Genomic DNA, 55,834 nt, shown 5'->3' on the forward strand with positions numbered 1-55,834 from the left:
CGGCCCCGAGGGCGACCTGACCAGGCCCGCCCTCTGGCTCACCCGCTGACCCGCCGCCACCCCTACATGCAGGTGAAGCCGTTGGGGGCCGCCCGGCAGAAGTCGCGCAGGTCGCGCAGCCAGGAGGCGGTGGCCGAGTAGTTGAGCGCCAGGTCGTCGCGGTGGAGGCGGTGGTCGTCGGGCTCCTCGGTCACCTCGCCGTCGAGCCGGACCCGTCCGTGCTCGGGCAGGCCGCCCAGGTAGTCGTCGAGGAAGGCCGCGATGCGGCCCGCGTCGGCGCCGGTGAGCGTCATGCGGCCGTTGAAGCCGAGCAGGCACGCGGTCTCGGGGTCGAGCACCCGGGCCTCCTCCAGCAGGGACAGGGTCGGACGCCAGTTCCAGGCGTTGACGCTCAGGCGCCCGCCCTCGGGGGTCTCCAGGTCCCAGCCCACGCGTTCAGTCCCGGCGCAGCGAGGCGTAGAGGTCGAGGGTGCGCCGGGCGATGCGCTCCCAGGAGAAGTGCTCGACGGCCCTGGCCCGCCCCGCGCGGCCCATCTCGGCCGCCCGCGCCGGGTCGGCCAGCAGCGCGTTGACCCGCTCGGCCAGGTCGGCGGCGAACGCCCCGGGGTCGTGCGGGGTGCCGTCGGGGCCCTGGTCGATCGGCACCAGCAGGCCCGTCTCGCCGTCGGCGACGACCTCGGGGATGCCGCCGGTCGCGGTGGCCACCACCGGCGTCTCGCAGGCCATGGCCTCCAGGTTGACGATGCCCATCGGCTCGTAGACCGACGGGCAGACGAAGACCGAGGCGTGCGTGAGGAGCTGGATGACCTCCGGCTTGGGCAGCATCTCCGAGATCCACAGCACGCCGTCGCGGTCGAGGCCGCGCACCAGCCCGGTCACCTCGGCGGCGATCTCCGGCGTGTCCGGCGCGCCCGCGCACAGCACGAGCTGGGCCGCCGGGTCGAAGGAGCGGGCGGCGTGCAGGAGGTGCACCAGGCCCTTCTGCCGGGTGATGCGGCCGACGAAGATCACGTAGGGCCGGTCGGGGTCGACGCCGTGCTTCTTCAGCACGTCGAGGCCGGGGTCGGGGGCGTACTGGGCGGTGTCGATGCCGTTGTGGATGACGGTGACCCGGCCGGGCGGGATCTCGGGGTAGGCGGCCAGCACGTCGCGGCGCATGCCCTCGCTGACCGCGATCACCGCGTCGGCGGCGGCCAGTGCGGTGCGCTCGGCCCACGACGAGACCGTGTAGCCGCCGCCCAGCTGCTCGGCCTTCCACGGGCGCAGCGGCTCCAGGCTGTGGGTGGTGACGACGTGCGGCACGCCGTGGAGCATCTTGGCGACATGCCCGGCGAAGTTGGCGTACCAGGTATGGGAGTGGACGACGTCCGCGCCCTCGCAGGCGGCGGCCATCTCCAGGTCGACGCCGAGCACCTGGAGGGCGGCGTTGGCCCGCTCCAGGCCGCCGGGCACCCGGTAGGCCGACACGCCGGGCTCCTCGCGATCGGCCCCGAAGCAGCGCACCCGGACGTCGGCCAGCTTGCGCAGCTCCCTGGCCAGGTACTCCATGTGCACCCCGGCGCCGCCGTAGACGTCCGGCGGGTACTCCCTGCTGAGCAGATCAACACGCATGCCCACGACCTTACGACGCGCCGGGCCCGGCGCCCTCCAGCGAGCGGCATGTTTTGCGCCGACCATCAACTCCGGCACCGCACTTGTGAACCGTCGCAAGCATAGGGAACACATCGATACAGCCCAATGTCGGTAAGTCCGGCCCCTGCTCAACGCGGATAAGTCAGGACACGGCGGCACAGCCCAGTGCGCCGTTTCGTCGATAGATCGGCCATTTACGGGTAGCGTCCTGGACATGAGGTCCCGGAGGGTGCTTGCGGTTGTGCTGGCAGGTGGAGAGGGCAAGAGGCTCATGCCGCTCACGGCGGATCGGGCCAAACCGGCGGTGCCGTTCGGGGGGATGTATCGGCTGATCGACTTCGTGCTGTCGAACCTCGCGAACGGCGGCTTCCTGAAGATCGTGGTGTTGACCCAGTACAAGAACCACAGCCTCGACAGGCACGTGTCCCGTACCTGGCGGCTGTCGGCGATGCTGGGCAACTACGTGACGCCCGTGCCCGCCCAGCAGCGGCTCGGGCCGCGCTGGTTCTCCGGTTCTGCGGACGCGCTGTTCCAGAACCTGAACCTGATCTACGACGAGATGCCCGAGCACGTGATCGTGTTCGGCGCCGACCACATCTACCGCATGGATCCGCGGCAGATGGTCGAGCAGCACGAGGACTCGGGCGCGGACGTGACGGTGGCGGCGATCCGCCAGCCGCTGTCGCTGGCCGACCAGTTCGGCGTGATCGAGACCGATCCCGAGGGCCGCCGCATCGTGGCCTTCAGGGAGAAGCCGAAGGACGCCGTGGGCCTGGCCGACTCCCCCGACGAGGTCTACGCCTCGATGGGCAACTACGTCTTCAAGACCCAGGCCATGATCGACGCGCTGCGCGAGGACGCGCTCGACCCGACCAGCAAGCACGACCTGGGCGGCAACATCATCCCGATGCTGGTCAAGTCCGGCGGCGCGGACGTCTACGACTTCAAGAACAACATCGTGCCCGGCTCCAGTGAGCGCGACCGCGGCTACTGGCGCGACGTGGGGACCCTCGACGCCTACTACGAGGCCCACATGGACCTCATCTCCGCCCACCCGATCTTCAACCTGTACAACGACAAGTGGCCGATCTTCACCGGGCACGACCCGCTGCCCCCGGCCAAGTTCGTGCACAACGACGGCGACCGGGTGGGCCGGGCGATCGACTCGCTGGTCTCCCCCGGCGTGATCGTCTCGGGCGGCATGGCGATGCGCTCGATCCTGTCGCCGAAGGTCGTGCTCCACTCGCACTCGCTGGTGGAGGACTCCGTGCTGATGGAGAACGTCAAGGTGGGCCGGGGCGCGATCGTGCGCAAGGCGATCATCGACAAGAACGTGGTGATCCCCGACGGCGCGCGCATCGGCTTCGACCTCGACTACGACCGCACCCGCTTCGCGCTGACCCGCGGCGGGGTCGTGGTCATCGGCAAGAACGAGATCGTCGATCGTTAGGGCCAGGGCGGGCCGGTCCCCTGCCCGGGGCCGGCCGCGTACCGGGCGGCGGCGGCCCGGATCGGCTCCGGCGGCCCGCGAGTGTGCTCATCGCGTGGGCGCAGTGGTCCGGGGCCCGGCCGGTCGGCGGCGGGGGGTGTGGGAACACCGGGCGCCGCGGGCGCCCGGCAACGCAGGATCCCGGGCCACGCACGGCGCGGCCCGGGCTCAGGTGGTGCGATCTCAGATGCCGGCGCCCACGCCCAGGCCGTACGCCCAGCCGCCCGGCCAGTAGCCGCGGCCCGGCCAGTAGCCCCAGTTGTAGCCGTCGTGGGGACGCCCGTAGTAGTCCCTGCGGTGCTCGCAGGCGTCGGCGTCACGGTGTCCGGCGGACACGCCCCACGGCGTGATGCGGAGCGCGGTCGAGTCGTCGGACGTGCTCAGGTCGCACTTCTCGTGGTGGACGTTGGCGTTGGCCGCCCCCGCCATGCCGAACAGCGCGGCGACGGCGAAGCCGCCGGCGACGATGAGGTTGGCTTTCATGAATCCCCCTGGATCACGAAGTGACATCGCTGATCACTGTACGTAATCGCCTCCGTACCGCCGTGTAACGCCACGCCAGGAAAGGACTCGGCGCTTTCCGGTGCCACCTCGGCGAAGTCCGGCCTTCTCCGGCCACTCCGGAAACCCCGCCACGCCGCCAGAAGTCCGGCCTTCTCCGGCCACCCCGGGAACCCGCCGCCCCCCGGAACGCCGGTCGGCGGGCCGGGACGCGTAGTCTGCTCCGGACGCCCGTCCATTCACGGCGGGGTCGCCGTGAACCGTCCGGAAAGGACCTCATGCCGCCCACACCGCCTGGCCCCTTCACCGGCCGTTCCGTCACCGACCTGGCCCGTGACCTGCGCGCCGGCCGGACCACCGCCGCCGAGCTGGCCCGGCTGGCGCTCGACGCGGCCGTCACCCTGGATCCCGCGCTCGGCGCCTTCGTCACCGTGGACCCGGTGGGCGCCGCGGCCGCCGCCCGGCGGGCGGACCAGGAGCTGGCCGCGGGCGCCGACCGCGGCCCGCTGCACGGCGTGCCGGTCGCCGTGAAGGACCTCATCGACGTCGCGGGGCTGCCCTGCACGATGGGGTCGCGGCACTTCGCCGGCCACGTCGCCGAGTCCGACGCCGCCTGCGTGACGCTGCTGCGCCAGGCCGGGGCGGTGATCGTCGGCAAGACCACGACGCACGAGTTCGCGTACGGCCCCACCGGCGACCGCTCGGCCAACGGTCCCTCGCGCAACCCGCGCGACCCCGCGCGCATGTCCGGCGGGTCGAGCGGCGGCAGCGCGGCGGCCGTGGCGGCGGGCATGGTGCCCCTGGCGATCGGCACCGACACGGGCGGGTCGGTGCGCATCCCGGCCGCTCTGTGCGGGATCGCCGGGTTCAAGCCCGCCTACGACGCGATCCCGGCCGCCGGGGTGTTCCCCCTGTCCCGGACGTTCGACCACGTCGGCGTGCTGGCCGCCGGCCCGCTGGACTGCCTGATCGCCTACCGGCAGCTCGCGACCGGCGGGCCGCCGCCCGCCCGTGACGGTGCCGGTGAGGCGGCGGCGGTGCGGGTGGGGTGGCTGGACCCCGCCGTCCTGTCGCCCTGCGATCCGCGTGTCGTGGCGGTCGCGCGGGCGGCGGCGGGCGCGGGGCTGAAGGAGGTCCGGCTGCCCGGGGAGCTGGCCGAGGCGCTGCGGGAGACGTACGCGACGGTGCAGGGCGCGGAGGCGTCCGCCGTGCACGCCGACCGGATGGCCAGGGCGCCCGAGCTGTTCGACCCCGAGGTGCTCGACCGGCTGCGCGCGGCCATGGACCTGCCGGCCTGGGCCTACGTCAAGGCCCTGGACGAGCGGCCCGCGCTGGCCGCCGCGGCGGAGTCGCTGTTCGACGAGCACGACGTGCTGGCGCTGCCGGCCGTGCCGCTCGTCGCGCCGCCGCTGGAGCAGCGCCAGACCGAGCTGGACGGGCGGGCCGTCGCCGTCCGGGCCGCGCTGCTGGCCCTGACCAGCCCGTGGAACGTGCTCGGCCTGCCCGCGCTGACCGTGCCGGCCGGCTCGGTGGACGGCCTGCCGGTCGGGCTGCAGCTCGTCTGCCGGCCCGGCCGGGAGGAGCTGCTGTTCCGGGTGGCCTGCTCACCGGGCGGCTGAGGAAGGTGGGCCCCGGGCCGGCCCGGCGCAGGCCGGACCCGGGGGCGGGGGCTCGTGTCCGGCCGGGGGGCGCCATTCCCGTCGGCCAGGCCGAAGCCCACGGCCCTTTTCTTTCAGGGCCGTACGTCCGAGTGGCAGGATTCGAACCTGCGATGCTCCTGCTCCCAAGGCAGGCGGGCTGACCAAACTGCCCCACACTCGGTCCTGAAAATCAACGAAGCCGCCCCGGCGGAGGCCCGGGACGGCTTTCCTGGTCGATTCTCCGTGGAATCACCGGGAAAGCCTTGGCCGCAGCTCAGGCCGGTTGCCGGACGGCCTGGAGGGTCGAGGTCCGCACATGGCCGCCGCCTTTCTCGTCGTTCTCCGTGAATGTCGTTCCGGAACGAGATCAACGGTAGACCGGGGGCCGCCGGAAATGCCACGCATTTATCGCCGGTCGCGGTCCCGGTCGTTGGTCCAGGCCACCCCGGCGCGCGTTTCAGGGGCCTCGACGCGGAACCGGGGAAGGGCGTCCGGGTAGTTGTCGCGGACGAAATTGACGAGGAATTCGCGGACGTCGCACTTCAGGTCCCAGGAGGACGGCGAGTCGGCGGCGCTCATCAGGGCGCGCAGCTCGACCAGGCCGTTGGGCAGCACGTCGGTGACCTGGAGCGTCCAGTCCTTCTGGTCCCACAGCGGGTTGCCCTGGAGGAACTCGTACAGGGCGTCGCGCAGTTTGGGCACCGGCACCGCCCAGTCGACCCGCAGGAACACCACGGCGAGCACCCGGCTGCCGTGCCTGGTCCAGTTCTCGAACGGGTTCTGGGTGAAGTAGGAGACGGGCAGCACCAGCCGCCGCTCGTCCCACAGGCGCAGCACCACGTACGTGAGCGTGAGCTCCTCGATCCTGCCCCACTCCTCCTCGACCACGACGACGTCGTCCAGCCGCAGCGCGTCGCTGAAGGCCAGTTGCAGCCCGGCCAGCATGTTGCCGATGGTCGGCTGGGCCGCGATGCCGACGATGGCGCCGGCGATGCCGGCCGAGGCCAGCAGCCCGGCGCCGAGCGCCCGCACCTGCGGGAAGGAGAACAGCATGGCGCCGAGCGCGATGACGATGATGACCGCGGCGGCGATGCGGCGCACCAGCGCGATCTGCGTCCTGATCCGCCGCGCCCGGCGGTTGCGCTCGCCCTCGACGAGCACCAGCCGGTCGAGCACGACGTCCGTCAGCGCGTACGTCGCCTGGATGATCAGCCAGGTCACCGTGCCGATGGTGGCCAGGCCGATGACCCGGTCCACCGACTGGGCCAGGCCGCGCTCGTCGGCCGTGTCGCCGAAGATGCCGGGGGCGAAGACCAGGTTGCAGGCCACCGTGGCGGCCACGCAGAACGCCGGCCACGTGCAGTGCTCGACCAGGTGGCGGGCCAGGGCCCATTTTCGTCCGACCCGGATCAGCACCCGGCGGACCACCTCCACCAGGAGCACCGCTCCGACCACCGAGATGACGAGGATCGGCCAGGCTGCCGGCGACTGCACGCTTCGCGCCCCCTATGTTGTAGAACGTCGCTTCAAGGTCACATTGCCCTCAAGCGCCACTCCATACGCACGGACACGCCGTTTCCTGCTAGTGGCCGTTGCCGCAACTGCCCCAGCACGTCGTGGCTCTGGTGCTGGCCAGCAGCCCGAGATCGCGCAGCACGGCCTGGGTGCGCTCGACCTCGGAGGTCAGCCAGAGCCGGAAGTCGTCCCCGCTGAGCGGGATCGAGATCCACCCCGCCTTCCGGCACGCCCGCCGCCACGAGGCCGAGGCGGTCACCTCGTCGCACATGCGCACGGCCGACTCCCTGCCGTCCTCCGGCATGTTCTCGGGCCCGACGGCCGCGGCCCAGTCCGCGAAGTCCACCCGTACGCCGGACTCCAGCAGGGTCGGCACGTCGAGCCCCGGCACCCGGCGGGCGCAGGAGACGGCCAGGGCCCTGACCCGGCCGCCGTCGATGGCCGCGCGCCAGTCGCCGAGCAGGCCCGCCGCGGCCGCCGCCTTGCCGCCGAGCAGCGCCGAGACGGCCTCGTGGCTGCTGGGGTAGCCGGTGTAGTCCATCTGCCTGGTGTCGGCGCCGAGCCCCTTGGCGATCAGGCCGAACAGCAGGTGGTCGGGCTCGCCCTGCGGGCCGCCGGCCAGCATCGTCCCGCTCGGGTCGGCCCGCAGGTGGGCGCCGAAGTCGTCGAAGTCGGCGAACCGGGAGTTGCCGGGCACGACGACGACCTCGACGTCGCCGGTGAGCCTGGACAGCGGGGTCGAGGTGTCGAGCAGCGTCTGCCCGTTGTTCAGCTCGGAGGCCGCCAGCGCGGGCAGGCCGGTCACGGTGATCCGCGTGCCGGTGGGCGACGCGCCGACGCCCGAGGCGCGCGCGGCGGCGGCGAACGCCTCGCCGACCCGGGCCCAGCGGTCGCCGCCCGCGACGATCGAGAACCGGCCCCTCGCGCCGGCGGAGCCGCCGACGACGTGTTCCGTCCCGCATCCGGCCGCGCACGCCGCCGCACCCAGGGTCCATGCCAAGAACCGCCGACGACGCATCCGCCCTCCCCCGACCTTCGCGAGTACCGCTATTACCCAAAGTTATTGACAGTTCACTCGCTGTTACACATCGGGATACGGTTAACCGAAATTTCGCCGTATGCCGGAGTCAGTCCTGCTTCGTGGCCACCCCGGCCATCAGGGACGACGGCAGCGACCAGTCCCCCACCAGCTTGGGCCGGTCCGGCCGCCAGTCCACGGCCTGCACCAGGCCGGGCGGGTCGAGCGCGAAGCCGCCGAAGAACGCGCGGATCTCGGCCGGGCTGCGGTCCGCCCCGCCCGAGCCAGACGAGCCGCGGCGGCCCCTGCGCGGGTTCTCCTCGTCCGACAGGCGTCCCATCGAGGTGGCGTGCGAGATCACCAGACGGCTGCCGGGCGCGACCGCCTCGCGCAGCGCCGCCACCGCGCCCTGCGGATCGGCCGCGTCGGGCAGGAAGTGCAGGATCGACACCAGCACGATCGCGACCGGCCGTGACAGGTCCAGGAACCGGCCCGCGCGGGCCAGCACCTCCTCGTGGTCGAGCAGGTCGGCCTCCAGGAAGGCGGCCCTGTCCGCCCCGGCGAGCAGGGCTCTGGCGTGCGCGGCGACGACCGGGTCGTCGTCGACGTAGACGACCCTGGCCGCCGGCGCGACCTCGTGCACGCTGCCCTGCGTCGGCAGCCCGCTGCCCAGGTCGATGAACTGGGTGATCCCCGCGGCGGCGACGTAGCGCACGGCACGCTGGAGGAAGGCCCGGTTCGCGCGGGCCAGCGGGACCGCCTCCGGGACCAGCTCGGCGAGCTGGTCGATCGCCAGGCGGTCGACCGCGAAGTTGTCCGTCCCGCCGAGCATGTAGTCGTACATGCGTGCGAGATTCGGAGTGTGGGGGTCGAACTGCCGCACAGTAATGAATTTATGTGGTACGCAGCCGGATAACACTACCCTGCGAGGATTGTGGCTGAATTTATTCCACAGTCACGCTCTTGGCGAGATTGCGAGGCTTGTCCACGTCCCTGCCGAGGGCGACCGCCGCGTGGTAGGCCAGCAGCTGGAGCGGGATCGTCAGCAGCATCGGGTCGAGCTCGATCTCGTTCTTCGGGATCACGATCACGTCGTCGGCCAGCTTGGCGTCGGGCTCGCGGTGGCCGACCATGAGCACCTGGCCGCCGCGGGCGCGGATCTCGCCGAGCGTGGTGAGGTTCTTGTCGAGCAGCTCGTCGTCGGGGACGATCGCGACCGTCGGCATGTCCGGGCCGATCAGCGCGAGCGGGCCGTGCTTGAGCTCGCTGGCCGGGTACGCCTCGGCGTGCACGTACGAGATCTCCTTGAGCTTCTGCGCGCCCTCGCGGGCCACCGGGTAGCCCCTGACCCGGCCGACGAACATCATGCTCGGGTGCTTGGCGTACTTCTGCGCCAGCTCGGCGATCTTGTCGCCCTGGGCGAGGATCTCCTCGATCTGGCCGGGCAGCCGGCGCAGGCCCTCCACGATGCGCCGCCCGTCGGCCGGCGACAGGTCGCGCACCCGGCCCAGGTGCAGCGCGAGCAGCGCGAAGGCGACCGAGGTCGAGGTGAACGCCTTGGTCGAGGCGACCGACACCTCGGGCCCGGCGTGCAGGTAGATGCCGCCGTCGACCTCGCGGGCGATGGCGCTGCCCACGGCGTTGACGATGCCGATCACCCGGCCACCCTTGCGCTTGAGCTCCTGGACGGCGGCCAGCGTGTCGTAGGTCTCGCCCGACTGGCTGATCGCGACGTAGAGCGTGTCGGGGTCGACGACGGGGTTGCGGTAGCGGAACTCGCTGGCCGGCTCGGCGTCGGCCGGGATGCGCGCCAGCTCCTCGATGAGCTGCGCGCCGATCTGCCCGGAGTAGTACGCCGACCCGCAGCCGATGATCTTCACCCGGCGGAACGAGCGCGTCTCGCGGGCGTCCATGTTCAGGCCGCCGAGGTGGGCGACGTGGAAGCGCTCGTCGAGGCGGCCGCTCATCGTGCGGGTCATCGTCTCGGGCTGCTCGGAGATCTCCTTGAGCAGGTAGTGCTCGTAGCCGCCGGTGTCGTAGTGGCCGGCGTCCCAGTCGACGGTCAGCGGCTCCTTGGCGGTCTCGCGGGCGTCGCTGGCGAAGGTGTGGAAACCGTCGGCCTTGAGCACGGCCAGCTCGCCGTCCTCCAGGTGCACGACCTGGCGGGTGTAGCGGACCAGGGCGGCGACGTCGGAGGCGGCGAACATCTCCTTCTCGCCGATGCCGAGCACGATCGGGCTGCCGTTGCGCGCCACGACCACCTCGCCCGGCCGCTCGGCGTCGATCACCGCGATGCCGTACGTGCCGACGATGTTCTTGAGCGTCTTCCTGACCGCCTCCTCCAGGGAGTCGTTCTCGTCGGCGGCGCGGGCGATCAGGTGGGCCAGGACCTCGGTATCGGTCTCGGACAGGAACGTGACGCCGTCGGCCTCCAGCTTGGCGCGCAGCTCGCCGGCGTTCTCGATGATGCCGTTGTGCACGACGGCGATGCGCTGGTCGGCCGACAGGTGCGGGTGGGCGTTCTCGTCGCTGGGCACGCCGTGGGTGGCCCAGCGGGTGTGGCCGATGCCGTGGTTGCCCTTGAACCGCACCGGCACGACCTTGGCCAGGTCGGCGACCCGGCCCTTGACCTTGCGTACCTTGAGTCCCTTGTTCGACACCACGACCCCGGCGGAGTCGTAGCCCCGGTACTCAAGCCGCTGCAGCCCTTCCAACAGGATGGGCGCCGCGTCCTTGGGGCCCACGTAGGCCACGATTCCGCACATCGAGGTCTCCTCTTATCCGTAGACGATCCTGCGGAGCTGCCGCAGCGACAGCTCTGGTGCCGCTACCCGGCGTGCGGGTAACTCGGCGGCGATCCGGGGGAAGATCTCGTCGTTGGTCAGGCCGCGGGTTTTGAGCTCGCCGTGACGGCGGCGTACGAACTCCTCGACCGGCTCGGAGAAGTACGACAGCACGTCGGCGACCACGCGGGCCGCCTCTCCCGGATCGAGCGCGCTCGTCCGGGTGAGATGGGCGATGAGGTCTTCGTAGGGATGCCGCGGCGTGGACACAGACGAGGACATTACGCATCTGGAGCGAGACACGCCAACATCCTGCCCGGAATCGGGCAGGATTTAACTCCAGAGCGCTATCACTTCTCTCCAAGGGGTCGTCGAGAGGCGGGCGCGGCGGATCCCGCAGTGCCCATCCGTAACATTCGACCCGTCTGACACATCCCTTTCTGGGAATGGTTACGGACGGTGATCACATAGTGCCGTTCCGTGGGGAGATGTCATGCAGCTTCGGCTTGCCGCCGTCCTGGCCACCAGCTTGTCCGCCGGTGTGTGCGCCGTCGTCGGCGGCCCGGCCGTCCCGGCCGCGCCCGCCGTCACGGGCGGCACGGGGGTCCGGGAGCAGGGGCGGCAGGCCGACTTCGCGGCCGCCGCGGCGGAGTTCGGGGTGCCGGTGAGCGTGCTGCTCGGGGTGTCGTACCTGGAGTCGCGGTGGGACGCCAACGGCGGCCGTCCCAGCACGGCGGGCGGGTACGGCCCGATGCACCTGGTGGACGTCGTGCCCGCCGGGCAGGCGGGCCCGGCCGCGGAGGGGTTCGCGCCGGGCGACGCCAGGGGCGACGACAGCCGCCCACTGCCCCGGTCGGCGACGCGGCCGGTCCGCCAGCCGGTCTCCCGGTCACCCCAGCCGGCCTCCCGATCGGCCTCGCAGTCGGGCTCCCGGTCGGCCTCGCAGTCCGCCTCACGGTCGGCTTCCCGGTCGGCTTCCCGGTCGGCTTCCCGGTCGGCTTCGCAGTCAGCGGCGCGCTTGATGGCGGGGGCCGGCACGTCGGCGGCCGCGGTGCCGGACGCGACGCTCGCGCTGGCCGGGCGGCTGGCCGGGGTCGCGCCGCGGGCGCTGCGCGCCGACCCGCGCGCCAACATCAGGGGCGGCGCCGCCCTGCTCGCCTCCTACCAGCGCCACCCCAGCCCCGACCCGGCCGACTGGTACGCGGCCGTCGCCCGCTACTCGGGCGCCCGCGACCCGCTCGCCGCGCGGTCGTTCGCCGACGAGGTGTTCGCGGTGCTGCGCGAGGGCGTCGCGCGGCGCACGGACGACGGCTTCGACGTGCGGCTGGACGCCGTGCCCGGCCTGCGCCCGCCCGCGGCCCCGGCGAAGAGCGCGACCGGCGACGACAGCCCGACCGGCGACGACTACGACGAGGACGACGACCCGTTCTTCTTCTCCGACATGGAGCCCGAGGGCGACGACGACTCGGAGTCGGCCGACGAGTCCGACTGGGACGTGCCCGCGCAGGACGAGCTGCCGCTGACCGCCGCCGACTCCTCCGCCGGTTCGTCCGCCGAGTGCCCGAGCAGCCTCAGGTGCGAGTGGATGCCGGCCGCGTACGAGAGGTATGGCAAGAAGAAGGACCGCGGCTACGGCAACCACGACCGGGTCGAGGGCCGCCGCCAGATCGACTACATCGTCATCCACGACACCGAGGGCGGCTACCAGGGCATCCCGTCGATGATCGGCAACCCGAAGTACGTGAGCTGGCACTACACGATCCGCTCCCGGGACGGGCACGTCGCCCAGCACGTCCCGACGAAGGACATCGCCTGGCACGCCGGCAACTGGGACTTCAACGCCCGCTCGATCGGCATCGAGCACGAGGGCTACCTGGCCAGGGGCTCCTGGTACACCGAGGCGATGTACCGGTCGTCGGCCCGGCTGGTGCGCTACCTCGCCGGCCGGTACGGCATCCCGCTCGACCGCGCCCACATCCTCGGCCACGACAACGTGCCGGGCGCCACGGCGCAGGCGGTCGCCGGCATGCACGAGGACCCCGGCCCCTACTGGGACTGGGCCCACTACTTCGAGCTGATGAACCACCCGTTCAAGGGCGACGGGACGGGCTCGTCGGTGATCATCCGGCCGTCCTACGACGACAACCGGCCGTACTACACCGGCTGCGCCAGCACCAAGCCCGGCCGCCGGTGCCCGGAGCACGGCGCGGCCAGCGTGTGGCTGCACACCCGGCCGAGCGAGAGCGCCCCGCTGGTCACCGACGCCGGCAAGCACCCCGGGAAGCCGAGCACGTACAGCGTCTACGACCACAGCGCCCGCGCCTCGACCGGGCAGCGGTTCGCGGTGGCCGGACGGCAGGGCGACTGGACGGCGATCTGGTACCTGGGGCAGCGGGCCTGGTTCCTCAACCCGTCCTCCGCCCCCACGGCCGTGCCGGCGAAGGGTCCGCTGGTCACGCCGCTGGCCGCGGGCACCAAGGTGTACGGCCGCGCCTACCCGGAGCGGTCGGCGTACCACAGCGGCGGGGTGCAGCCGCTGGCGCCGCTGCAGTACCGGATCGGGCCTGGGCAGTCGTACTCGCTGGGCGGCACGGTCACCGGCTCCTTCTACTCGGCCGGCGCCTTCAACCCGGCCAGGCACGTGCGGGTCGCGGGGTCCGTCCGGTACCACCAGATCCAGCTCGGGCATCGTGTCATGTTCGTCCAGGCCAAGGATGTGCGCGTCATCCGCTGAATTTCGCCCCACGGGGCTCGGGCTGCGCACGGGCACTCCGCGAAGACGATATGGTTTTCCCGTGGCCCCGCGAGTTCGCGGGGGATTCACGCGGAAGTGGCTCAGTGGTAGAGCATCACCTTGCCAAGGTGAGGGTCGCGGGTTCGAATCCCGTCTTCCGCTCGGAGTCAAGCTCCTGGTGGAGTGGCCGAGAGGCGAGGCAGCGGCCTGCAAAGCCGTCTACACGGGTTCAAATCCCGTCTCCACCTCGGTGGTACAACGGACTCTCCTGGGTCCGGTAAAGTTAAGTGCGCCATGCGGAAGTGGCTCAGTGGTAGAGCATCACCTTGCCAAGGTGAGGGTCGCGGGTTCGAATCCCGTCTTCCGCTCTGAGTGACAACTCAACAAGGACGATTAGCTCAGCGGGAGAGCGCTTCCCTGACACGGAAGAGGTCACTGGTTCAATCCCAGTATCGTCCACCCACGCTCTTCGGAAGTCAGACCGGGTTTCGGTCCGGTCCGGACAGCGGTCAAGCCCCAGCGAACGGCAAGCGCCGGACGACTGGGGCTTCTTCGTTTCGCGGGCCGGGCCCCGCCTTCCCGGGCAAAGCCCGCCCCGCGGCTCCAGACGCTCATGCCCGGGCGGCCGCCCATCGGACCGCCGGCCCCAGGGCCTGTACGGCGTTCTGGCCAGCGGCTCGTACTCGTCCGGTCGGGTCACGTCCCACAGGCTGCCGGTACGGAACCGCCACCTCACCGCGTTGAACAGCCGCCGCGGATCCGATCTCGGGCCGCGCTCATCCAGCGTCGATCAGGGACCATTCTTCGCCGGTGAGGTCTCCCCGCCATGTTCGATGGCCTACCAGGACCACCGGCCATGCTCCCCCAGGCTGTCGCGCGGCCTGCGCCAGTGCCTTGATGTCGGGGATTCGGTGTATCGCGGGCGTATCGAAAAGCGCATACGCCACCGCAACCGTCCTCCGTCTTCAGTAGAGGCACCGATCACATGGTGGTGATCGGCTGCCGACGGCGGTCGCGGTCAGACCTGCAGCGGTCGGTTCGTCGTCGGGAAAGGACCGTGATCATGGACTCTGTGGGTGGCGTCGGCCGGCGGCGGCTGCTCGGGTGGAGCGGGCTCGCGGCGGCCGGCGTGGTGGCGGCCGGGGCGCCGCTGCTGGGGGGCCGGCCCGGCAACCGGCAGCACCGTCCGGCCGCGACCGGCCCCGGCATCCCGCCGGACACCCGTCCCGGCGGAGCCTACGACCGGTACGTGGCGAAGCTGGCCGCGGAGGGCAGGTTCTCCGGCGTGGTGCTGCTGTCGCACCGGGGCCGGACGGTGCTGTCCCGCAGCTACGGCATGGCGGACAAGGAGAAGGGGATCCGCAACCACGAAGGCATCGCCTTCAGCCTCAGTTCGGCGGGCAAGCCGTTCGGCGCGGTGGCCATCCTGCAGCTGGTGCAGCAGGGCAAGGTGAAGCTGTCGGACACGGTGGGCACCCACCTGACGGGCTACGCCAAGGACGTCGCCGAGCGGGTGACCGTCCACCACCTGCTCTCCGGCACCTCCGGGCTGAACACCCCGCAGGAGGACCCGCAGCGCATCTTCCGGAGCCGGGAGGAGGTGCACGAGTTCTACGAGCGGTGGGCCCGGAAGGCGAAGCTGGTGGCCGCCCCCGGCACCCCCACCGAACACGCCGGCGCCGACGTCGTCATCCCGGCGCTGATCGTGGAGGCGGTGACCGGCAGGACGTACTGGGAGTACGTCGAGGAGAACATCTTCAGGCGCTGCGGCATGACCGGCTCGGCGTTCTACACCAGGCGGCAGTGGCTCACCGATGCGCACATCGCGCACCCTCACATGAGGCTGGCTGACGGCAGCGTGGTGGACGCCGTCCGCAACCTGGGCAAGAGCAGCTCGAACCAGTCCACGCCGGGCAAGAACCCGGGCCGCGGCTTCATCGACGCCCCTGGGGACGGGGGCTTCGCCACCGCACCGGATCTGGTCCGGTTCGCGCACGCCCTGAGCGAAGGCACGGTGCTGGAACGGCCCTACGCCGAGGTGCTCACCGCGGCCAAGTTCCCCCACGGGCCGCAGTCGTTCGGGGCCTACCACATGGCGGTCCGCATCGTCAGCGGTCAGTGGGTGCACGGGCGCGCCGGCGCCAACCCCGGTGTCGGCGCCAGCTGGAACATCTACCCGTACACCGGCTGGGTCGGTGTCATCCTCAGCAACACCGACGGCGGGACGCTGCAGGAGCTGACCGGGCGGGAGGTACAGGCTGTCACCGGCGGCACGCCTGGCGGGGGCGGGGGCGGCGGGGGCGGCGGGGGCGGCTGATGGTGAGGCGTGGCTCGCGCGCTCCGCTCGCCGGCTCACGGCAGCACGCCCATGTACGCCATGTTGCTCATGGGCAGGCCTGTGCTCATGACCCGCTTGCGCAGTTCGCTGCTCAGGTGTGTCTCTTCGAGCCGCCCAACCGTTACGAGGGCGGACGGCCATCTGGCCGATTCCAGCCGGATCTCAGAGGGCTCTCTTCGCGATACGTGCCAGCCATACTGCCTCAGCCGATGTTCGGTTTCGGTGACCACATCCTCCTTCGCGTTTCCATCGAGGTAGATCACGAGGTCGTTCATTTCGATGTAGTTGTTCTCCCACTCGTGCGCCACGATGCTGTCTTCGCCGACGAGCCGGCCGATGGCCCGTAGCTCCGAGAGCATGGCCGGGTCTATGCGTGATATGCGGGGGCCGAAGAAGAAGTGCAGCGCGGCCCACACCAAGCCCATCACCACGAGGAAAACAGCCATAACCACAGGCGCCGTCACGGCGATCTTCGGGCGGTTGCGTCCGTACGATCGTGTCATGCCACCCGCACCTTCGCGATCATGCTCCCAGTCGGTACGCCCGGCGATCGAGGGCGAGCGCTGCCGAGGGCACCATCGCTCCTTCGCGGGCCGGAACGGATCTCCCAGATCCTCTCAGAACGGCAGGACCTGGTTGATCGCCGACGTCGCGGCGGGCGCAACCCTGATCATTGCCATCCAACGTCGGTGATCAGTAAGTTCGTGCCGGCGAAGTGCCGGTGCGTCAAGGGAGGTGCCGATGAGTTTCCGGCTGGCGGCGTACGCGGTGTGCATCGAGGACGAGCGGGTGCTGCTCGCTCGCCACGTACCACCCACGGGCGAGTCTGCCTGGACTCTTCCCGGCGGCAAGGTCGAACACGCGGAGGATCCGTTCGACGCGGTGATCCGGGAGATCGCCGAGGAGACCGGTTGCGACGCGGTGGTCGAACGCCTGCTGGGCGTGGACTCCCGGGTGATCCCCGCCGCCGTCGCCCGTGTCGGTGCCGAGCACCAGAATGTCGGCATCTTCTACCAGGCCCGCATCACCGGCGGCGAACTCCGGCCGGAGCCGAACGGCGAGATCGCGGAGTCGATGTGGACTCCGATCGCGGACGTCGCCGGCCTACGCCGATCATCGCTCGTCGACATCGGCCTTGCCCTGGCACAGACCCTTCCGGCGACCGGCCACGTCGCTCCCGTCCCGGTCGGTGGCCTGATCCAGCATTGAGGCCACCGCCGACATCTACCCGGCCCGCCCGACCGCCGTCCGACTCCGTGATCGGCAAGGCGATGACGGTGGCCTGGCTGCAGGGGTGAGTCGCGCCATATCGTGATCAACGGGGCGGGTCAGAGCGGCCCGATGAGCGGCGACCCCGCCATCGCCTCATGGGTGCGCAAGAACAGCACGAGGGTTCCCGCGAGCGCGTACGGCGGCAGGTCCGACGAGGGCGGCGGTGAGCTGTACCGGCTCGGCTGAGGGGGAGGCCGAGCGGGCGGATCACGGCCAGGGGCCGGACGACTCCTGCTCGATCGTCGTCACGCTCGCATCCCCCGGCCGCTCCAGTGGCATACGACGATCAGGGGTCGGGTCTTCGCCGTTGGTGGCGGCGTCGAGTGATCGCAGGGCCGCCTGGGTGCCGGCGATCAGCTCGGGGTCGCCTTCGGCGGTGCGCAGGGCCAGGGCCTCCAGGAGCACCTCGCGGGCCTCCTGCTCGCGTCCCAGGTCGGCAAGGGTCTTGCCGAGATGCTGGAGCGGGAAGCACACCATCTCGGGTGCTTCCTTCCTGGCAAGGGCGAGCGTCGCGCGGCAGAGGGTTTCCGAGGTCGCCGCGTCACCTGCGTACCGATGGGCGTCGGCCAGGTTGAGCGACGCGGCGATCCGCCTGCCGGTCGTGTCCGCCAGGTCGAGCGCACGGCGCAGGCAGCCGATCGCGTCGCCGTACTCGCCCAGGACCAGCAGCCCGATCCCGATCGCGCGCAGCGTGCTGTGGTCGGCGGGGTCCTGGGCGCGGGCCGCGTCCACGAGTGCGGTGAGCAGGCCACGGTCGCGGGGGACCATCCGTTGGCGTTCGTCGTAGGTGACGAGCTGGTTGATCTCTTGGAAGAGCACGGCCCGGGTCACAGGTATTCGTGGGGGCCGGTGGGCACGGGTTCGCCGGCGGGCGGGTCGTCGTCGGACAGGCCGGTGAGGATGACGGCGAGTTCGGCGCGGGTGTGGATGCCGAGCTTGCGGTAGATGCGGGCGAGATGGGTGTCCACGGTGCGCTTGCTGATCGACAGCGTCGTGGCCACCTCCAGGTTGCTCATCCCGCGCAGCACCAGGTCGGTGACCCGGCGTTCGCCGACGGTCAGCACGTGGTCGTCCTGGCCGGGGACGAGGGCGGCGGCGCGGGCCGGGGCGGTGGCGGCGCGGTGCTTGTCGGCCAGGGCGGCCAGGCGGCCCGCGCCGCAGTCGGCGGCCAGCCGCAGCGCCAGGGCCAGCGTCTCGTGGGCCTTGCCGTCGTCGCCGGCCTGGCGCTGGGCGATGCCGAGGCGCAGCAGGGCCCTGGCGTGTTCGAGCCGGGCGCCCCGATTGCCCAGCAGGGCGACGGCCTCGTGCAGCATGTCGAGCCGGACCCGTCCCTCGTGGGCGAGGCTGCCCGCGCTGAGCGCGCGGGCGACGACGGTGGGCGCGCCCCAGGCGCGGGCCAGCTCCAGCTCCCGTTCGGCCACCATGCGGGCCGCCGAGCGCTCCCCGGACAGGACGTAGGCCAGGATCGAGTTCGTGCCCCAGGGCACGCAGGCGGGGTTGGTGATGCCGGCGGCGGTCAGGCGGCGGCCGCACTCCAGCAGGGTCAGCAGGCCGTCGCGCGGGCGGCCCTGGGCGAGCCGGAGGCGGCCCAGGGCGTCGAGGGCCTGTCCGGAGATCATCGGGTGCCAGTCGCCGTACGGGGCGACGGACTTCAGCGCCGACTCCGCGGCCTCCAGGTCGCCGAACTCCACCAGCACCCGGGCGGCGCAGGCGGCGGCGGCCACGTGGAACCCCTCGGCCTGGCACTCGCGCGCGCTGACGACGGCGGCCTCGGCGTCGGCCAGCCCGGCCTCCAGGCTGCCGAGCTGGTAGCGCACCTCGGCCCGGGTCAGCAGCGCCAGCGCCAGGCCGGTGCCGGAGCCGGCCTCCTGGGTCTCGCTGACCAGGCGTTCGGCCCAGTAGGAGGCCTCGTCGAGGCGGTCGCCCCACACCAGCGGCAGCACGGCGGCCGCCGGCACCGGGCCCTGGCCGTCGAGGCAGCGCCGGGTCTGGGCGAGCGTGCGTGGCAGGCTGCGGCCCCGCGCGCCGGTGGCCAGGGCCAGCACGCTGAGGAACTCCCGGGCCGCCGGGCTGACCAGCGTGCCGAGGGAGCGTCCGAGCCGGCGCAGGCCGAGCCGTCCGGCCGAGCGGCCCCACAGCAGCGCCTGGGCGGCGAACACGAGCAGCAGGTCCGCGCCGCCGAACTGCGGGGCGGCGGCGGCGCTCTCGGCCGCGCCGGCGAAGACCTCGGCGGCCTCGGCGGAGTTCGCGGTGACCAGGATGTCGGCGAACGGCGCCAGCGACATCAGGGCGTGCGGGGCCATCCTGACCCGGCCGTAGGCGGTGCGCAGGTGGCGCAGGCAGGCGGGCAGGTCGCGGTGCTTCTCCACGGCGCCCAGCTCGGCGGTGACCTCCAGCACGGTGTCCTGGTCGTCGGTCTCGGCCAGCGCGCGGTGCAGGTAGCCGGTCGCGTCCTCCCACGAGTGCCTGGCGGCGGCCTCGCCGGCGGCCTCGCGCAGCACGGTGACGGTGAGCGGGTCGCCGGTCGGGCCGGCCGACATCAGGTGGCGGGCCGAGCGGCGCAGCGGCGCGCCCAGCCGGTACAGCAGCGACGCGGTACGGCGGTGCAGCCGGTCGCGCTCGCCCGGGTCCATCCCGGCCAGCACGGCCTGCTGGATGCGCGGATGGGCGAAGCGGTCGGGCGGCGTGCCGGTGACCAGCCCGGCGCGGCGCAGCGCCTCCCCCGCCGCCCTGGCGGTGTCCTGGCCGTGCCCGGCGATCATGGAGGCGACCTCCATGCCGTCCTCGGGCGCGACGATGGCCAGGCTGCGCACCAGGTCGACGCCCGCGGCGTCCACGCCGGAGCCGCTGCCGGACAACCAGCCGAGCGCGGTCTCGGTCAGCGCCAGCGCGCCGATCTCCAGCACCCGGGGCAGCTCGGCGCGCACCGGGCGCACGCCGGACCGGCCGAGCCGCCCGGCCAGCTCCCGCAGCAGCAGCGGGTTGCCCTGGGTGAGCCGGTGGCAGGCGGCGGCGACCTCCTCGCCGATCTCGTCCCCGGTCTCCTTCCCGCCGCCGAGCACGGACTCCATGAGCCGGGCGGCGCATTGGGCGCACAGGGGCGCGGGCCGCAGCAGCCGCGTGTACGGCAGCGCCGCCAGGTCTCTGACCAGGTCGTCGGGGCCGCCGGAGTCGGCGGTGGTGTCGGCGGTGGTGAGGACCATCGCGATGGGCAGGCCGTCGAGCCGCCGGGCGATGTAGGAGCACCACTGGGAGGACTGCGGATCGGTGTGGTGCACGTCGTCGACGGCGATGATCAGCGGCCGGTCGCCGGTGAAGGACCGGGTGGCCCGGTAGAGGCCGTGCAGCAGGTCGGGGGTGACGGGATGGCCCCGGTCGAGGCCGCCGCCCAGGTCGGGCCCGACGACGGAGCCCCCGCCGGACGGCGGCGCGCGCCCGGCGGTCATGAGCGGTTCGAAGAGCTGGCGGACGACGCCGAACGGGTGGTCGCGCTCGGTGGGATGCCCCCGGGCCATCAGCAGCAGCGCCCCCACCTCGCCCCTGGCCGCCAGCGCGGCGTTGAGCAAGGTCGTCTTGCCCATGCCCCGGGACCCCTGGATCAGCAGGACGGAGGGACCGCCGGAACGGACCCTCGACAGCGCCTCCCGCATCGCGGCGGTCTCGACGTCACGGTGTAGCAGCGGCTGTCCCGAAGACATCGCCACTCCCCACAGTTCGGCCCCCCTGAAACTGTCCACCAGGATCATGCCGCCTCAGGCGGGCGGGCTGTCAATACCTAGGCGCACGAATCCGACTAATCCGGACTATTGGCACCAGGTTCAACAGCCGGCCCACGCCGGGGCGCATGCGCATTCCCGACGGACCAATACGTATTTTCCCCCGTCGTACCGATGAAATGCGTACGCCGGAATTACGTCTTTACACCGGATCCGGCCCGATGCGACTCTGCGATCAACCGATATGGACCCGATACGGGGAGGGCCATGGACCGCCCACGTCTCAAGGCGCACTTCACACCCCAGGTGATCGACGGGTCGAAGGTGTTTCTCCTGGCCGAGGGGCAGCACTACCTCGTCCAGTCGGCGGGGGCCGGGAAACTCCTTCCCTACCTGGACGGACGGCGTACCGTCGCGGAGATCGCGAGCGCGCTGAGCGACGAAGTGCCGCTGCCGCAGACGCTCATCGCCATTCGCAAATTCGCCGCATTCGGCCATCTCGCCAATGGCCGCCCGGATTGGCCGGACAGCACGCTGGCATTCTGGGACGCCCAGGGAATTGACCCGGTCCACGCCCACGACGCGCTCTCCCGCGCCGAATTCACCGTCGTGGCCTGCGCGGGGGCCGACGCCGCGCCGCTGCTCCCGGTGCTGCGCGAGCACGGATTACGTATGCGTACGGCCAGTGTGGAGGAGGCGGCCGCCGAGCCCGGCGGGACGATGTCGGTCGTGGTGGCCGGCGACTACCTCGACCCGGCGCTCGACCGGCTCAACGCCGCCTACCTGGCCGCCGGGCACCCGTGGGCGCTGGTGAAACCGGGCGGGATCACGCTCTGGGTCGGCCCGGTGCTCCAGCCGGGACGTACCGGCTGCTGGGCCTGCCTGGCGCAGCGGCTGGCCGGGAACCGGCAGGTCGAGCGGTACCTGGCGGGCAAGCGCGGCGGCGGGGTGCCCTTCCACCCGGCGCGGGAGTCGGCGCCCGCCGGTCCGGCCGTGGCGGGCGGGCTGCTGGCCGTGGAGCTGGCGCGGATCGCCGCGGGGGCGGCCTCCTCGCGGCTGGAGGGCCGGATGACCACCGTCGACCTGCGCACGCTCGGCGTCATGGAGCACACCCTGGTCCGGCTGCCGCAGTGCCCGGCCTGCGGCGATCCCACGCTGATCAGCCAGCGCAGCCCCAAGGTCGCGCTGTCGGCGCGCAGCGCCCGGCACGTCACCGACGGCGGCTACCGCATCGAGCCGCCCGCGCGTACGTACGCCCGGCTGGAGAAGCACATCAGCCCGCTGATCGGCGCGGTCACCCGGCTGCACACCTTCGCCGAGCAGGACAACGGCGTCACCTACAGCTTCACCGCGGGCCACAACTTCGCCATGATCGGCGACAACATGGACCTGCTGCGGCGCAACCTGCGGGGGCAGAGCGGCGGCAAGGGCCGGACCGAGGTGCAGGCCAGGGTGAGCGCGCTGTGCGAGGCCATCGAGCGCTACTCGGGGGTCTGGCGCGGCGAGGAGCCGGTCACCGAGGCCGCCTACGCCGACCTCGACCCGGCGGTGGCCGTCCACCCGGAGTCGCTGCTGCACTTCTCCGACGCCCAGTACGCCGGCCGCGAGGAGTGGAACAAGGACCCCGCGCACCGGCTGCACCTGGTGCCCGAGCGGTTCCGTACGGACCTGCCGATCGACTGGTCGCCCGCCTGGTCGCTGACCGAGGAGCGGGAGCGGCTGGTGCCCTCCGGCTACGCCTGGTACGGCCACCCCGACCTGGAGCGCCACTTCTACTGCGTGGGCGACTCCAACGGCAACGCCTCGGGCAACTCGATCGAGGAGGCCGTCCTGCAGGGCTTCTGCGAGCTGGTCGAGCGCGACGCGGTGGCCCTGTGGTGGTACAACCGGGCCCGGCGGCCGGCCTTCGACCTGGACTCGCTGCGCGACCCGTACGTCGACACCGTGCGCGAGTTCTACCGCGGCATGGACCGCGACCTGTGGCTGCTGGACATCACGACCGACCTCGGCATCCCGGCGTTCGTCGGGGTCTCGCACCGGCTGGGGCACCCGGTGGAGGACGTCATCGTCGGGTTCGGCGCGCACCTCGACCCGCGGATCGCCGCCATCAGGACGCTGACCGAGGTCAACCAGTTCCTGCCCTCGGTGGAGCGGCGCGACGAGCACGGCGAGACGCTCTACCTGGACGACGACGTCGCCACGCTGGCCTGGTGGAAGGAGACCAAGCTGGCCGAGGAGCCGTGGCTGGTGCCCGACCCCGCCGCGCGTCCCCGCACCCTGGCCGACTACGCCCGCTCGGACGGCGGCGACCTGGCCGGTGACGTGCAGACCTGCGTGGCCAGGGCCGCCGCGGCCGGGATCGAGGTCATCGCGCTCGACCAGAGCCGCCCGGACCTGGAGCTCAGCGTGGTCCGGGTGATCGCGCCCGGCATGCGGCACTTCTGGCGGCGGCTCGGCCCCGGCCGGCTGTACGACGTGCCGGTCTCGCTCGGCTGGATCCCCGAACCCCGCGCCGAGGACGAGCTCAACCCGACCAGCGTCTTCTTCTGACCGGTTCGCGAGGCCCCCGCGTGACGGAGAGGAGCGGGCCATGGACGAGACCAAGCTGCGGCTGCGGCGGGACGCGGAGCTGACCGAGGCGGACGGGCAGGTGCGCATCTCCGCGCCGGCCGGCTCGCTCGGCCTGCGCGGGCTCGACGCCGGGACCACGGCCGCCCTGCGGATCCTGGCCGGCGGCGACGCGGGCGAGACCGCCCTGGCGGCGACGGTGGGCGAGGCCGGGCTGCTGCGCTGGAACCTGCTGGTACGCCGCCTGTCCAGAGCCGGCCTGCTGGAGTACGCCGCGGCGGGGGCCCGGCTGCGCCCGGTCGGCGCCGGGAGCGTGGAGCCCGCGCCCGCGCCGGCGGCGGACACGCCGATCAGGCTGTCGCGCTTCGCCGTCGTCACCGCCGGGGAGGGCGTGCTGACCGTGCGCTCCCCGCGCAGCCCGGCGGTGGTCGAGCTGTCGCCGGCCGCCTGCGGGCTGCTCGGCGCACTGGCGTCCTGGACGACCCCGGCGGACCTGGCGGACGGCGGCCAGGAGGGGAACCAGGGGTGGGGGCAGGCGCTGCGGTTCCTGGCGGCGGCGGGCGTGCTGGCCACCGGCCCCGAGGACGGCGACCTGCGCCAGGCCCAGTGGCACCCGCGCGACCTGTGGCTGCACGCCCACAGCCGCGGCCCGCGCTGGACCGGCCGCTACGGCGGCACGTACGCCTTCACCCCCCGCTTCGACCCAGTGCCCGCCGATCCCCCGCCGTTCACCGGCGAGCGGATCGAGCTGCCCCGCCCCGACCTGGAGCTGCTGGCCAAGACCGACCCCAGCCTGACCGACACGCTGGAACGCCGCCGCTCCCTGCGCGAGCACGACCCGGCCGCGCCCATCACGCTGGCCCAGCTCGGCGAGCTGCTCTACCGGACGATGCGGCGGCGGGCCGTGTTCACCTCGCCGGACGGCCAGGAGCTGGCCGACCGGCCCTACCCCTCCGGCGGCTCGGTGCACGAGCTGGAGGTCTATCCGCTGATCGTGTCCTGCCAGGGGGCCGAGCCGGGGCTGTGGCACTACGACACCGCCGGGCACGCCCTGGAGCTGGTCTCGCCGCCCACGCCCGCCGTGCGGGCGCTGGTCGAGCGGGCCAGATCGGCGGCCCAGCTCAGCGGCGACCCGCAGGTGGTGCTGACCGTCACCGCCCGCTTCGGCCGGGTGATGTGGAAGTACGAGACGATCGGCTACTCGCTGGTCCTCAAGCACGTGGGCGTGCTCTACCAGACGCTCTACCTGGCCGGCACGGCCATGGACCTGGCCGTGTGCGCGCTGGGCGGCGGGGACGCCGCCGACTTCGCGCTGGCCAGCGGCCTGGACTACCTGACCGAGGGCAGCGTCGGCGAGCTGATCGTCGGCAGCCGGCGGTGACGCACATGACGGCACGACGGCGGCCCGGCGGCCGCTTCCAGGGGACGGCGTGATGAAGTTCCGGTTCAAGGCGTTGCAGCGCATGCGGGAGCCCGACGAGCTGGACTCGCCGACGCTGCTGGCCTCCCCGCGCGGGTGGATCGCCACGTTCGTGGTGCTGATCATCGTGGTGGCCGCGGGGGTGTGGTTCTTCGCCGGGCGGCTGCCGGTCACGGTGCCCGCGGTGGGGCTGCTGACCCATCCCGGCGGCACGGCGCGGCTGCAGAGCCCGTACGGCGGGACGGTGCGCTCGATGCTCGTCCAGCCGGCCGAGGCGGTGCGGGAGGGCCAGGCGGTGGCGGTCATCGCCGCCGACGGCGGGTCGGAGCAGGTGGTGCGCAGCCCGTTCAGCGGGCGGGTGGTCGCCGGCTCCGCCGTGCCGGGGCACGTGGTCAGGGAGGGCGAGGAGCTGCTGCTCATCGAGCGTACGGACGCGCCGGGCGACCGGCTGGTGGCGATGTTGTTCGTGCCGGTCGACCGGGCGATGGGCGTGGTGCCGGGCAAGCCGGTCGATCTGTCGGTCTCCTCGGCGCCGCCCGGCGCGTACGGGCTGCTGCGCGGCCGGGTCGCGTCGGTCAGCGCCTACCCCGTGATGACCGAGCAGGCCGCCGACCTGGTGGGCGGTGAGGACCCGGCGCGCGGCTACCTGCGGAACACGCCGTCCAGGCTGGTGATCGTGGACCTGGTGCGCGATGCCGGCACGCCGTCCGGCTACGCCTGGTCGACCAGGAAGGGGCCGCCGGTGGGACTGCAGTCGCAGGTCTCCGTCAGCGGCGCGATCGGGCTGGGCAGCCAGACGCTGTTCGACCTGCTGCTCGGGCGCTGAGGTGGGCCGCGTGAACGCCCCCGCCGCCCGGCCGAAGGAGGGATGCGTGACCACGACCAGCGCCCCCGGGAGGGACGTGTGACCACCACCGGCGTCCCCGAGCAGGGGCATGCGGACCAGGCCCCCGGGAAGCCCGCCGCGCCCGCTCCCCCGGCCGCTCCCGTACGGCGGCGGTGGAGGTGGCGGAGGCGCACGCCGACGGTGATCCAGATGGAGGCCGTGGAGTGCGGGGCCGCCTCGCTGGCGATGATCCTCGGCTACCACGGCAAGTTCGTGCCGCTGGAGGAGCTCCGCTCGGCCTGCGGCGTCTCCCGCGACGGCGCCAAGGCCTCCAGCGTGGTGGCCGCCGCCCGCCGCTACGGGCTGATCGCCAGGGGCTTCCAGATGGAGGCCGAGGACCTGCGCTCGCTGACCGAGCCGGCCATCGTGTTCTGGGCGTTCCAGCACTTCATGGTCCTGGAGGGGGTGCGCAGCCGGTTCGGCAGGAAGGCCGTCGCGGTCAACGACCCGGCGGGCGGCCCCCGGATGATCGACTGGGACGACTTCGACTCCGGCTTCACCGGCGTGGTCCTGACGTTCGAGCCGGGGCCGGACTTCCGGCCGGGCGGCCGGCCCACCCGGGTCGGGCAGGCCCTGCTGGCGCGGCGGATGCCGTCGGGCCGCGCGCTCCCGCTGGTGCTGCTGGCCAGCCTGCTGCTGGTCGTGCCGGGCATCATCGGGCCGGCGTTCAGCCGGGTGTTCATCGACCGGATCCTGACCGGGCGCGACCCGGGCTACCTGGTGCCGCTGCTGTTCGCGATGGGGGTCACCGCGGTCGTGGTGTTCGTGCTGACCTCGGTGCAGCGGCACTACCTGCTGCGGCTGGAGATCCGGCTCGGCCTGGTCAGCTCGGCCCGGTTCTTCCGCCATCTGCTGCGGCTGCCGGTGGAGTTCTTCCTCCAGCGCCGTCCGGCCGAGGTGGCCAAGCGGGTGCAGGCCAACGACGGCGTGGCCGAGATCCTCTCCCGGGACCTGGCCGTCACGCTGGTGAACCTCGTCCTGGTGCTGTTCTACGCGGCCGTGCTCATCCGCTACGACGTGCTGCTCGGGCTGGTCGGGGTGTCGATGGCGCTGCTGAACATCCTGGTGCTGCGCCAGGTGTCGCGGGCGCGGACGGACGCGGTGGCGGCGCTGCGGGCCGACCTGGGGAACCTGACCTCCACCACGTTCAACACGCTGCAGCTCGTGGAGACGGTCAAGGCGACGGGGGCCGAGCCGACGGCGTTCCAGCGCTGGGCCGGGTTCCTGGCCAAGGCGGTCACCGCCAAGCAGCGGCTGGGCGTGGCCACGGCGACGCTGACCGTCGTGCCGCCGCTGCTGGCCGGGATCAACAGCGGGCTGATCCTGCTGATCGGCGGGCTGCGGGTGGTGGACGGGGTGATCAGCGTCGGCATGCTGGTGGCGTTCCAGACGCTGCTCAACGCCCTGTCCAGGCCCGTCACCCAGCTCACCAACCTGGGCGGCCAGCTGCAGGACATCTCGGCCGACATCTGCCGCCTGTACGACGTCGAGAAGTACCCGATGGCCAGGACGCTCGAGCGGGCCGCCGCCGGCAGGGAGCAGGCCGACCCCGGCGGGCGCCTGGACGGGCGGCTGGAGTTCGCCGACGTGACCTTCGGCTACAACGCGCTCGCCGCTCCCGTCATCAGGAACCTCTCGTTCACCGTGGTGCCGGGCCGCCGGGTGGCGATCGTCGGCAACTCCGGCAGCGGCAAGTCCACCGCCGGCAAGCTGGCCGCCGGCCTGTACGCGCCGACCTCCGGCCAGGTGCTGCTGGACGACCGGCCGCGCGACGACCTGCCGCGGGCCGTCGTGGCCTCCTCCGTCGCCTACGTGGACCAGGACATCACCCTGTTCGAGGGCACCGTGCGGGACAACCTGACGTTGTGGAGCGACGACGTGCCGGACGAGGTGGCGGTCTCGGCGCTGCGCGACGCGGCGCTGTTCGACCTGATCGCGGCCCGGCCCGGCGGCCTCAACAGCCGGGTGCTGGAGGGCGGCAGGAACCTCAGCGGCGGCCAGCGGCAGCGGCTGGAGCTGGCGCGTGCCCTGTCGATCCAGCCCACGCTGCTGATCCTGGACGAGGCGACCAGCGCCCTGGACCCGGAGACCGAGCGGACCATCGCCGACAACCTGCGCCGGCGCGGCTGCGGCTGTCTGATCATCGCGCACCGGCTGTCCACCGTGCGCGACGCCGACGAGATCATCGTGCTCGACCGCGGCGAGGTGGTCGAACGCGGCCGGCACGCCGAGCTGCTGGCGCTCGACGGCCACTACGCCGAGCTGCTCAGGAGCTCGCGCAAGAACGGCGACGGCGGATGACCCGGCAGACGACACGGCAGACGACACGACGGACGACCCGGCGGACGACACGGAGGATGACGCAGTGCTGAAGGTGGCCGGTTTCTCCCCGTTCTTCACCGACGCCGCCACGCCGGTGGACTACTCGGCGGAGAACCTGTTCGTGGTGTCGGGCGTGCGCGAGGTGCTGCTGGTGGAGGAGGGCGCGGTCGACCTGTTCGCGGTGCGGCTGGAGGGCGGCCGTCCGGTCGGCCGGTGGCACTACCTGTGCCGGGTGCGGCAGGGCACGCTGCTGCCGGGCTCGCCCAAGGGGCCCAGGCACGGCATCGTGGGCCGTCCGGTGCTCGGCACCCGCGTGTCGCGTCTGCCGCTGGCCAGGCTGGGCGAGCTGTCGGGCACCAACCGGTCGGCGACGATGTCCACCGCCGAGTACGGGCTGGCCGTCCGGCAGTTCGTCCGCGGGCTGGAGGCGGGGATGATCGCGCTGGCCACCGCCCTGCGCGACGCGCTGCCGCCGCGCGAGTTCGTCCCGCTGCTGCCCGACGCGGTGACCGAGCTGCCCGCCGGGCGCGCCGCCCGGTCGGTGGACGGCGTGCGGTGGATGACCGTCGAGGCGGGCGCGGTCGAGATGCCCGACGGGGTGGCCGGCGTGCTGACCGCGGGCGCCGAGCTGGCGGTGACCGAGCGGGACTGGCTGGTCGCCGACGCGCCCGCCCGGCTGCGCGCCCGTTCGACCTGGCAGTTGCTGGCCGACGAGACGATCTGGGCCCGCTGGGTCGAGCACGCCATCCGTTTCCTCTACACCGTGGACCGCCGGGTCGAGCGGCGGCGGGCCCAGGAGCTGGAGGCGTTGCGGCGGCGCAAGGAGCGCGAGGCCGGCACGACCCGGGCGGCCCGCCGCGGCTTCGACACGCTGGTCCGCGACACCGAGGCCAAGGTGCGCCTGGCCGACGTCACCGCCGACCCGCCGGCGCTGGCCGCGGCCAGGCTGGTGGCCTCGCACGGCGGGTTCACCGTGACCGCGCCGCCGCCCGGCCAGGCCCGGGGGTCCGATCCGCTGCAGGCCGTCGCGCTGGCCTCCGGGGTGCGCACGCGCTCGGTCCGGCTGGACGACGGCTGGTGGAAACACGACATCGGGCCCATGGTGGGCTACCGGTCCGACGACGGGACGCCGGTGGCCCTGCTGCCGATCGGCTCGCGGTACGTGGTGGCCCAGCCGGGCCACAGCCGGGTCACGCCGATCACCAAGGCGGTGGCCGCCACGCTGAGCGGCAAGGCCGAGGTGCTGTACCAGCCGCTGCCGCGCGAGGTGCGGACCGTGGCCGGGCTGCTGCGCTTCGGCCTGGCCCGCAACGGCCGCGACCTGTGGGTGCTGGCCTCCCTGGGCACGCTGGTGGCGGTCATCGGCCTGCTGGTGCCCGCGATGACCGGGCTGGTGCTGGGGACGTTCGTGCAGCGGGCCGAGCGCGACCTCATCGTGCAGGGCGCGGCGCTGGTGATCGGCGGCGCGCTGGTGGCGGGGGCGCTGTCGATCGTGCAGAACGTCGCGGCCCTGCGCATCGAGGGCCGTTCGTCGGCCCGGGTGCAGGCGGGCGCGTGGACCCGGCTGCTGTCGCTGCCCGTCACGTTCTTCGGCCGGTACTCCACCGGCGAGCTGGGCACGACCGTGCTGGGCGTGAGCGCGGCGCAGGAGACGCTGTCGGGCGTGATGACGACGGCGACGCTCGGGCTGTTCGGCGGGCTGGCCAACCTGGCGCTGGTGTACTTCTACGACGTCGGCCTGGCGCTGCTGGCGACCCTGCTGGTGCTGGCCGGCGTGCTGGTGTGCGCGGTCGCCGGCTTCTTCGAGGTGCGCCTGCAACGCCGCCTGTACGAGCAGGAGCAGCGGCTGTCCTCGCGGGTGTTCCAGCTGCTGTCGGCGGTGCCCAAGCTGCGCGTGGCGGCCGCGGAGGACCAGGCGTTCGGCGTGTGGACGCGCGACTTCATGGCCACCAGGACCACCTCGGCCGCGGCCCGGCGGCTGCAGAACGTGGTGACCACCTTCAACGCCGGGTTCCCGCTGGTCTGCTCGGTCGTGATCTTCGCCGTGGCCGCCGGGCCGCTGCGCGGGCAGCTCCCGATCAGCGCGTTCCTGGCCTTCTTCGCCGCGTTCAGCCTGCTCATCGCCTCGGTGTTGCAGTTCACCGGGGCGGCCATCACGGCCATGGGCGTCGTGCCGATGCTGGAGAAGCTGGCGCCGGTGCTGGAGGCCGAGCCGGAGGACCACGCGGGCAAGGCCGACCCCGGCGACCTGTCGGGCCGCGTCAGCCTGTCGCGGGTGTCCTTCCGCTACGGCGCGGACGGCCCCGCGGTGCTCACCGACATCGACCTGTCGATCGAGCCCGGCGAGTTCGTCGCGATCGTGGGCCCGACCGGCAGCGGGAAGTCCACGATCCTGCGCCTGCTGCTCGGCTTCGAGCAGCCCGACGTCGGCTCGGTCCTGTACGACGGCCAGGACCTGGGCGAACTGGACCTCGGCGCGGTGCGCCGGCAGTGCGGCGTGGTGCTGCAGAACGGCGCGCTGCTGGCCGGCGACATCAGGCAGAACATCGTCGGCAGCACGAACCACACCATCGACGACGCCTGGGAGGCGGCGGCGATGGCCGGCATCGCCGACGACATCACGGCCATGCCGATGGGCATGCACACCGTCCTGTCGGAGGGCACGAACACGCTCTCCGGCGGCCAGCGGCAGCGCATCATGATCGCCAGGGCGCTGGTCTCCCGGCCCCGCATCGTCTTCTTCGACGAGGCGACCAGCGCCCTGGACAACCCCGCCCAGAACGTCATCGCCGAGAGCACCCGGCGGCTCAACGCCACGCGCGTGGTCATCGCCCACCGGCTGTCCACCGTCCGGGACGCCGACAAGATCCTGGTGCTCGACGGCGGGCGCATCGTCCAGCAGGGCACCTACGACGAGCTGCTCGCCGAGGAGCAGGGGCTGTTCGCGCGGCTGGCGCGGCGGCAGATGTGAGCGCACGGGAGGAGCCGTCATGGAGTTCGCGTTGCTGATCCACGGGCCGGAACGGGCCTGGGCCGAGCTGTCCGGACAGGACCGCGCCGCGCTGTTCGGCGCCTACCTCGACTTCGGGCGGGAGCTGCGGGAGGCCGGCGTCACGGTGCTGTTCGGCGCGCGGCTGGCCCGCCCGGACGCGGCGAAGGGGGAGCCGCGCGAGGACGGCCGTCCCGAGCTGGGCGGCATGTGGATCCTCGACCTGCCGTCGGAGGAGGCGGCGCTGGAGTGGGCCGGGCGCCTGCCGGCCGGGCCGGGCGACCGGGTCGAGTTACGGCGCTGCGACCGTGGAAGGATGTCACGATAGTGCCAACCGGGGCTCTGCCCGCGCCCCACCACGCCTTTGGGGCAGAACCCACAGGGAGGTAGACGACTCATGGACTTCGTGCTGCTGATCCACGGCGACGAGATGCTCTGGGACGCCTTCAGCGAGAGCGAGCGGGAGCGGATGGCCGAGGCGCACCGCCAGTTCGGCCGGGCGATGGCGATGGCGGGGGTCAAGGTCAAGTACGGCGCGGGGCTGACCAGGTCCAGGGAGGGCAAGCTGGTCAGGCCCGACGGGCCCGCCGTCGACGGGCCGTACGCGGTCGGGCGGGAGCAGATCGGCGGCATCTGGGTCATCGAGGTCCAGTCGGCCGAGGAGGCCGAGTCGTGGGCGCGCAAGATGCCCTACGCGCCCGGCGACATCGTCGAGGTGCGCCCCTGCGACCCGGCCTCCTGAAGGGCCGGGCCCCGGGCCGCCCTCAGTAGCGGGCTCTGCGGCTGAGCAGCACGCCCACGGCCAGGAACAGCAGGCCGGCGGCGCCGTACACGATGGCCAGCGAGGTCGCGGGCGGCTTCTCGCTGGCGTTCACGACGGCCAGCCCGAGGCCCACGATCGCGCTGATGTAGCTGAAGATCGCGATGAAGATCTTCCAGAACGGACTCATGACGTGCTTCCTTCCGATGGGTGCTGAGCCGGTCCGTACGGTGCGGTCCCGGCGACGACGAAGCCGAGCAGCATGACCCAGGCGTCCGGGTCGGCCAGGAAACGCCGCCAGCGGTCGGCGGCCAGGGCCAGCCCCGCCACCGGCAGCGCGCCCGAGGCGACGAGCGGCGCCAGGCGTTCGGGCCCCAGGTGCGGGGCGAAGGCCGCGGTGGGGTGGGTGTCGTTGGTGGTGGCGAACGGGCGCAGCACCACGTCGGCGAACCCGCCGCGGCGCAGCAGCCGGGTGAGCTTCCTGCCGATCTGCCGGTCGCCTCCGGCGCCGCGCTGGGCCTGCGCCATGGTGGCGTGCACGGAGGCCAGCTCCGGGTACATCGGGTCGGCCAGCCCCCACAACATGCTGTCCACCTCGACGACCACGATCCGGCCGCCGGGACGCAGCACGCGCAGCGCCTCGGCCAGCATCGGCGCCGGATCGCCCACGTGCTGCAGTACGTACCGCAGCAGTACGCCGCCCACGCTGCCGGTACGCAACGGCAGCCGGGCGCCGTCGGCGGTGACCAGCGGCGCGCCGCAGCCGCCCGCGTTGCGCAGCAGGGCGGCGTCCACGTCGAGCGCGATGACCGGCAGCCCCGGCTCGGCGGCGCGCAGCCTGCGGGTGACCGCGCCGGACCCGGCGCCGAGCTCCAGCAGCGGGCCCTGGCCGGTCAGGCCGAGGTCGCGCATGATGCGCAGCTCCTCCTCGAAGGAGAGCGCCGCCTGGGCCTCCAGCCGGGCCAGCTCGCCCGCCACGCCTCCCCAGGTGGTGTTGGCGGCGTCGTAGGAGCCGGTCGCGGCCTGAGCACTCACCCGGGCGCTCACCGGGGCGCTCACCGGGGCCTCGGGGTCATCATCAGGCCGTGCCGGGGCCGCAGCGTGACCAGCGCCTCGGGCTCGACGGGGAAGCCCGGCACCAGCTCCATGCGCAGCCCGCGCAGGATCACCGCGAGCACGAGCGTGGCCTCGACCAGCGCGAAGTGCCGTCCGACGCAGATGCGCGGGCCGCCGCCGAAGGGCAGGTACTGGTGGCTGAGCAGCCGGGCGGCCCGGTCGGGGTCGAACCTCTCCGGCCGGTACGCATCCGGCTGCTCCCAGTACCTCGGATCCCGGTGCAGCACCCACGGGCTGACGCACACCAGCGACCCGGCCGGCACGTCGTAGCCGTCCAGCACGTCGTCGGCCGTCCCGCGGCGCGAGATCAGCCAGACCGGCGGGTAGAGCCGCATGGCCTCCTGGACGGCCTGCCGGCAGCGCCGCAGCCTGGGCAGGTCGGCGGCCGTGGGCGAGCGGCCGGCCAGCACCTCGTCGATCTCGGCGTGCACCGCCTCGGCCGCCGCCGGGTTGCGGTCCAGCAGGTAGAGCGTCCAGGTCAGCGACTTGGCGGTGGTCTCGTGCCCGGCCATCACGATGGTCAGCACCTGGTCGCGCAGGTCGGCGTCGGACATCGCGTGCCCCTCGGCCAGCATCGCGCCGAGCAGGTCGTCGCCCGCGCCGCCGGCCCGGCGGGCGGCGATGATGAGCCTGGTGACCCGGTCGAGGAAGGCCCGCGCGCGCAGGAAGCCGGCGTGCCGGGCGGCCGTGTCGGCCGGGTCGGGGTCGTCGCTGGGCACGTAGTGGCCGATGAAGCGGTTGACCGCGTCCACGGCGCGGCCGAAGCCCTCGCCCGCGACGCCGATGTCGGTGCCCAGCATGGCCTTCACGATCACGGTGAGGGTGAGCGAGGTCAGGTCGTGGTCGACGCGTACGGGCCGGCCGCCGGCCCAGTGCGCCACCAGGTTCTCGGCCGCCTCCACGATGACCCGGTCGAACCGGCCCACCTCGGCGGGCCTGAACGCGGGCGCGCACATTCTGCGCTGGGCCGCCCACTCGGCGCCGTCGCTGGTCAGCAGGCCGTTGCCGAGCAGGGGGCGGAGCATGTCGTCGTCCGGCGTGCGTTCCTTGGTGTAGGCGGCGCCGTTCTCCTTCAGCACGTGCCTGGCCAGGTCGGGGCGGTTGAGCATGTAGACCGGCTCGCCGTCGGCGTCGTGGCGGGTGACGTCGCCGAGGGCCGCCATGGCGGTGACGAACTCCAGCGGAGCGTCGCGCATGGCCCTCAGGCTCTGGGTTCCGGCGGGTCCCGGCGGCACCCGGGGGGATACGTACGTCCCGGACATGGGTTCTCCCGATGGCTTACGCAGACGAATATTCTCGATACGCATTTCCGGCCATCGAATACGTATATCGCTTCGTATTGTTCCGGTCGGCGTATTTGCAGAGTACCTTTTAAGCAGAGGGCTCTCAATACTTAATCCAGGGCCCCGGAAATTAAGTCTAGGCACTGCGAATTCGGCTGTGTAAGACTCCGTTCCGAGACGGCGCACCGCGCCGAAGGGGAAAAGTTCCAGGAGGACGCAATGGCCCTGAACCCCAGAGAGCGGACCGAATTCGTCAACGCCTACACGCGAGTCCTGATCACCGCGTGGTCGAGCGAGGAATTCTCGGCGAAGCTGGACAGCAACCCCCGTGAGGCGCTGGCCGAGGCCGGCCTCGAGGTTCCCGCGGGCGCCCAGATCAACCTCGTGCGCAATGTTCCCGACGGCCACCACGACACGAACCTCGACGTGCAGGTCTCGCTGTGGGAGCGCGGGCTGGAGACGGGGACGTTCGAGTTCCACATCCCCGAGACGCCGCAGATCGACATGGCCGAGCTGAGCGAGGGCGACCTCGACTCGATCGCGGCCGGCGACGTCAACTGCTGCTGCTGCCCCTGCTGCTGCTGCACCTGACGCCGGGAGCCACGCACGCCAAGAGGAGGTAGAGGAGATCATGTCCGACGACCAGGCGAACCCCATCCACGTACGGGGGCTGCGCAAGCAGTACGGTCCCGCTCTCATCCTGCAGGGTGTGGACCTGGACGTTCGTCCCGGAGAGGTGTTCGCCTTACTCGGGCCCAACGGCGCGGGCAAGACGACCACGGTCGAGATCCTCGAAGGCGTGCGCAGGCGTTCGGGCGGCGACGTGCGAGTCCTCGGCCGTGACCCGGCCGAGGACGCCCCGCAGTGGCGGGCGCGGCTCGGCATCGTGCCGCAGACGACGGGCGCCTACGCGGACCTGACCGTCCGCGAGGTCGTCGAGCACTTCGCCGCCTTCTACCCCGCGCCGCTGCCCGCGGCGCAGGTGATCGACATGGTGGGCCTCGGCGCCAAGGAGCGCAAGCAGGCCCAGACGCTCTCGGGCGGCCAGCTGCGCCGCCTGGACGTGGCCGTCGGCGTCGTCGGCGACCCCGACCTGATCTTCCTCGACGAGCCGACCACCGGGCTGGACCCGGAGGCCCGGATGGAGGCGTGGGCCCTGGTCCGCTTCTTCGCCGACCAGGGCAAGACGACCGTGCTGACCACCCACTACCTTGACGAGGTGGAGGCGCTGGCGCAGCGCGCGGCCGTGATCGTGGCCGGCCGGATCGTCGAGACCGGGCCGGTGAGCGAGCTGGGCGGACGGCGCGACACGCCCGCCGCTGTCAGCTTCACCCTCACCCCCGAGCTGAGCGCGGCCGACCTGCCGGACCTGCCCGCGGGCACCGCGCTCGACCCGTCCTGCACGCCCGGCGTGCCCGGCGGCACGCTCACGCTGCTCACCCACACGCCCACGCGGGCCCTGGCCGCGCTGCTGCCCTGGGCCGCCCGCGCGGGCGCCGACGAGCTGCCCGACCTGCGCGTCCACCGGCCCACGCTGGAGGACGTCTACCTCAAGCTGATCCGCGAGAACCAGGGGGCCCAGGCATGACCAGCTCGAACGCGATCGTGGCCGAGCAGGGCCGTCCCGTGCGCGCGTCGGGCGGCGGGTCGGGGCTGTGGCGGGCGTCGGCGGCCCGTTCGTCGGTGGAGCTGAAGTCGTTCTTCCGCAACCGGCAGTCGTTGTTCTTCACGCTGCTGCTGCCGATCGTGCTGCTGCTGGTGCTCGGCTCGATCTTCTCCGGCACGGTCCCCGGCACGCACACCGACTTCAAGCAGATGTTCGTGGCCGGGATCATCGCCTGCGGCATCATGAGCGTCAGCTTCAACGGCCTGGCCATCAACATCGCGATCGAGCGGGACAACGGCATGATCCGCCGCCTGGCCTCCTCGCCGATGCCCAAGACGGCGTACTTCGTCGGCAAGATCGTCCGGGTGGTGGTGACCGGGGTGCTGGAGGCGGCGATCCTGCTGGGCGTCGGCGTCGCGCTGTTCCGCCTGCCGCTGCCGCCGGACGCCGGACACTGGCTGACCTTCGCCTGGGTGCTGCTGCTCGGGGCGACGTCCTGCTCGCTGCTGGCGGTGGCCTTCAGCGCGATCATCCCCAACGCCCGCTCGGCCGCGGCGATCGTCACGCTGCCGTTCCTGGTGCTGCAGTTCATCTCCGGGGTGTTCTTCCCCTACAGCGAGCTGCCGGCGTGGATGCAGAGCCTGGCGGCGTTCTTCCCGCTGAAGTGGATGACGCAGGGCCTGCGCTCGGTGTTCCTGCCGGCCGACTTCGCGGTGGTGGAGCCCGCCGGCGCGTGGGAGCTGGGCAGGACCGCCGCGGTGCTGGGCGGCTGGTGCCTGGCGGCGCTGCTGCTGAGCCTGCTGACCTTCCGCTGGCGCGGCGCCAACGTCCGCTGACCGGGGAAGGGGCTCAGATGGCGAGGGTGAAGCCGGTCAGCCTCCTGGGCACCAGGCCCGGCGCCCAGGCGGGCGGCTTCCCCGTGCGGCGCAGCCCGGGATACCGCTCCAGCAGCCCGCTCAGCAGCAGCCCGCCGGCCTGCCTGACCAGCGGCGCGCCCAGGCAGAGATGGGTGCCCGCGCCGAAGGCCAGATGGGGGTTGGGCGACCGGGTGACCAGCAGCTCGTCGGGCCGGTCGAACACCGCCGGATCGCGGTTGGCCGCCCCGACCAGGGCCAGCACCCTCGCCCCCGCCGGGATCAGGCCGCCGTCCAGCGGGACCGCCTCGGTGGTCACCCGGGCGGTGAACGGGATCGGCGACTCCAGCCGCAGCAGCTCGTCGACGGCCTGCTCGGCCACCTGCGGGCCGCCGTCCCTGATCAGGCCGGCGGCCTCTTCGCGCGGCAGCAGCCAGTGGAGGGCGTTGCCCACCATCTCGGCCAGCGGCTTCCATCCGCCGACGACCGTGAGCGCGGCGATGCCGAGCATCTCGGCCCTGGTCAGCCGGTCGTCGGCGGCCAGCCGCCCGAACGGCGAGCCGCCCGGTCCGTTCCCGGCGGCCTCGGCGGCGGCGTCGGCGCGCTCGCCGAGGAAGCGGGTCAGCTCGCCCATCGCGGCCCGCCCGGCCGCGGCGGCCTGCGGCCCGGCCAGCGGGTCGAGGTTGACCGACACGCGGGCGGCCAGCCCGGCGAAGGCCGGCACGTCGGCGGCCGGCAGGCCGAACAGCCTGGCCAGCACGCCGGTGGCCAGCGGCTCGCCGAGGTCGGCGGTGGCCTCGATCTCCTCCCGGCCGGCCAGCCCGTCGAGCACCGCGCCGATGCCGGCCTCGATGTCGCCGGCGATGCCGCGGATCGCGGCCGGGCCCATCAGCAGCGCGCCGGGCGAGCGCAGGCGCTGGTGCTCGGGGGGATCGGTGGTCAGCATCGACGGCGGCAGCTCGTCGTCCCTGACCCGCTCCCGCTGCCCGAGCGCGGCCGAGAAGCGCGGGTCGCGCAGCGCGAGCGCGCAGTCGGCGTGCGCGGTCAGCAGCCACATGCGCGAGGTGACGTCGAAGTGCACGGGATCGTGCTCGCGCAGCCAGCGGTACGCCGGATACGGGTCGAGCCGCCCGCGAGGAGAGAACGGGTGCGGCAGGTGGCCGGGCAGCGTGCGGGGTGCCGTCATGGCGTCTCCTCGTGATCAGGCCGAGGACAAACTACTACAGAGGATGTGCCGGTGGCAGAGCTTGACGTCGTCGTGATCGGCGCCGGGGTGAGCGGGCTGGCGGCGGCCGCGCGGCTGACCGCCGCCGGGCTGGCGGTCACGGTGCTGGAGGCCAGGGAGCGGGTGGGCGGCCGGATCCGCACCCACCGGCCGACCCTGCTGGAGCTGGGCGCGCAGGTCGTCCACGGCGACCGCAACCCGATCGCGGCGCTGCCCGGCCTGGAGGCGCCCGTGCCGGTGCCGCGGCGCGCGGCCCGGGTGCTGCTGCCCGGCGGGCCGCGCCCGCTGACCGCGCTGCGGCCCACGCCGCCGCTGCTGGAGGAGCGGCTGACGTCCGGCGCGGCCCGGGAGCCGCTGCGCCGCCTGGCGGGGGCGAGCCCCTGGGACGTGCCGGTCGCGACGTGGCTCAAGGAGGAGACGGCGCGGTGCCCGCAGGCCCTGGAACCGGCGGCGGAGTGGTTCAGGCAGAACTGGGCGGCCGAGCCGGAGGCGCTGAGCGCGCCCGCGCTGGCCGCACTGCGTCGGGCCGACCGGTCCGGGCGGGGCGAGTTCGCGCTGCCGGGCGGCTTCGACCGGCTGCCCGCGCGGCTGGCCGAGGGGCTGCGGGTGCGGCTCGGCGACGCGGTCGTCCGCCTGGCCTGGACGCCGGGCCGGGTGCGGGCGCTGACCGCCGCGGGACACGTGGAGAGCGCCGCCGCCGCCGTGGTGACCGTGCCGCCGCCGGTGGTCGCCGAGGGACGGCTCGTGCTGGACGACCTGCCGGTTCGCAAACAGGCGGCGGCCTACGAGCTGCGGCCCGGCGACGCCTGGTGCGGGCTGGCCGCCTATCCCGTGGCCGCCCCCGAGTCCGTCGTGGTCTTCGACGCCGGCGGCCGTCTGGGGTTCGTCAGCACGACCGCCGGACGGCCCGAGGTGCTGGTGATGGCCAAGGGCCGGGCCGCGGCGGCGGCCCGGAGCGCGTGGGCCGAGCCGGGCGGCCTGGCCGCGCTGCTGGCCCGCGCCCTGCCGTGGACGCGGGGGCTGAACCCGGAGGTGGTGGTGTCCGACTGGGGCGCCGACCCGTGGGCGGGCGGCGCGTACACCTACCCGGGCGTGGGGACGTTGTGGGCGTCCCCGGCCTGGGCCGAACCGCTGGGCGGGACGGTCTTCTTCGCCGGGGAGGCCACCGTCGGCCTGTCCGGCCCGCCCATGGCGCACATGGCGATGGCCAGCGGGGAGCGCGCGGCCACAGAGGTGATTGGGGCGCTGGAGAGATGACGGCCGGAAACGGGGAGCTCCACGGCGGGTGGTTCCTGCTCGCCCTCGACGACGAGATCGGCCCGGGGCTCACCCCGCTGCGGCTGGGCGGCGCGCGCCTGATGGCCGTGCGCGACGGCGAGCGGATCCGGGTGTTCGAGGCCACCTGCCCCCACCGGGGCGCCCATCTGGCCTACGGCGGCAAACTGGACGGCGACTGCGTGATCTGCCCCTTCCACGGCAAGCGCGTCTCGCTGGGCGGGTCCGGCCGCCGCTGGTCGGTGGGCGAGCTGCGGACGCTGCGGGCCGGGGCGGCGCTGTTCGCCCGGCTGTCCGGCGACCCCGGCGACGACCGCGGCTTCGAGCAGGCGATCAAGCAGGCGGCCGAGGACCTGGTGATCGTGGCGGCGGTGAACCAGCCGGTGACGGTCCCGGCGGAGTACGTCGTCGAGAACGCCTTCGACGCCCAGCACTTCAGCACCGTCCACCTGGTGCCCTCGGTGCGCGGCATGCGGGTCAGCATGGGCGGGCACGACGAGCTGGTCATCGAGGGCGAGTTCCGGACCAAGGCGCCGCCGTGGGAGCGGGAGCGGCGGCTCGACTTCGCCTCCCGGTTCGTGGCCCGCGCCTACAGCCCGCACCTCGTGGTGACCGAGCTGGGCACGGAGTCGGCGCCGTACACGATCGTCACCGGCGCGGTGCCGGACGGGACGGGCTGCGTGGGACGGGTGGCCATCGGCGTGCGGCCGGACCAGCGGGACTCGCTGCCGGCGCTCGTGCACGGCGCCCGCTACGCCTTCGACCAGGACCGCGTCGTCTGGGACCACCTGGACACCGGCGCCCCGCAGCGGCTGGACGCCGGCGACACCCCGGTCATCGCCTTCCGCCGCTTCTGCCAGGGCTTCGCCCCCGTCCCCGCCGGAGCGTCCTCATGAGCCTGTACGTGCGCTCGACCGGCGAGGGCCGGGCCGTGTTGTGGATCCACGGCTACACGATGGACGCCTCGGTCTGGGAGCCGCTGTGGAACCTGCTGCCCGGCTGGCGGCACGTCGGCGTGGACCTGCCGGGACACGGGCGGTCCGGGCCGCTGCGGCCGGGCACGTCGCTGCCCGCCCTGGCGGCCGAGCTGGCCGGGCTGGCCAGGGCGGAGTCGGCCACGCTGGTGGTGGCCGAGTCGATCGGCTCGATGATCGCGCTGCAGCTGACCGTCGACCATCCCGGTGACGTGCGCGGGCTGATCGTCGGCTCCCCGACCATCGCCGGCGCGCCTCCCGAGCCGGGCACCGCCGAGCGTTACCGGGCGCTGGCCGGGCTGGCTCGGATGGGCGCGGACGGCGAGCAGCTCGCCGACCTGTGGATGTCCTCGCCGCCGGACATCTTCCGCGGCACCGAGGACCATCCCGGGCTGCGGGCCAGGCTGCGGGCGATCGTGGCCCGGCACTCGTGGCGGGAGCTGCGCGACGGCGCGATGCACGGGCTGAGCAGGCACGTCCACACGGTGGAGGACCTGCGCGGCATCCGGGCGCGCACGCTGGTCGTCGTGGGCGACCAGGACATGCCGACGTTCCGGGCCGGCGCGGCGCTGCTGCGCGAGTCGGTCCCCCGGTGCCGCACGGTCACCGTCCCCGGCGCTGGGCACCTGTGCCTGATCGAGCGGCCCGAGGTCGTGGCGCCGCTCGTCGCCGCGCACCTGCGGCTGGCGGCCCTGGACGCGCACGAAGCCGACGATGTGAACGATGTGGACGAGGAGGCCGGGCGTGCCGATTCACGAGCACTATGAGCCGGGCGAGCCGTGCTGGGTGGACTACGGGGCGCTCGACCCGGCCGGCGCGCGTGCCTTCTACGGGGAGCTGTTCGGCTGGACCTTCCGCGAGGAGGGCGGCTACTCCTTCGTCGAGCTGGGCGGCCAGGTCGTGGCCGGTTTCGGCCGGGTGCCGCCGGGCCTGCCCGCCTCCTGGAACACCTACCTGGCGGCCCCGGACGCGGACGCCGTGGCCGTACGGGTGAAGGAGCTGGGCGGCGGCGTCGTCTTCGGCCCGATGGCGGCCGGCCAGGACGGGCGCGTGCTGTTCGCGACCGACCCGGCGGGGGCGGCCGTCGGCTTCTGGGAGGGGCACCGGCCGGCCGGGATCGTGCTGGCCGGCGAGCCGGGCACGTGGTGCGCCCACGAGCTGTGGTCGGCCGGGGCCGCGTTCTACCGGGACCTGCTCGGCGTCGCGCCCGAGGTCCGCGAGGGGACGGGGGCGCGGCCGCAGTGGATGACGTTCTTCGCGACCGCCGACCGCGCCGCGACCGCCGCGGCGGCGGCCCGGCTGGGCGCCACGACCGCCCCCGGGCATCCCCGGGCGACGATCGTGCGCGACCCGTGGGGGGCCCTATTCGCGCTGACGTGACCGGCCGGACAGCACGAAGAACAGGGCCACGAGGACGGCGCCGGCGATGACGACCACCGAGCCGACCGTCTTGCCGATCAGGAAGGCCACGACCACCGCGGCGGCGTAGACCAGGGGAACGACCAGCCGGAGGTTCAATCCCATGCGCGCTCCTTGAAGAAAGACGGAACGGAACTCAGACGCATCATCGAACAGGCCGGGCCGGCGGTCCAGAATAACGCCGGAATATACGTATCGGCCTACGTATTGGGCCCCGTACGCCGGGCCCGTCACTGCGTAATACGTATCGATTATCGGAAGGGCTCGCGATGACCAAGGTATTAGTGATCGGCGGCGGCCCGGCGGGCTCGATCGCCGCGACGCTGCTGGCCCGCAACGGAATGGACGTCCGGCTCCTGGAACGCGAACGTTTCCCGCGTTACCACATCGGCGAGTCCGTCTCGCCGTCCTGCCGGACGATCATCGACTACGCCGGGGCGCACGAGAAGATCGAGGAGCGCGGCTATCCCGTCAAGGAGGGCCTGCTGCTGCGCTGGGGCGCCGAGCGCGACTGGACGGTGAACTGGGCGGCCACCTTCGGCCCCGAGGTGCGCTCCTGGCAGGTGGACCGGGACGACTTCGACCAGGTGCTGCTGGACCACGCCGCCTCCCAGGGCGTCGAGGTGATCCAGCAGGCCAGGGTCAGGCGGGTGCTGTTCGAGGACGGCCGCGCCCGTGCCGCCGAGTGGGATCGCGGCCTGGAGCGCTTCGATCACGTGGTCGACGCCTCCGGACGCGCCGGGGTACTGTCGGCGCAGCACTTCCGTGACCGACGCCCGCACGACGTCTTCAGGAACGTCGCCATCTGGGGCTACTACCAGGGCGGCGAGCTCCTTCCCGACACGCCGGGCGGCGGCATCAACGTGATCTCCTCACCGGAAGGGTGGTACTGGGTGATCCCGCTGCGCGGCGAGGTGTTCAGCGTCGGCTTCGTCACCCACCAGACCCGCTTCCTGGAGCGGCGTGCCCACTACCGGTCGCCGGAGGAGATGTTCCACGCGGTGGTGGCCGAGTCGCCGACCGTGGCGGGGCTGATCGGCAGGTTCACCGGCCCGGTGCGCGTCGAGCAGGACTTCTCGTACGTGGCCGACTCCTTCTGCGGCCCCGGCTACCGCATCGCCGGCGACGCCGCCTGCTTCCTGGACCCGCTGCTGTCGACCGGCGTGCACCTGGCCATGTACAGCGCCCTGCTGGCCGCGGCCTCGATCACGGCCACCGAACGCGGCGAGGTGAGCGAGCAGGAGGCTCTGGGCTTCTACGAGTCCCTGTACCGCAACGCCTACCAGCGGCTGCTGACCATGGTCTCCTCGGTCTACCGGCAGTACCGCGGCCGGGCCAGCTACTTCTGGCTGGCCCAGCACCTGATCAGGGGCGGGACGTCCGACCACGCGTTCGCCGCGATCACGGCCGGGCTGTCCGACCTGACCGACGCCACCACCGCCGGCGGCACCGCGCCGATGAGCGAGCTGGTGACCGCCGCCCACGACGCGGGGCTGCGCGCCCTGCGCCACGTCACGCCCGCCGGCAGCACCCTGGCCCCCATGCGCATGGACGCCAACGACCTGTACGACGCCGCCACCGGCCTCTACCTGACCGCTCACCCCCGGCTCGGCATCAGCCGCTCACTGACGAGGACGCCTTGATGAAGTCACTGGTCCGCCTGCTCCTGCCGCTCGCCTTACTGGCGGCCCTGCTCTCCCCCGCCCCGGCGACGGCCGCCCGGACGCCCGCCTCGGCCGCGGGCGGGCAGGCGTCCACCGGGCAGGCGGAGGCCATGCGGCGGCTGTCGTTCATGATCGGCACCTGGGCGGGGGCGGGCTGGACCGTCACGCCCTCGGGCACCCGGCAGGACCTGCAGACCGAGCGGGTGCGCTGGCAGGCGGGCGACCTGGTGATCTCGGTCGAGGGTCAGGGCCGCGACAAGGCCGACCCGCGCACGATCGTGGACAGCGCCCTGGCGGTGATCAACTACTCCGAGGCGACCGGCCAGTACCGCTGGGAGGCGTTCTCGCGCGGCTACGTCACCACGGTGGTGCCGGTGGTCGGCGACGACACCTTCGAGTGGAGCCTCCAGACGCCCGCCTACACCAGCCGCTACACGCTGACGTTCACCGGCACCACCTGGCACGAGATCGGCGAGACCACCGTGGACGGCGGCCAGACCTGGCACCAGAACTTCCAGATGGACCTGCGCCGGCTCTACTGACCCCTGCGCACACTTGTACAAATGTAACACTGAGCGAAAATTTGGTAGCAATGCGTGCATAGTCCCAGTTCAGCCGGGTACCGCGACTCCATGAGCTCCTCGTTTTGGAGGAAACCGTGGACATCAATATTGGCCAAGGCCTGACGGACGCCTGGCGACAGGTCGCGACGTTCGTGCCCAGGCTGGTCGCGTTCCTGGTGATCCTGATCATCGGATGGATCGTGGCGAAGGCGCTGCAGAAGCTCGTGGACAAGATCCTCGACCGCGTCGGGTTCGAACGGGCGGTACAGCGCAGCGGCGTGCAGCGCTGGCTCGAAAGCAGCCGGTACGACGCCAGCGGGCTGCTCGCCAAGCTCGTCTACTACGCGATCCTGCTGATCACCCTGCAGATCGCCTTCAGCGTCTTCGGGCCCAACCCGATCTCGGCGCTGCTCAACGGGGTGGTGGGCTGGCTGCCCAAGGCCGTGGTCGCCATCGTGATCATCGTGATCGCCGGGGCGATCGCCCGGGCCGTCCGGGATCTCGTCGACGGCGCGCTCGGCGGGCTGTCCTACGGGCGCTGGCTCGGCATCGCGGCGGCCGTCTTCATCTGGGCGCTCGGCATCATCGCCGCGCTCAACCAGATCGGCGTCGCCACGACCGTCACGACCCCGGTGCTCATCACCGTGCTCGCCACCATCGGCGCGATCATCGCCATCGGTCTCGGCGGCGGGCTCGTCCGTCCGATGCAGCAGCGCTGGGAGCGCTGGATCGGCCGGATCGAGGCGGAGGCGCCGCAGGCCAGGGCGCACGCCGAGGCGTACCAGCGGGGGCGTGAGGACGCCCGCTCGATGGCCCGGCCCGCCGAACCGGCCCGCACCACACCCGGCGCGCCCGGCACGCCCGGCACCACCGGCCCGACCGGCCCGACCATGGGCCCGACCGGCGGGACGACCGGCGGGGCGACCCGCGCGGACCTTCCGCCGGAGAGCTGAGCTCCGTGTGGCCGGGACAAGCGCCCGGCCACGCGGACCCACATGGACGGCCGGCCGGCGGGCGTGAGCCCAGCGGCCCTTGCCATGAGCGGCGCGGTCGCCGGGCGTGAGCCTCGCGGGCGACCGGGAGCGGGGGCCGATGCCCAGGTGGTGGCCGTCTGAGCGCGGGACGTCCGGCGCGGGCTCAGGCGGGTTCGGCGAGGAAGCCCTGTTCGCGGGCGAGCCAGCAGACCGCCGTCAGCCGCAGCGCGGGCGCGTCGTGGTCGCCGCTGAAGATCCAGCCGCGGTGGCGCAGCTCGTCGAGGAAGCCAAGCAGATAGTCGCCGAGGGTCTCGCGGTCGAGCGGGATCGCGTCACGCAGCAGCGCCGCGTGCTGATCCACGGCCGCGACCAGCGCCGGCTCGCGCTCCATCCTGGCGAGCTGGGCATGGCCCAGCGTGTCCATCAACCACCGCAGGGGCGCATGCGCCCAGCCCTCCTCGAAAACCACGCGCCAACTTTAAGGCATCGCCCGAGGTCAGCCCGCCCGGGGGGCGGGTGGCGCGGTCGCTCGTGCGGTCGGTCGTGCGGTCAGTCGTGCGGTCAGTCGTGCGGTCAGTCGTGCGGTCGGTCGAAGGGCAGTCCGACGTAGTTCTCCGCCAGCGTGGTCGCCGCCGCCTCCGAGGAGGTGACGTAGTCCAGGTAGGAGGTCTGGAGCCGCCGCCCGTACGGGTCGTCCTCGTCGAAGGTGTGCAGCAGCGTCGTCATCCACCACGAGAAGTGCTGCGCCCGCCACACCCGCTTCAGGCACGCCGCCGAGTAGCCGTCGAGCAGCTCCGGCGAGCCGTGCTCGAAGAACGCGGCCAGCGCCTCGGTCAGCACCCGGACGTCGGCCACGGCCAGGTTCAGCCCCTTGGCGCCGGTCGGCGGCACGATGTGGGCGGCGTCCCCGGCCAGGTAGAGCCGCCCGTACTGCATGGGCTCGGCGACGAAGGAGCGCATCGGCGTGACGCCCTTCTCGATGATCTCGCCCGTGGTCAGCTCGAAGCCCGGGACGGTCTCCAGGCGGGCCTTCAGCTCGGCCCAGACGCGCTCGTCGGGCCACTGCGCCACGTCGGCGTCGGCCGGGACCTGGAGGTAGAAGCGGCTGACCGTGGGCGAGCGCATGCTGTGCAGCGCGAAGCCGCGCTCGGTCCTGGCGTAGATCAGCTCCTCCGCCGACGGCGCCACCTCGGCCAGGACGCCGAGCCAGGCGAAGGGATACTCCCGCTCGAACACCTCCAGGACCCCGTCCGGGACGCTCGGCCGCGAGACGCCGTGGAAGCCGTCGCACCCGGCGATCACGTCGCAGTCGAGCCGCTCGCCGCCGAAGGTGAGGTACGGCTCGGACTCCGGCGAGTGCACCTCGACGTCCTCGACCTCGAACCGCAGGTCGCCGCCCGCCGCCAGCCGGGCCGCGATCAGGTCCTTGACGACCTCCTGCTGGCCGTAGACGGTGATGGCCCGGCCGGGGACGAGCTTGTCGAAGGCGATGCGGTGGCCAGCGCCGCCGTACCGCAGCTCGATGCCGTGGTGCGGCAGGCCCTCGCGCAGCAGGCGCGCGCCGACGCCCGCCTCGACGAGCGTGTCCACCGTGCCCTGCTCCAGGACGCCCGCGCGGACCCGCCGCTCGACGTAGGCGCGGCTGCGCTTCTCCAGCACCACCGAGGAGATGCCGCGCAGGTGGAGCAGATGAGACAGCAGCAGGCCCGCGGGGCCCGCGCCGATGATCCCGACCTGAGTTCGCATGAGGGAAGTCTGCTGCCTGCCTGCCCTCGGAGCCGAGTAGCCTCTTCCACTGAGTGGAAGATGTGCGCAGGAGTGTGGTCATGTCCGGAGGAGCCCGGCGTCCGGGGCAGACGGTGACGTCCAAGGTGCTGGCCATCCTGGGGGCGTTCGACGCGGCCCATCCGCAGCTCACGCTGACCGACCTGGCCAGGCGGAGCGGGGTGCCGCTGAGCACGGCCCACCGGCTGGTGGCCGAGCTGGAGGAGTGGCAGGCGCTCAGCCGCTCCCCCGACGGGCGGCTGCGGGTGGGGCTGCGGCTGTGGGAGCTCGGCCAGCTCGCGCCCGGCAGCCTCCAGGGCCGCGCGCACCCCTGGCTCCAGGAGCTGTTCGCCACCACCGGCGAGAACGTGCACCTCGCCGTCCGCGACGGCCTGGAGGTCCTGTACGTGGACAAGGTGTACGGCAGGCGGGCCGTGCCCATCGTCTCGCGCACGGGCGGGCGGCTGCCGATGCACCCGACCGGGGTGGGCAAGGCGCTGCTGGCCTTCGAGCCGGAGTGGTTCGTGCAGGCGTACCTGGCCCGCGCGCTCGAACGGCCCACGCCGCACACCGTCACCGAGCCGGGCCGGCTGGCCAGGGAGCTGGCGGCGGTGCGGGCGCAGGGCTACGCGCTGACGCACGAGGAGATGACGCTCGGCTCGTGCTCGGCGGCCGCGCCGGTCGTCGTGGACGGGCGGGCGGTGGCCGCCGTGGGGATCGTGCTGGCCTCGCGGCGCGCCCGCGAGCTGCCCCGGCTGGTGGACCCGCTGCTGGAGACCGCCGCCCGGATCGCCGCCGCCTGCCGGGCCCCCTGACCGGCCGCCGGACGCCGGTCAGTCGGTGAACTTCTGGATGCGGTCCTTGAACAGGGTGGTCGCGATGGCCGCCTTGTGCGGCTGCCCCTTCAGGAACGCCTGGGCGAAGCTCTTGGCCTGGTCGTAGGAGACCTTGCCGGGCATCGGCGGCTCGTTCGGGTTGACGTCCACGTCCACCAGGGCGGGGCCGTCGTGGGCGAGCGCCTGCCTGATCGCCGCGGCCACGTCCCCGGACTTGGTGACCTTGGCGCCGAACCCGCCGCACGCCCTGGCCCAGACCGAGTAGTCGGCCTCCGGCTGGGCGAAGCGCACGCCGTGCTCGGGGTAGCCGAGGACCATCTGCTCCCACAGGATCTGGCCGAGCGAGTTGTTGTTGTTGATGACGACCTTGACCGGCAGCCGGTGCTGGGCGGCGGTCAGGAACTCGGCCATCAGCATCGCGAAGCCGCCGTCGCCGACGTAGGCGATGACCTGCCGGCCGGGGAAGGCGTGCTGCATGGCGATGGCGTACGGCAGGCCGGGCGCCATCGTGGCCAGCGTGCCCGACAGGTAGAACTCGCGCCCGCCGCGGATCGTCCAGTGGCGGGCGGCCCAGGTGGCGATCGTGCCGCTGTCGCAGGTCAGGATGGCGTCGTCGGCGGCCAGGTCGTCCAGGACGGACATGGCGTACTGGGGGGCGATCGGGTCCCTGTCGGGGTTCTCCAGGCTGTCCATGTCGGAGCGCCACTTGGCCATGAGCTTCTGGTACTTGGCCAGGTGTCCGTCGCCGCCGCGCCGGGTGAGCAGCGGCAGCAGCTCGCGCAGGCCCTCCTTGGCGTCGCACACCACGGGCACGTCGGTCGGCACCCGCGCCCCGGCCCTGGTGGGCTCGGCCTCGAACTGCACCACCCGCGCCTTGCCCGGCTCGGGGAGGAACTTCGAGTACGGGAAGTTCGTGCCGATCATGAACAGGACGTCGGCCTCGTCCATCAGCTCCTCGCTCGGCTTGGTGCCGAGCAGCCCGATCCCGCCCGTCGTGTACGGCGAGTCGTCCGGGACGACCGCCTTGCCGGGCAGCGTCTTGACCACCGGCGCGCCCAGCGCCTCGGCCACGGCCAGCACCTCCTGCCGGGCGTGCAACGCGCCCTGCCCGGCCAGGATGGCGGGCCGTTCGGCGGCGTTGAGCACCTCGGCCGCGCGCGCCAGGTCCTCCCGGCGCGGCAGCCCCGGGGGCCGCAGGTAGATCGGCGCGGTCTCCGGCGCGCGCACCGGCGCGACCGTCCGGTACGGGTCCTCCCCCGCGTCGGCCACCTGGATGTCGTTGGGCAGCGTGAGGTGGGCGACGCCGCGCCGCGCGTAGGCCGTCCGGACGGCCAGGTCCACCAGCGAGGGCAGCTGGGCCGGGTTGGTGATCATCATGTTGTACTCGGCCACGTCGGCGAACAGCTTGTCGAGGTGGACCTCCTGCTGGTAGCCGGTGCCGAGCACGGCGGTCTCCTGCATGCCGGTGATGGCCAGCACGGGGACGTGGTCGAGCTTGGCGTCGTAGAGGCCGTTGAGCAGATGGATGCCGCCGGGGCCGGAGGTGGCCAGGCAGACGCCGATCCGTCCCGTGGCCTTGGCGTAGCCGGTGGCCATGAAGGCGGCGGCCTCCTCGTGGTGCACCAGCACGAACCGCACCCGATCACGATGACGGCGCAGCCCCTCCATGATGCCGTTGATGCCGTCGCCCGGCAGGCCGAAGACGGTGTCCACGCCCCACTCGGCGAGCCGTTCGATCAGGGATTCGGATGCGATACGAGCCATATTGGCGGCTCTACCCCGCACCGCCGTCCACAGACCTCGTCACGAAAATCATTGTCATCTCTGGGGATTCGCGGGTATGGACCCGGCATGCGCATTCTGGTCACAGGAGCCACCGGCACCCTCGGCAGGGCCCTGGTGCCCGTCCTGCTCAAGGCGGGACATCGGGTACGGGCGCTCAGCCGTACCCGGCATGAGGACCGCGGGGGCGTGGAGTGGGTGTGGGGCGATCTGGCCTCGGGCAAGGGCGTCGCCGAGGCCGTCCGGCAGGTCGAGGCCGTCGCGCACCTGGCCACCGGCGGCCGGCCGGGCCGCGCCCAGGTGGACCTGGCCGGCACCCGCACGCTGACCGCGGCGGCCCGCGCGGCCGGGGCCGCGCACGTGCTGCTGCCCTCGATCGCCGGCGCGGACCGCGCGCCCGGCCACCGGCACAAGCTGGAGGCCGAACGGCTGGTCAGGGAGAGCGGCATGGCCTGGACGGTCGTCCGCGCCACCCCGTTCCACCAGTCGGTGGACCGGCTGCTGCGCGACCTGGCGGCGCTGCCCGTGCTGCCCGTGGACCGGTCGCTGCTGTGGCAGCCGGTGCACGTGGACGACGTCGCCGGCCGTCTGGCCGCGCTGCTGGCCGGCGGCCCGGCCTGCGCCGTCCTCGAGTACGGCGGCCCGCAGGTCCTCGGCACCGAGGAGCTGACCAGGACCTGGCTGGACGCCCGCCGCCTGCGCCGCCTGTGCCTGCCGGTGCGCATCCCGGGCAGGCTGGCCGCCGCGCAGCGCGCGGGCGCGTTCACCACGGAGGCCGACCCCAAGGGCCGGATCACCTGGCACGACTACCTGTTCCCGCCGCCGCCGGTGCCCTCGGACGACTTCGCCGAGGAGCACACCGCCTCGCCGACCAGCCCGGCCACGCAGCCCGAGCGGGACCCGTCGGTGCGCGTCTACGGCGGCGACGAGGGCTACCAGCGGCCCACGCGCGGCTGACCGGCGCCCATCCGCGGCTGGGACCGGTTACCGATTCGTTAGGCACCCCCCTCTTGCTGGGCTTTCTCCGCCGTCGGTACCGTCACTGAACAACTTGTTCAGCCTGACCGATCGAGAGGTTCGATGACGGACCTGGGCACCCGCATCCGGGTCTACCGAGGCATGCGTGGCATGACCGTGCGCGCCCTGGCCGGCGAGGCCAAGGCGAGCCCCAGCTTCATCAGCCAGCTCGAACGCGGGCAGACCAGCGCGAGCATCGGCATGCTGCGCAGGATCTCCTCCGCGCTCGGCATCACCGTGGCCGACCTGTTCAACGAGGACGACGAGCCCGCCCACCGCGTGGTGCGCCGCGCCGAGCGTCCCGAGCTGGCCACCGCGCCGGGCACCCGCAAGTTCCTGATCTCCCAGCGCCCGCTGCGCACTGTGGAGATGTACGCCGGCGAGTTCGACCCCGGCGCCTCCACCGGCGACGAGCCGTACACGCACGGCGACTCGCAGGAGATCTTCCTCGTGCTGCGCGGCAGCCTCACGCTCTGGCTGGGCCCGGCCGGGTCCGCCGCCGCGCACCCGCTGCGGCCCGGCGACAGCGTGGAGTACCGCACATCGGTCCCGCACCGGGTGGTCAACGACGGCGACGAGGCCGCCGAGGTGCTCTGGGTGATCAGCCCGCCCACCCCGTCCGCCGGGGACAGAGCGGATGGGGAATCAGCGGAGGGGCACGTAGCAGCCGTGGAGGCAGAACAGTCATGACAGGCATCCCGCTCACCGACGACTACGCCAACGGGGGCGTCTCGTTCTGGTACCGGCAGATCGGCCTGCCCGCCAGGCGGCCCGCGCTGCCCGGCTCCCGCGAGTACGACGTGGCGATCGTCGGCGGCGGCTACACCGGCCTGTGGACGGCGTACTACCTGAAGAAGGCCCAGCCCGACCTGCGGATCGCGATCCTGGAGAAGGAGTTCGCCGGGTTCGGCGCCTCCGGGCGCAACGGCGGCTGGCTGTCGGCCGAGTTCGCCGGCTCCCGCGAGCGGCACGCCCAGGCCCGCGGCCGGCAGGCCATGATCGACCTCCAGCACGCCATGTTCCGCGCGGTGGACGAGGTCATCGACGTCACCCGCGCCGAGGGCATCGACGCCGACGTGCACAAGGGCGGTCTCGTGCACGTGGCGACCAACCCGGCCCAGCGGCGGCGGCTCCGCGAGGAGGTCGCCGACCTGCGCTCCTGGGGCTACGGCGAGGACGACATGCGGCTGATGGACCGCGACGAGCAGCGCGAACGCCTCCAGGTGGCGGGCACGCTGGAGGCCGCGTACTCGCCGCACTGCGCCCGCGTGCAGCCGGCCAAGCTCGCCGTCGGCCTGGCCTCGGCCGTGGCCGCGCTGGGCGTGGACGTCTTCGAGGGCACGACGGTGACCGAGATCCGGCCGCGCGTGGGCGGCGGCAAGGCGACCGCGCACACGCCGCTCGGCGTCGTCTCGGCCGACTACGTCATCCGCGCCACCGAGGGCTTCACCGCGTCACTGGCCGGGCAGCACCGGCAGTGGCTGCCGATGAACAGCTCCATGATCGTCACCGAGCCGCTGCCCGCCGAGGTGTGGAAGCACATCGGCTGGGCCGGGCACGAGCTGCTCGGCGACCAGGCCCACGCCTACGTCTACGCCCAGCGCACGGCCGACGACCGGATCGCGATCGGCGGGCGGGGGGTGCCGTACCGGTTCGGGTCGCGGACCGACCGCCGGGGGGCCACCCAGGCGCGGACGGTGGCGCTGCTGTGGCGGATGCTGGTGAAGCTCTTCCCGGCGGCGGCCGACGCGCGGGTGCAGCACTCGTGGTGCGGCGTGCTCGGCGTGCCGCGCGACTGGTGCTCGACCGTGCACCTCGACCACGCGAGCGGGCTGGGCTGGGCCGGCGGGTACGTCGGCAGCGGCGTCACCACCACGAACCTGGCCGGGCGCACGCTGCGCGACCTGGTGCTGCGGCGGGACACCGAGCTGACGGCGCTGCCGTGGGTGGGCCGGCAGGTGCGGCAGTGGGAGCCGGAGCCGCTGCGGTGGGCGGGCGTGCAGCTCATCTACACGCTGTTCCGGGCCGCCGACCGCCACGAGAACGACCGCGGCACCGGCACCTCGCTGTACGCCCGCCTCGGCAACCTCGTCTCGGGCCGCTGACCCGCCCCACCGGACCGGTCAGGGGCCGCCGGCGCCCTGCCAGGGGTCGTAGTCGACCTCCAGCGGCTCCTGCGCCGGCCGCTCGCCCTCCGGCACGTGCTGGAGGTTGACCCGGATCCGGTACCACACGCTGCTGCGCCCGCGCATGCCGTCGACCAGCACGTCGGCGGGCTCCAGCAGGGCCGCGACCTCGGGGTGGCGGGCCTTCCAGCGGTCGAGCCCGGCCAGGGCCTCCTCCTTGTGCTGGGCCCTGGCGATCTCGACGACCGGCATGGTCTGCTGCCTGCGCCCGCTGCCCTTGGGCGGCTTGGGCGCGGGCCCGAGCTCCTCGGCCAGCTCCAGCAGGCCGTCGAGCGAGCCGGCGTGCAGGTCCATGTCCTCCCACGGGTCGCCGAGCTCGGCCAGCCGCTTCGGCACGCTGTCGACGGTGAACTCCTCGGGCCGGCAGCCGGGCACCTCCTCCCAGCTCAGCGGGGTGGACACGCGGGCGTCGGGCACCGCCCGCACCGAGTACGCCGAGGCCACCGTGCGGTCGTAGGCGTTCTGGTTGAAGTCGACGAACACGCCGTGGCGCTCCTCCTTCCACCACCGGCTGGTCGCCAGGTCGGGGGCCCGCCGCTCGACCTCGCGCGCCACGGTCTCGGCCGCCTTGCGCACCTGGGCGAACGACCACCGCCGGTCGATCCGGGCATAGACATGGAATCCCCGCGACCCGGACGTCTTGGGCCAGGCGACCAGCCCGTGGTCGGCCAGCACCTCGCGCGCCACCTGCGCGGTCGCCAGCACGTCGGCCCACCCGACGCCCGGGACGGGGTCGAGGTCGATGCGCAGCTCGTCGGGCCTGGCCAGGTCGTCGGCGCGGACCGGATGGGGGTTGAGGTCGACGCAGCCGAGGTTGACCACCCAGAGCAACTGCGCCAGATCGGTGCAGACCACCTCTTCGGCGCTCAGCCCGGACCGGTAGCGCAGCTCGGCCACCTCGATCCAGTCGGGCCGCTTGGCCGGCGCGCGCTTCTGGAAGAACGCCTCCTGCTCGATGCCGTGGACGAACCGCTTGAGCACCATCGGCCGCCCGTGCACGCCGCGCAGCGCCGCCTCGCCGACCGCCTGGTAGAACCGGATCAGGTCGAGCTTGGTGTGGCCGGACTGCGGGAAGACCACCTTGTCGGGGCTGGTGACGCGGACGGAACGGCCCGCGACCTCGATGTCAGGCATGAGATCACGATACGCGGCGGGTCCGACAGTCAGCCGGGACGCCACCCCCGGCTGCGCGCCTCCCAGTAGGTCAGCCCGAGCCGCCGGTGCAGCTCGACGGCGGCCTCGTTGTGCTCGCGCGCCTCCCGTCCGCGGCCGAGCCGCCGGGCCAGCTCGGCCAGCACGTCGTGCACCGAGCCCCAGGCGGCGCTGCCCATGCCCATGACGATGAGCTGGCCGGCGATGGGCAGCAGCCGTTCGTACAGCTCGGCGGGGTCGGGCGTGCCGAGGCGGGCGGCCACCAGCCCCCAGACGGGATGCAGGAAGTCGGCGGCCCAGTCCTCGCGCAGCTCCACCCCCCATCGGCCGATCAGCTCCCGGGCCAGCTCCGGCCGCCCGGCCTCCAGCGCCGCCAGCACGGCCAGCGGGCGCACCGGGCTCATCAGCGGCCGCTCCCCCGCCGCCACCAGCTCCGCCAGCAGCTCCGCGCCCCGGCCCTGGCCGCGCCTGCACGTGTAGAGGGTGCCCAGGCGGCGTGCCTCGATGCCCCACAGGCTGCCGCCGAACGCGAGCCCTGGGAAGCGGGCGAGCAGGGCCTCGGCCTCGTCCCAGCGGGCGTGCAGGGTGTGCGCGGCGGTCTGGGAGACGCGGACCATGGCCTCCAGCTCGGGCCGGGCGACCTCGTGCAGGAGCTGCTCGCAGCGGTCCAGGTCCCTGGCCCACTCGGCCAGATCGCCCGCGCGCAGCAGGCACGACATGCGCAGGACGCGCCCGACCAGCCGGGCCTCCCTGGGCAGGCCGGGCACGGCCAGCATCTCCTCGGCCGCCCTGCGCCGCGCGTCGTTGCGGCCCGGGACGAACCCGGCGATCAGGTAGTTGTTCAGCGCCTTGGCCAGCAGCATCGGGTCGTCCAGGCCGCGGGCCAGCTCGACGGCCTCCAGCGCCAGCCGCTCGCCCTCCGCGCGGCGCGGGCCGTAGTGCAGCTCGATGCCGAGCGTGCCGAGCAGCGCCGCCCTGGACGCCGGGTCCTGGCCGCCGGCGAGCAGGTCCTCCAGCACCGCGACCATCGTCTCGTCCACGACGCCGTACGGCCGCCAGTTCCACACCGACAGCCCGCCGAACACCGAGACGGCGGCCACCAGCGCGTCCCGGTCGCCGAGCCGCTGGGCCTGGGCGACGGCCTCGTCCAGGTCGCGGTGGGCGCCGGCGGCGTCGCCCAGGCTGCGGCGGGCCCGGCCCAGCTCGGTGAGCAGCCGGCAGCGCCGCGGCGAGTCGCCGGGCGGGAGGTGGGCGAGCGCCAGCTCCCACAGCTCGACGGCCTCCTGGTAGCCGTGCCGGGCGGCGGCCTGGGCGGCGGCCTCGCAGGCGTGCGTGACGGCCTTGGGCGCGCCGCCCAGCCGGGCCGCCGCGGCGAAGTGGCCGGCCAGCAGCGCCGGGTCGGCGCCGGGCATGCTCTCCAGGTGCAGGCCGGCGCGCAGGTGCAGCCGGGCGCGGGCGAGCGTGGTCAGGCCGGCGTCCAGGGCCTGGCGGACGAGGGCGTGCGAGAAGCGGTAATCGGCGGCCTCGGTCAGCAGCCCGGCGGCCAGGGCCGGCTCCAGGCCGGTCATGACGTCCTCGACCGGCTGCTCCACGAGCGCGGCCAGCAGGTCCACCTCGACCTCGCGGCCCGCGACGGCGGCCGCCCTGAGCAGGTCCAGCGTCGTCCCGGGCAGCCTGGCGAGCCTGCGGTCGATCACGTCGCGTGCGCCGGGCGGGACGAGATGGCGTTCGCGTTCGGGCAGCCGCAGCAGCTCGGTGAGGTAGAACGGGTTGCCGCCGGAGCGGTCGAGCAGCTCCCCGGGGTCGGCGGTCACCTCGCGCAGGCGCAGGAAGTCGCGCACCCCGTCGGCGTCGAACGGCGCGAGCGGCAGCCTGCGGCCCTCCCTGGACAGGGCGGCCAGGGTCTCGCGGAGCTGGGCCGGGTGGCCGTCCGGCTCGGGCCTGAGCGTGGCCAGCACCAGGGCGGACGTGCCCGCCAGCTCGCCGGCGACGTGGCCGAGCAGCTTCAGCGAGGAGGCGTCGGCCCAGTGCAGGTCCTCCAGCACCAGCAGCAGCGGGCCGCCGCGCAGCGAGTCGAGCACGGCGTCGTAGAGGTCGAACAGCTCGGCGTGCGGCGACGGCGGGATCATGCCCGCGCGCGTCCACGGCCAGAACGCCGGGGCCCTGGCGTCGTCCAGGCACCTGCCCCACTCCACCCGGAATCCGCGGGCGGCGGCCAGGTCGGCGGCGGCCCTGGCCAGGCTGGTCTTGCCGATGCCGGGCTCGCCGGTGACCAGCGCCAGCCCGCCGCGCCCGGCCCGCGCCGCGCCCAGCAGCTCCTCCAGGGTCCGCAGCTCCGCCTCCCGTCCCACCAGCCGCTCCCCCGCGCCCCGGCCCGCCATGGGCGGCGGCTCCGGAGCGGCCTCCGCCCCTCGGTCCGCCGCCGGGCGGGCGGTCGTCGCGCCGGGGGCGTCCAGGGCCGGGGACTGGTCGAAGACGGCCTGTTCCAGGCGTCTGAGCTCCGGTCCCGGCTCGATGCCCAGCCGTCCGGCCAGCAGGCCGCGCACCCGGCGCAGGGCGGC

General features: G+C 73.2%; 48 protein-coding genes and 5 tRNA genes (2 of these 53 only partly in view). 31 read left to right on the forward strand and 22 right to left on the reverse strand.

Translation table 11 applies throughout. The features are described from left to right. On the forward strand, positions 1-49 hold the 3' end of the coding sequence (locus tag ACWEJ6_RS15370; RefSeq protein WP_387664783.1) for a hypothetical protein. 1,103 nt of this gene lie to the left of the window's left edge; 49 of the gene's 1,152 nt are visible here — the last part of the coding sequence; the start codon falls outside the window, past its left edge; the stop codon is at positions 47-49. 13 nt (positions 50-62) lie between these two features. Here ACWEJ6_RS15370 and ACWEJ6_RS15375 read toward each other — a convergent pair whose 3' ends face one another. Both ACWEJ6_RS15375 and glgA read right to left on the reverse strand, forming a co-directional pair. Next, positions 63-431 carry a hypothetical protein gene (locus ACWEJ6_RS15375; RefSeq protein ID WP_387664780.1) on the reverse strand — a complete coding sequence of 123 codons (369 nt, stop codon included), beginning with the start codon at positions 429-431 and terminating at the stop codon, positions 63-65. A 4-nt stretch (positions 432-435) separates the two neighbouring features. Then, a complete protein-coding gene (glgA, locus tag ACWEJ6_RS15380) occupies positions 436-1,611 on the reverse strand; it encodes a glycogen synthase (RefSeq protein ID WP_387664778.1) in 1,176 nt (391 codons plus the stop codon). A 235-nt stretch (positions 1,612-1,846) separates the two neighbouring features. Here glgA and glgC point away from each other — a divergent pair, with 235 nt between their 5' ends. Beyond that, positions 1,847-3,082 carry a glucose-1-phosphate adenylyltransferase gene (gene glgC, locus ACWEJ6_RS15385; protein ID WP_352329862.1) on the forward strand — a complete coding sequence of 412 codons (1,236 nt, stop codon included), beginning with the start codon at positions 1,847-1,849 and terminating at the stop codon, positions 3,080-3,082. Between the two features lie 222 nt (positions 3,083-3,304). Here glgC and ACWEJ6_RS15390 read toward each other — a convergent pair whose 3' ends face one another. Continuing rightward, entirely contained in the window at positions 3,305-3,604 is a 300-nt protein-coding gene (locus tag ACWEJ6_RS15390; protein WP_452424143.1) for a hypothetical protein, read from the reverse strand. A gap of 296 nt (positions 3,605-3,900) precedes the next feature. Between ACWEJ6_RS15390 and ACWEJ6_RS15395 the strand changes: the two genes are divergently transcribed. Next, positions 3,901-5,241 carry an amidase gene (locus ACWEJ6_RS15395; protein WP_452424145.1) on the forward strand — a complete coding sequence of 447 codons (1,341 nt, stop codon included), beginning with the start codon at positions 3,901-3,903 and terminating at the stop codon, positions 5,239-5,241. A 126-nt stretch (positions 5,242-5,367) separates the two neighbouring features. Here ACWEJ6_RS15395 and ACWEJ6_RS15400 read toward each other — a convergent pair. From ACWEJ6_RS15400 to ACWEJ6_RS15425, 6 genes are all read right to left on the reverse strand, one after another. Continuing rightward, a tRNA-Pro gene (locus tag ACWEJ6_RS15400) sits at positions 5,368-5,443 on the reverse strand. A gap of 224 nt (positions 5,444-5,667) precedes the next feature. Beyond that, positions 5,668-6,756 (reverse strand): mechanosensitive ion channel family protein, encoded by a 1,089-nt coding sequence (locus tag ACWEJ6_RS15405; RefSeq protein WP_352361127.1) that lies wholly within the window; start codon positions 6,754-6,756, stop codon positions 5,668-5,670. An 88-nt stretch (positions 6,757-6,844) separates the two neighbouring features. Further along, positions 6,845-7,795, reverse strand: coding sequence for a Bug family tripartite tricarboxylate transporter substrate binding protein (locus ACWEJ6_RS15410; RefSeq protein ID WP_452424148.1), 951 nt, complete (start codon positions 7,793-7,795; stop codon positions 6,845-6,847). 109 nt (positions 7,796-7,904) lie between these two features. After that, positions 7,905-8,714 (reverse strand): SAM-dependent methyltransferase, encoded by an 810-nt coding sequence (locus ACWEJ6_RS15415; RefSeq protein WP_452424150.1) that lies wholly within the window; start codon positions 8,712-8,714, stop codon positions 7,905-7,907. Between the two features lie 25 nt (positions 8,715-8,739). Then, positions 8,740-10,560 (reverse strand): glutamine--fructose-6-phosphate transaminase (isomerizing), encoded by a 1,821-nt coding sequence (gene glmS / locus ACWEJ6_RS15420; protein WP_387664761.1) that lies wholly within the window; start codon positions 10,558-10,560, stop codon positions 8,740-8,742. Positions 10,561-10,572: 12 nt separating this feature from the next. Next, positions 10,573-10,848: a hypothetical protein gene (locus ACWEJ6_RS15425; RefSeq protein ID WP_452424152.1), complete on the reverse strand. Its 276-nt coding sequence runs from the start codon at positions 10,846-10,848 to the stop codon at positions 10,573-10,575. 223 nt (positions 10,849-11,071) lie between these two features. Between ACWEJ6_RS15425 and ACWEJ6_RS15430 the strand changes: the two genes are divergently transcribed. The 6 genes from ACWEJ6_RS15430 to ACWEJ6_RS15455 all read left to right on the forward strand — a co-directional run bounded on the left by ACWEJ6_RS15430 (position 11,072) and on the right by ACWEJ6_RS15455 (position 15,629). Further along, a complete protein-coding gene (locus tag ACWEJ6_RS15430; RefSeq protein ID WP_452424154.1) occupies positions 11,072-13,312 on the forward strand; it encodes an N-acetylmuramoyl-L-alanine amidase in 2,241 nt (746 codons plus the stop codon). A 90-nt stretch (positions 13,313-13,402) separates the two neighbouring features. Then, positions 13,403-13,474: transfer RNA gene (locus ACWEJ6_RS15435), tRNA-Gly, on the forward strand. Between the two features lie 15 nt (positions 13,475-13,489). Then, positions 13,490-13,560, forward strand: a tRNA-Cys gene (locus ACWEJ6_RS15440). Positions 13,561-13,608: 48 nt separating this feature from the next. Further along, positions 13,609-13,680 (forward strand) — tRNA-Gly (locus ACWEJ6_RS15445). A 19-nt stretch (positions 13,681-13,699) separates the two neighbouring features. Then, positions 13,700-13,771: transfer RNA gene (locus tag ACWEJ6_RS15450), tRNA-Val, on the forward strand. Positions 13,772-14,375: 604 nt separating this feature from the next. Continuing rightward, complete coding sequence (locus ACWEJ6_RS15455) at positions 14,376-15,629, forward strand: serine hydrolase domain-containing protein (protein WP_452424156.1); 1,254 nt, start codon at positions 14,376-14,378, stop codon at positions 15,627-15,629. A 35-nt stretch (positions 15,630-15,664) separates the two neighbouring features. Here the strand turns inward: ACWEJ6_RS15455 and ACWEJ6_RS15460 are convergent, their stop codons facing one another. Continuing rightward, positions 15,665-16,153: a hypothetical protein gene (locus ACWEJ6_RS15460; protein ID WP_452424158.1), complete on the reverse strand. Its 489-nt coding sequence runs from the start codon at positions 16,151-16,153 to the stop codon at positions 15,665-15,667. A 238-nt stretch (positions 16,154-16,391) separates the two neighbouring features. Between ACWEJ6_RS15460 and ACWEJ6_RS15465 the strand changes: the two genes are divergently transcribed. Further along, on the forward strand, positions 16,392-16,859 hold the full coding sequence (locus tag ACWEJ6_RS15465; RefSeq protein WP_387664754.1) for an NUDIX hydrolase: 468 nt from the start codon (positions 16,392-16,394) through the stop codon (positions 16,857-16,859). A 270-nt stretch (positions 16,860-17,129) separates the two neighbouring features. Here ACWEJ6_RS15465 and ACWEJ6_RS15470 read toward each other — a convergent pair whose 3' ends face one another. Continuing rightward, complete coding sequence (locus tag ACWEJ6_RS15470; protein ID WP_452424161.1) at positions 17,130-17,741, reverse strand: tetratricopeptide repeat protein; 612 nt, start codon at positions 17,739-17,741, stop codon at positions 17,130-17,132. 8 nt (positions 17,742-17,749) lie between these two features. Continuing rightward, the gene (locus ACWEJ6_RS15475) at positions 17,750-20,620 is read right to left on the reverse strand and encodes an ATP-binding protein (protein ID WP_452424163.1); all 2,871 of its coding nucleotides are present in this window, start codon (positions 20,618-20,620) and stop codon (positions 17,750-17,752) included. 285 nt (positions 20,621-20,905) lie between these two features. On the opposite strand from ACWEJ6_RS15475, the gene ACWEJ6_RS15480 reads away from it, so the two are divergent. From ACWEJ6_RS15480 to ACWEJ6_RS15510, 7 genes are all read left to right on the forward strand, one after another. Then, complete coding sequence (locus ACWEJ6_RS15480; RefSeq protein ID WP_387664748.1) at positions 20,906-23,188, forward strand: TOMM precursor leader peptide-binding protein; 2,283 nt, start codon at positions 20,906-20,908, stop codon at positions 23,186-23,188. Between the two features lie 40 nt (positions 23,189-23,228). Further along, positions 23,229-24,587: a SagB family peptide dehydrogenase gene (locus ACWEJ6_RS15485; protein ID WP_452424165.1), complete on the forward strand. Its 1,359-nt coding sequence runs from the start codon at positions 23,229-23,231 to the stop codon at positions 24,585-24,587. A gap of 52 nt (positions 24,588-24,639) precedes the next feature. Further along, positions 24,640-25,452, forward strand: a complete 813-nt coding sequence (locus tag ACWEJ6_RS15490) for an HlyD family efflux transporter periplasmic adaptor subunit (protein ID WP_364338010.1) — start codon at positions 24,640-24,642, stop codon at positions 25,450-25,452. A 42-nt stretch (positions 25,453-25,494) separates the two neighbouring features. Beyond that, positions 25,495-27,813 carry an NHLP family bacteriocin export ABC transporter peptidase/permease/ATPase subunit gene (locus ACWEJ6_RS15495; RefSeq protein WP_452424167.1) on the forward strand — a complete coding sequence of 773 codons (2,319 nt, stop codon included), beginning with the start codon at positions 25,495-25,497 and terminating at the stop codon, positions 27,811-27,813. A gap of 64 nt (positions 27,814-27,877) precedes the next feature. Further along, positions 27,878-30,805: an NHLP bacteriocin export ABC transporter permease/ATPase subunit gene (locus ACWEJ6_RS15500; protein ID WP_387664739.1), complete on the forward strand. Its 2,928-nt coding sequence runs from the start codon at positions 27,878-27,880 to the stop codon at positions 30,803-30,805. 19 nt (positions 30,806-30,824) lie between these two features. Continuing rightward, the gene (locus ACWEJ6_RS15505) at positions 30,825-31,151 is read left to right on the forward strand and encodes a YciI family protein (protein ID WP_387664736.1); all 327 of its coding nucleotides are present in this window, start codon (positions 30,825-30,827) and stop codon (positions 31,149-31,151) included. Positions 31,152-31,220: 69 nt separating this feature from the next. Continuing rightward, positions 31,221-31,565, forward strand: a complete 345-nt coding sequence (locus tag ACWEJ6_RS15510) for a YciI family protein (protein WP_352356825.1) — start codon at positions 31,221-31,223, stop codon at positions 31,563-31,565. A gap of 22 nt (positions 31,566-31,587) precedes the next feature. On the opposite strand, the gene ACWEJ6_RS15515 is transcribed toward ACWEJ6_RS15510, so the two are convergent. Genes ACWEJ6_RS15515 through ACWEJ6_RS15525 form a run of 3 tightly spaced genes read right to left on the reverse strand, consistent with a single transcriptional unit; the run spans position 31,588 to position 33,895 of the window. Continuing rightward, positions 31,588-31,773, reverse strand: a complete 186-nt coding sequence (locus ACWEJ6_RS15515) for a hypothetical protein (protein WP_189646391.1) — start codon at positions 31,771-31,773, stop codon at positions 31,588-31,590. Then, positions 31,770-32,618: a class I SAM-dependent methyltransferase gene (locus ACWEJ6_RS15520; protein WP_452424171.1), complete on the reverse strand. Its 849-nt coding sequence runs from the start codon at positions 32,616-32,618 to the stop codon at positions 31,770-31,772. Before ACWEJ6_RS15520 ends, ACWEJ6_RS15515 begins: the two co-directional genes overlap by 4 nt. Before the next feature lie 20 nt (positions 32,619-32,638). Beyond that, the gene (locus ACWEJ6_RS15525; RefSeq protein WP_387664730.1) at positions 32,639-33,895 is read right to left on the reverse strand and encodes a cytochrome P450; all 1,257 of its coding nucleotides are present in this window, start codon (positions 33,893-33,895) and stop codon (positions 32,639-32,641) included. Positions 33,896-34,201: 306 nt separating this feature from the next. Between ACWEJ6_RS15525 and ACWEJ6_RS15530 the strand changes: the two genes are divergently transcribed. The 3 genes from ACWEJ6_RS15530 to ACWEJ6_RS15540 are packed head-to-tail and all read left to right on the forward strand — an operon-like array spanning position 34,202 to position 36,424. Next, entirely contained in the window at positions 34,202-34,573 is a 372-nt protein-coding gene (locus tag ACWEJ6_RS15530; protein WP_358285393.1) for a hypothetical protein, read from the forward strand. Positions 34,574-34,613: 40 nt separating this feature from the next. Continuing rightward, complete coding sequence (locus tag ACWEJ6_RS15535) at positions 34,614-35,570, forward strand: ABC transporter ATP-binding protein (protein WP_452424174.1); 957 nt, start codon at positions 34,614-34,616, stop codon at positions 35,568-35,570. Beyond that, on the forward strand, positions 35,567-36,424 hold the full coding sequence (locus ACWEJ6_RS15540) for an ABC transporter permease (RefSeq protein WP_358285390.1): 858 nt from the start codon (positions 35,567-35,569) through the stop codon (positions 36,422-36,424). The genes ACWEJ6_RS15535 and ACWEJ6_RS15540 overlap by 4 nt, the downstream gene beginning before the upstream one ends. Positions 36,425-36,437: 13 nt before the next feature. Here ACWEJ6_RS15540 and ACWEJ6_RS15545 read toward each other — a convergent pair whose 3' ends face one another. Continuing rightward, positions 36,438-37,628: a cytochrome P450 gene (locus ACWEJ6_RS15545; RefSeq protein WP_397163946.1), complete on the reverse strand. Its 1,191-nt coding sequence runs from the start codon at positions 37,626-37,628 to the stop codon at positions 36,438-36,440. 51 nt (positions 37,629-37,679) lie between these two features. Here ACWEJ6_RS15545 and ACWEJ6_RS15550 point away from each other — a divergent pair, with 51 nt between their 5' ends. The 4 genes from ACWEJ6_RS15550 to ACWEJ6_RS15565 are packed head-to-tail and all read left to right on the forward strand — an operon-like array spanning position 37,680 to position 41,296. Then, complete coding sequence (locus ACWEJ6_RS15550) at positions 37,680-38,924, forward strand: flavin monoamine oxidase family protein (protein WP_452424176.1); 1,245 nt, start codon at positions 37,680-37,682, stop codon at positions 38,922-38,924. After that, positions 38,921-39,838 carry a Rieske 2Fe-2S domain-containing protein gene (locus ACWEJ6_RS15555; RefSeq protein ID WP_452424178.1) on the forward strand — a complete coding sequence of 306 codons (918 nt, stop codon included), beginning with the start codon at positions 38,921-38,923 and terminating at the stop codon, positions 39,836-39,838. The genes ACWEJ6_RS15550 and ACWEJ6_RS15555 overlap by 4 nt, the downstream gene beginning before the upstream one ends. Further along, positions 39,835-40,683, forward strand: a complete 849-nt coding sequence (locus ACWEJ6_RS15560) for an alpha/beta fold hydrolase (RefSeq protein WP_452424180.1) — start codon at positions 39,835-39,837, stop codon at positions 40,681-40,683. The genes ACWEJ6_RS15555 and ACWEJ6_RS15560 overlap by 4 nt, the downstream gene beginning before the upstream one ends. Then, a complete protein-coding gene (locus tag ACWEJ6_RS15565; protein WP_364338000.1) occupies positions 40,661-41,296 on the forward strand; it encodes a VOC family protein in 636 nt (211 codons plus the stop codon). Before ACWEJ6_RS15560 ends, ACWEJ6_RS15565 begins: the two co-directional genes overlap by 23 nt. Here ACWEJ6_RS15565 and ACWEJ6_RS15570 read toward each other — a convergent pair. Then, on the reverse strand, positions 41,279-41,440 hold the full coding sequence (locus tag ACWEJ6_RS15570; protein ID WP_352329725.1) for a hypothetical protein: 162 nt from the start codon (positions 41,438-41,440) through the stop codon (positions 41,279-41,281). The genes ACWEJ6_RS15565 and ACWEJ6_RS15570 overlap by 18 nt on opposite strands. Before the next feature lie 164 nt (positions 41,441-41,604). Here ACWEJ6_RS15570 and ACWEJ6_RS15575 point away from each other — a divergent pair, with 164 nt between their 5' ends. The 3 genes from ACWEJ6_RS15575 (at position 41,605) to ACWEJ6_RS15585 (ending at position 44,515) form a co-directional block, all read left to right on the forward strand. Next, positions 41,605-42,978 (forward strand): NAD(P)/FAD-dependent oxidoreductase, encoded by a 1,374-nt coding sequence (locus tag ACWEJ6_RS15575; protein ID WP_452424183.1) that lies wholly within the window; start codon positions 41,605-41,607, stop codon positions 42,976-42,978. Further along, the gene (locus tag ACWEJ6_RS15580) at positions 42,978-43,541 is read left to right on the forward strand and encodes a hypothetical protein (RefSeq protein WP_452424185.1); all 564 of its coding nucleotides are present in this window, start codon (positions 42,978-42,980) and stop codon (positions 43,539-43,541) included. Before ACWEJ6_RS15575 ends, ACWEJ6_RS15580 begins: the two co-directional genes overlap by 1 nt. 122 nt (positions 43,542-43,663) lie before the next feature. After that, complete coding sequence (locus ACWEJ6_RS15585) at positions 43,664-44,515, forward strand: mechanosensitive ion channel family protein (RefSeq protein WP_452424324.1); 852 nt, start codon at positions 43,664-43,666, stop codon at positions 44,513-44,515. Between the two features lie 184 nt (positions 44,516-44,699). Here ACWEJ6_RS15585 and ACWEJ6_RS15590 read toward each other — a convergent pair whose 3' ends face one another. Together ACWEJ6_RS15590 and ACWEJ6_RS15595 are read right to left on the reverse strand one after the other, a co-directional pair. Further along, positions 44,700-45,005 (reverse strand): DUF6401 family natural product biosynthesis protein, encoded by a 306-nt coding sequence (locus ACWEJ6_RS15590; RefSeq protein ID WP_387664708.1) that lies wholly within the window; start codon positions 45,003-45,005, stop codon positions 44,700-44,702. A 104-nt stretch (positions 45,006-45,109) separates the two neighbouring features. Further along, on the reverse strand, positions 45,110-46,282 hold the full coding sequence (locus tag ACWEJ6_RS15595; protein ID WP_452424187.1) for a 4-hydroxybenzoate 3-monooxygenase: 1,173 nt from the start codon (positions 46,280-46,282) through the stop codon (positions 45,110-45,112). A gap of 80 nt (positions 46,283-46,362) precedes the next feature. Here ACWEJ6_RS15595 and ACWEJ6_RS15600 point away from each other — a divergent pair, with 80 nt between their 5' ends. Beyond that, entirely contained in the window at positions 46,363-47,115 is a 753-nt protein-coding gene (locus ACWEJ6_RS15600; protein ID WP_352356857.1) for an IclR family transcriptional regulator, read from the forward strand. Between the two features lie 18 nt (positions 47,116-47,133). Here ACWEJ6_RS15600 and ACWEJ6_RS15605 read toward each other — a convergent pair whose 3' ends face one another. Continuing rightward, positions 47,134-48,900 (reverse strand): thiamine pyrophosphate-dependent enzyme, encoded by a 1,767-nt coding sequence (locus tag ACWEJ6_RS15605; RefSeq protein ID WP_387664702.1) that lies wholly within the window; start codon positions 48,898-48,900, stop codon positions 47,134-47,136. Positions 48,901-48,987: 87 nt separating this feature from the next. Between ACWEJ6_RS15605 and ACWEJ6_RS15610 the strand changes: the two genes are divergently transcribed. From ACWEJ6_RS15610 to ACWEJ6_RS15620, 3 genes are all read left to right on the forward strand, one after another. Continuing rightward, entirely contained in the window at positions 48,988-49,875 is an 888-nt protein-coding gene (locus ACWEJ6_RS15610) for an SDR family oxidoreductase (RefSeq protein ID WP_452424190.1), read from the forward strand. Positions 49,876-49,998: 123 nt separating this feature from the next. After that, positions 49,999-50,625, forward strand: coding sequence for a helix-turn-helix domain-containing protein (locus tag ACWEJ6_RS15615; RefSeq protein WP_452424192.1), 627 nt, complete (start codon positions 49,999-50,001; stop codon positions 50,623-50,625). Continuing rightward, positions 50,622-52,040, forward strand: a complete 1,419-nt coding sequence (locus tag ACWEJ6_RS15620) for an NAD(P)/FAD-dependent oxidoreductase (RefSeq protein ID WP_397163932.1) — start codon at positions 50,622-50,624, stop codon at positions 52,038-52,040. The genes ACWEJ6_RS15615 and ACWEJ6_RS15620 overlap by 4 nt, the downstream gene beginning before the upstream one ends. Before the next feature lie 18 nt (positions 52,041-52,058). On the opposite strand, the gene ligD is transcribed toward ACWEJ6_RS15620, so the two are convergent. Both ligD and ACWEJ6_RS15630 read right to left on the reverse strand, forming a co-directional pair. Then, complete coding sequence (ligD, locus tag ACWEJ6_RS15625) at positions 52,059-53,255, reverse strand: non-homologous end-joining DNA ligase (protein WP_452424194.1); 1,197 nt, start codon at positions 53,253-53,255, stop codon at positions 52,059-52,061. A 29-nt stretch (positions 53,256-53,284) separates the two neighbouring features. Beyond that, a protein-coding gene (locus ACWEJ6_RS15630; RefSeq protein WP_452424196.1) for a BTAD domain-containing putative transcriptional regulator crosses the window boundary here: on the reverse strand, positions 53,285-55,834 show its 3' portion. Its footprint extends 642 nt past the window's final position; only the last 2,550 of its 3,192 coding nucleotides appear in the window; its start codon lies off the right edge, out of view; the stop codon is at positions 53,285-53,287.

This window comes from Nonomuraea sp. NPDC004702, assembly GCF_053601695.1.

Bases quoted from the DNA above. Each gene is read 5' to 3' on its own strand.
- glgA (WP_387664778.1), bottom strand. From the start codon at position 1,611: ATGCGTGTTGATCTGCTCAGCAGGGAGTACCCGCCGGACGTCTACGGC.
- glgC (WP_352329862.1), top strand. From the start codon at position 1,847: ATGAGGTCCCGGAGGGTGCTTGCGGTTGTGCTGGCAGGTGGAGAGGGC.
- ACWEJ6_RS15390 (WP_452424143.1), bottom strand. From the start codon at position 3,604: ATGAAAGCCAACCTCATCGTCGCCGGCGGCTTCGCCGTCGCCGCGCTG.
- ACWEJ6_RS15395 (WP_452424145.1), top strand. From the start codon at position 3,901: ATGCCGCCCACACCGCCTGGCCCCTTCACCGGCCGTTCCGTCACCGAC.
- ACWEJ6_RS15410 (WP_452424148.1), bottom strand. From the start codon at position 7,795: ATGCGTCGTCGGCGGTTCTTGGCATGGACCCTGGGTGCGGCGGCGTGC.
- glmS (WP_387664761.1), bottom strand. From the start codon at position 10,560: ATGTGCGGAATCGTGGCCTACGTGGGCCCCAAGGACGCGGCGCCCATC.
- ACWEJ6_RS15430 (WP_452424154.1), top strand. From the start codon at position 11,072: ATGCAGCTTCGGCTTGCCGCCGTCCTGGCCACCAGCTTGTCCGCCGGT.
- ACWEJ6_RS15455 (WP_452424156.1), top strand. From the start codon at position 14,376: ATGGACTCTGTGGGTGGCGTCGGCCGGCGGCGGCTGCTCGGGTGGAGC.
- ACWEJ6_RS15460 (WP_452424158.1), bottom strand. From the start codon at position 16,153: ATGACACGATCGTACGGACGCAACCGCCCGAAGATCGCCGTGACGGCG.
- ACWEJ6_RS15465 (WP_387664754.1), top strand. From the start codon at position 16,392: ATGAGTTTCCGGCTGGCGGCGTACGCGGTGTGCATCGAGGACGAGCGG.
- ACWEJ6_RS15475 (WP_452424163.1), bottom strand. From the start codon at position 20,620: ATGTCTTCGGGACAGCCGCTGCTACACCGTGACGTCGAGACCGCCGCG.
- ACWEJ6_RS15480 (WP_387664748.1), top strand. From the start codon at position 20,906: ATGGACCGCCCACGTCTCAAGGCGCACTTCACACCCCAGGTGATCGAC.
- ACWEJ6_RS15485 (WP_452424165.1), top strand. From the start codon at position 23,229: ATGGACGAGACCAAGCTGCGGCTGCGGCGGGACGCGGAGCTGACCGAG.
- ACWEJ6_RS15490 (WP_364338010.1), top strand. From the start codon at position 24,640: ATGAAGTTCCGGTTCAAGGCGTTGCAGCGCATGCGGGAGCCCGACGAG.
- ACWEJ6_RS15495 (WP_452424167.1), top strand. From the start codon at position 25,495: ATGCGTGACCACGACCAGCGCCCCCGGGAGGGACGTGTGACCACCACC.
- ACWEJ6_RS15505 (WP_387664736.1), top strand. From the start codon at position 30,825: ATGGAGTTCGCGTTGCTGATCCACGGGCCGGAACGGGCCTGGGCCGAG.
- ACWEJ6_RS15510 (WP_352356825.1), top strand. From the start codon at position 31,221: ATGGACTTCGTGCTGCTGATCCACGGCGACGAGATGCTCTGGGACGCC.
- ACWEJ6_RS15515 (WP_189646391.1), bottom strand. From the start codon at position 31,773: ATGAGTCCGTTCTGGAAGATCTTCATCGCGATCTTCAGCTACATCAGC.
- ACWEJ6_RS15525 (WP_387664730.1), bottom strand. From the start codon at position 33,895: ATGCGCGACGCTCCGCTGGAGTTCGTCACCGCCATGGCGGCCCTCGGC.
- ACWEJ6_RS15530 (WP_358285393.1), top strand. From the start codon at position 34,202: ATGGCCCTGAACCCCAGAGAGCGGACCGAATTCGTCAACGCCTACACG.
- ACWEJ6_RS15535 (WP_452424174.1), top strand. From the start codon at position 34,614: ATGTCCGACGACCAGGCGAACCCCATCCACGTACGGGGGCTGCGCAAG.
- ACWEJ6_RS15540 (WP_358285390.1), top strand. From the start codon at position 35,567: ATGACCAGCTCGAACGCGATCGTGGCCGAGCAGGGCCGTCCCGTGCGC.
- ACWEJ6_RS15545 (WP_397163946.1), bottom strand. From the start codon at position 37,628: ATGACGGCACCCCGCACGCTGCCCGGCCACCTGCCGCACCCGTTCTCT.
- ACWEJ6_RS15555 (WP_452424178.1), top strand. From the start codon at position 38,921: ATGACGGCCGGAAACGGGGAGCTCCACGGCGGGTGGTTCCTGCTCGCC.
- ACWEJ6_RS15560 (WP_452424180.1), top strand. From the start codon at position 39,835: ATGAGCCTGTACGTGCGCTCGACCGGCGAGGGCCGGGCCGTGTTGTGG.
- ACWEJ6_RS15570 (WP_352329725.1), bottom strand. From the start codon at position 41,440: ATGGGATTGAACCTCCGGCTGGTCGTTCCCCTGGTCTACGCCGCCGCG.
- ACWEJ6_RS15575 (WP_452424183.1), top strand. From the start codon at position 41,605: ATGACCAAGGTATTAGTGATCGGCGGCGGCCCGGCGGGCTCGATCGCC.
- ACWEJ6_RS15580 (WP_452424185.1), top strand. From the start codon at position 42,978: ATGAAGTCACTGGTCCGCCTGCTCCTGCCGCTCGCCTTACTGGCGGCC.
- ACWEJ6_RS15595 (WP_452424187.1), bottom strand. From the start codon at position 46,282: ATGCGAACTCAGGTCGGGATCATCGGCGCGGGCCCCGCGGGCCTGCTG.
- ACWEJ6_RS15600 (WP_352356857.1), top strand. From the start codon at position 46,363: ATGTCCGGAGGAGCCCGGCGTCCGGGGCAGACGGTGACGTCCAAGGTG.
- ACWEJ6_RS15605 (WP_387664702.1), bottom strand. From the start codon at position 48,900: ATGGCTCGTATCGCATCCGAATCCCTGATCGAACGGCTCGCCGAGTGG.
- ACWEJ6_RS15610 (WP_452424190.1), top strand. From the start codon at position 48,988: ATGCGCATTCTGGTCACAGGAGCCACCGGCACCCTCGGCAGGGCCCTG.
- ACWEJ6_RS15615 (WP_452424192.1), top strand. From the start codon at position 49,999: ATGACGGACCTGGGCACCCGCATCCGGGTCTACCGAGGCATGCGTGGC.
- ACWEJ6_RS15620 (WP_397163932.1), top strand. From the start codon at position 50,622: ATGACAGGCATCCCGCTCACCGACGACTACGCCAACGGGGGCGTCTCG.
- ligD (WP_452424194.1), bottom strand. From the start codon at position 53,255: ATGCCTGACATCGAGGTCGCGGGCCGTTCCGTCCGCGTCACCAGCCCC.